The 45415-nt window shown below is 68.2% G+C and carries 50 protein-coding genes (1 of these 50 only partly in view); 24 read left to right on the forward strand and 26 right to left on the reverse strand.

All coding sequences use genetic code 11. From position 1 onward, the window contains the following. The 6 genes from ACZ54P_RS22930 to ACZ54P_RS22955 all read left to right on the forward strand — a co-directional run. Positions 1–476 carry the end of an acyl-CoA dehydrogenase family protein gene (locus ACZ54P_RS22930; RefSeq protein WP_465463591.1) on the forward strand. It extends 589 nt beyond the left edge of the window, so 476 of the gene's 1065 nt are visible here — the last part of the coding sequence; its start codon lies beyond the left edge, outside the window; its stop codon occupies positions 474–476. Between the two features lie 4 nt (positions 477–480). Continuing rightward, a complete protein-coding gene (locus tag ACZ54P_RS22935; RefSeq protein ID WP_465463592.1) occupies positions 481–1653 on the forward strand; it encodes an acyl-CoA dehydrogenase family protein in 1173 nt (390 codons plus the stop codon). Then, positions 1650–2564 carry a bifunctional MaoC family dehydratase N-terminal/OB-fold nucleic acid binding domain-containing protein gene (locus tag ACZ54P_RS22940; protein WP_465463593.1) on the forward strand — a complete coding sequence of 305 codons (915 nt, stop codon included), beginning with the start codon at positions 1650–1652 and terminating at the stop codon, positions 2562–2564. The genes ACZ54P_RS22935 and ACZ54P_RS22940 overlap by 4 nt, the downstream gene beginning before the upstream one ends. Next, positions 2561–2956, forward strand: a complete 396-nt coding sequence (locus tag ACZ54P_RS22945; RefSeq protein ID WP_465463594.1) for a MaoC family dehydratase — start codon at positions 2561–2563, stop codon at positions 2954–2956. Before ACZ54P_RS22940 ends, ACZ54P_RS22945 begins: the two co-directional genes overlap by 4 nt. Further along, complete coding sequence (locus tag ACZ54P_RS22950) at positions 2956–4125, forward strand: lipid-transfer protein (protein ID WP_465463595.1); 1170 nt, start codon at positions 2956–2958, stop codon at positions 4123–4125. Before ACZ54P_RS22945 ends, ACZ54P_RS22950 begins: the two co-directional genes overlap by 1 nt. A 73-nt stretch (positions 4126–4198) precedes the next feature. Then, the gene (locus ACZ54P_RS22955) at positions 4199–4762 is read left to right on the forward strand and encodes a DUF5134 domain-containing protein (RefSeq protein ID WP_465463596.1); all 564 of its coding nucleotides are present in this window, start codon (positions 4199–4201) and stop codon (positions 4760–4762) included. Between the two features lie 57 nt (positions 4763–4819). Here ACZ54P_RS22955 and ACZ54P_RS22960 read toward each other — a convergent pair whose 3' ends face one another. The 7 genes from ACZ54P_RS22960 to kstD form a co-directional block, all read right to left on the reverse strand. Further along, on the reverse strand, positions 4820–5275 hold the full coding sequence (locus ACZ54P_RS22960; RefSeq protein ID WP_465463597.1) for a riboflavin kinase: 456 nt from the start codon (positions 5273–5275) through the stop codon (positions 4820–4822). Positions 5276–5374: 99 nt separating this feature from the next. After that, positions 5375–6124, reverse strand: coding sequence for a class I SAM-dependent methyltransferase (locus ACZ54P_RS22965; protein WP_465463650.1), 750 nt, complete (start codon positions 6122–6124; stop codon positions 5375–5377). 52 nt (positions 6125–6176) lie between these two features. Beyond that, a complete protein-coding gene (locus ACZ54P_RS22970) occupies positions 6177–7040 on the reverse strand; it encodes a MaoC/PaaZ C-terminal domain-containing protein (RefSeq protein WP_465463598.1) in 864 nt (287 codons plus the stop codon). Between the two features lie 89 nt (positions 7041–7129). Continuing rightward, positions 7130–8155: a 2Fe-2S iron-sulfur cluster-binding protein gene (locus ACZ54P_RS22975; RefSeq protein WP_465463599.1), complete on the reverse strand. Its 1026-nt coding sequence runs from the start codon at positions 8153–8155 to the stop codon at positions 7130–7132. Further along, positions 8152–8412, reverse strand: coding sequence for a hypothetical protein (locus ACZ54P_RS22980; protein ID WP_465463600.1), 261 nt, complete (start codon positions 8410–8412; stop codon positions 8152–8154). The genes ACZ54P_RS22975 and ACZ54P_RS22980 overlap by 4 nt, the downstream gene beginning before the upstream one ends. Next, positions 8409–9548, reverse strand: a complete 1140-nt coding sequence (locus ACZ54P_RS22985) for a Rieske 2Fe-2S domain-containing protein (RefSeq protein ID WP_465463601.1) — start codon at positions 9546–9548, stop codon at positions 8409–8411. Before ACZ54P_RS22985 ends, ACZ54P_RS22980 begins: the two co-directional genes overlap by 4 nt. Next, complete coding sequence (gene kstD, locus ACZ54P_RS22990; protein WP_465463602.1) at positions 9545–11215, reverse strand: 3-oxosteroid 1-dehydrogenase; 1671 nt, start codon at positions 11213–11215, stop codon at positions 9545–9547. Before kstD ends, ACZ54P_RS22985 begins: the two co-directional genes overlap by 4 nt. Positions 11216–11314: 99 nt before the next feature. Between kstD and ACZ54P_RS22995 the strand changes: the two genes are divergently transcribed. The 5 genes from ACZ54P_RS22995 to hsaB are packed head-to-tail and all read left to right on the forward strand — an operon-like array spanning position 11315 to position 16445. Further along, entirely contained in the window at positions 11315–12913 is a 1599-nt protein-coding gene (locus tag ACZ54P_RS22995; RefSeq protein WP_465463603.1) for an FAD-binding protein, read from the forward strand. Positions 12914–12956: 43 nt separating this feature from the next. Further along, positions 12957–14132, forward strand: coding sequence for a 3-hydroxy-9,10-secoandrosta-1,3,5(10)-triene-9,17-dione monooxygenase oxygenase subunit (hsaA, locus tag ACZ54P_RS23000; protein ID WP_465463604.1), 1176 nt, complete (start codon positions 12957–12959; stop codon positions 14130–14132). Beyond that, positions 14132–14980 (forward strand): 4,5:9,10-diseco-3-hydroxy-5,9,17-trioxoandrosta-1(10),2-diene-4-oate hydrolase, encoded by an 849-nt coding sequence (gene hsaD, locus ACZ54P_RS23005; protein ID WP_465463605.1) that lies wholly within the window; start codon positions 14132–14134, stop codon positions 14978–14980. The genes hsaA and hsaD overlap by 1 nt, the downstream gene beginning before the upstream one ends. After that, on the forward strand, positions 14980–15894 hold the full coding sequence (gene hsaC / locus ACZ54P_RS23010) for an iron-dependent extradiol dioxygenase HsaC (RefSeq protein ID WP_465463606.1): 915 nt from the start codon (positions 14980–14982) through the stop codon (positions 15892–15894). The genes hsaD and hsaC overlap by 1 nt, the downstream gene beginning before the upstream one ends. Beyond that, positions 15891–16445 (forward strand): 3-hydroxy-9,10-secoandrosta-1,3,5(10)-triene-9,17-dione monooxygenase reductase subunit, encoded by a 555-nt coding sequence (gene hsaB / locus ACZ54P_RS23015; protein WP_465463607.1) that lies wholly within the window; start codon positions 15891–15893, stop codon positions 16443–16445. Before hsaC ends, hsaB begins: the two co-directional genes overlap by 4 nt. Here the strand turns inward: hsaB and ACZ54P_RS23020 are convergent. Both ACZ54P_RS23020 and ACZ54P_RS23025 read right to left on the reverse strand, forming a co-directional pair. Beyond that, the gene (locus tag ACZ54P_RS23020) at positions 16411–17442 is read right to left on the reverse strand and encodes a fatty acid desaturase family protein (RefSeq protein WP_465463608.1); all 1032 of its coding nucleotides are present in this window, start codon (positions 17440–17442) and stop codon (positions 16411–16413) included. The two genes, hsaB and ACZ54P_RS23020, sit on opposite strands and share 35 nt — an antisense overlap. Before the next feature lie 439 nt (positions 17443–17881). Beyond that, the gene (locus tag ACZ54P_RS23025; protein WP_465463609.1) at positions 17882–18250 is read right to left on the reverse strand and encodes a nuclear transport factor 2 family protein; all 369 of its coding nucleotides are present in this window, start codon (positions 18248–18250) and stop codon (positions 17882–17884) included. A gap of 94 nt (positions 18251–18344) precedes the next feature. On the opposite strand from ACZ54P_RS23025, the gene ACZ54P_RS23030 reads away from it, so the two are divergent. Next, on the forward strand, positions 18345–19277 hold the full coding sequence (locus tag ACZ54P_RS23030; RefSeq protein WP_465463610.1) for an RNA polymerase subunit sigma-70: 933 nt from the start codon (positions 18345–18347) through the stop codon (positions 19275–19277). A gap of 170 nt (positions 19278–19447) precedes the next feature. Here ACZ54P_RS23030 and ACZ54P_RS23035 read toward each other — a convergent pair whose 3' ends face one another. Genes ACZ54P_RS23035 through ACZ54P_RS23055 form a run of 5 tightly spaced genes read right to left on the reverse strand, consistent with a single transcriptional unit; the run spans position 19448 to position 24801 of the window. Then, positions 19448–20419: an acyl-CoA dehydrogenase family protein gene (locus ACZ54P_RS23035; protein WP_465463611.1), complete on the reverse strand. Its 972-nt coding sequence runs from the start codon at positions 20417–20419 to the stop codon at positions 19448–19450. Then, the gene (locus ACZ54P_RS23040; RefSeq protein WP_465463612.1) at positions 20416–21345 is read right to left on the reverse strand and encodes an acyl-CoA dehydrogenase family protein; all 930 of its coding nucleotides are present in this window, start codon (positions 21343–21345) and stop codon (positions 20416–20418) included. Before ACZ54P_RS23040 ends, ACZ54P_RS23035 begins: the two co-directional genes overlap by 4 nt. Further along, on the reverse strand, positions 21342–22475 hold the full coding sequence (locus tag ACZ54P_RS23045; protein ID WP_465463613.1) for an acyl-CoA dehydrogenase family protein: 1134 nt from the start codon (positions 22473–22475) through the stop codon (positions 21342–21344). The genes ACZ54P_RS23040 and ACZ54P_RS23045 overlap by 4 nt, the downstream gene beginning before the upstream one ends. Further along, positions 22475–23314, reverse strand: a complete 840-nt coding sequence (locus ACZ54P_RS23050; RefSeq protein WP_465463614.1) for an enoyl-CoA hydratase — start codon at positions 23312–23314, stop codon at positions 22475–22477. Before ACZ54P_RS23050 ends, ACZ54P_RS23045 begins: the two co-directional genes overlap by 1 nt. Continuing rightward, a complete protein-coding gene (locus ACZ54P_RS23055; RefSeq protein WP_465463615.1) occupies positions 23311–24801 on the reverse strand; it encodes a FadD3 family acyl-CoA ligase in 1491 nt (496 codons plus the stop codon). Before ACZ54P_RS23055 ends, ACZ54P_RS23050 begins: the two co-directional genes overlap by 4 nt. A gap of 236 nt (positions 24802–25037) precedes the next feature. Here ACZ54P_RS23055 and ACZ54P_RS23060 point away from each other — a divergent pair, with 236 nt between their 5' ends. From ACZ54P_RS23060 to ACZ54P_RS23075, 4 genes are all read left to right on the forward strand, one after another. Then, the gene (locus ACZ54P_RS23060; protein ID WP_465463616.1) at positions 25038–26156 is read left to right on the forward strand and encodes an acyl-CoA dehydrogenase family protein; all 1119 of its coding nucleotides are present in this window, start codon (positions 25038–25040) and stop codon (positions 26154–26156) included. After that, positions 26153–26920, forward strand: a complete 768-nt coding sequence (locus tag ACZ54P_RS23065; protein ID WP_465463617.1) for an SDR family oxidoreductase — start codon at positions 26153–26155, stop codon at positions 26918–26920. The genes ACZ54P_RS23060 and ACZ54P_RS23065 overlap by 4 nt, the downstream gene beginning before the upstream one ends. A 184-nt stretch (positions 26921–27104) precedes the next feature. After that, positions 27105–27707, forward strand: coding sequence for a TetR/AcrR family transcriptional regulator (locus ACZ54P_RS23070; RefSeq protein WP_465463618.1), 603 nt, complete (start codon positions 27105–27107; stop codon positions 27705–27707). Beyond that, complete coding sequence (locus tag ACZ54P_RS23075) at positions 27700–28851, forward strand: acetyl-CoA C-acetyltransferase (RefSeq protein ID WP_465463619.1); 1152 nt, start codon at positions 27700–27702, stop codon at positions 28849–28851. The genes ACZ54P_RS23070 and ACZ54P_RS23075 overlap by 8 nt, the downstream gene beginning before the upstream one ends. Here ACZ54P_RS23075 and ACZ54P_RS23080 read toward each other — a convergent pair. Then, on the reverse strand, positions 28835–29977 hold the full coding sequence (locus tag ACZ54P_RS23080; RefSeq protein WP_465463620.1) for an MFS transporter: 1143 nt from the start codon (positions 29975–29977) through the stop codon (positions 28835–28837). The genes ACZ54P_RS23075 and ACZ54P_RS23080 overlap by 17 nt on opposite strands. A gap of 70 nt (positions 29978–30047) precedes the next feature. On the opposite strand from ACZ54P_RS23080, the gene ACZ54P_RS23085 reads away from it, so the two are divergent. Further along, entirely contained in the window at positions 30048–30497 is a 450-nt protein-coding gene (locus ACZ54P_RS23085) for a winged helix-turn-helix transcriptional regulator (protein WP_465463621.1), read from the forward strand. Positions 30498–30753: 256 nt separating this feature from the next. Here the strand turns inward: ACZ54P_RS23085 and ACZ54P_RS23090 are convergent, their stop codons facing one another. The 5 genes from ACZ54P_RS23090 to ACZ54P_RS23110 are packed head-to-tail and all read right to left on the reverse strand — an operon-like array spanning position 30754 to position 34251. Beyond that, on the reverse strand, positions 30754–32085 hold the full coding sequence (locus tag ACZ54P_RS23090; protein ID WP_465463622.1) for an NAD(P)/FAD-dependent oxidoreductase: 1332 nt from the start codon (positions 32083–32085) through the stop codon (positions 30754–30756). After that, positions 32078–32314 (reverse strand): ferredoxin, encoded by a 237-nt coding sequence (locus ACZ54P_RS23095; RefSeq protein ID WP_181773350.1) that lies wholly within the window; start codon positions 32312–32314, stop codon positions 32078–32080. The genes ACZ54P_RS23090 and ACZ54P_RS23095 overlap by 8 nt, the downstream gene beginning before the upstream one ends. A 30-nt stretch (positions 32315–32344) precedes the next feature. Further along, on the reverse strand, positions 32345–32950 hold the full coding sequence (locus tag ACZ54P_RS23100; protein ID WP_465463623.1) for a ferric reductase-like transmembrane domain-containing protein: 606 nt from the start codon (positions 32948–32950) through the stop codon (positions 32345–32347). Further along, a complete protein-coding gene (locus tag ACZ54P_RS23105; RefSeq protein WP_465463624.1) occupies positions 32943–33737 on the reverse strand; it encodes a DUF4142 domain-containing protein in 795 nt (264 codons plus the stop codon). Before ACZ54P_RS23105 ends, ACZ54P_RS23100 begins: the two co-directional genes overlap by 8 nt. Further along, entirely contained in the window at positions 33721–34251 is a 531-nt protein-coding gene (locus ACZ54P_RS23110) for a hypothetical protein (protein ID WP_465463625.1), read from the reverse strand. The genes ACZ54P_RS23105 and ACZ54P_RS23110 overlap by 17 nt, the downstream gene beginning before the upstream one ends. Before the next feature lie 288 nt (positions 34252–34539). On the opposite strand from ACZ54P_RS23110, the gene ACZ54P_RS23115 reads away from it, so the two are divergent. The 4 genes from ACZ54P_RS23115 (at position 34540) to ACZ54P_RS23130 (ending at position 38196) form a co-directional block, all read left to right on the forward strand. After that, the gene (locus ACZ54P_RS23115; protein ID WP_465463626.1) at positions 34540–35091 is read left to right on the forward strand and encodes a sigma-70 family RNA polymerase sigma factor; all 552 of its coding nucleotides are present in this window, start codon (positions 34540–34542) and stop codon (positions 35089–35091) included. Continuing rightward, positions 35088–35834 carry an anti-sigma factor family protein gene (locus ACZ54P_RS23120; protein WP_465463627.1) on the forward strand — a complete coding sequence of 249 codons (747 nt, stop codon included), beginning with the start codon at positions 35088–35090 and terminating at the stop codon, positions 35832–35834. The genes ACZ54P_RS23115 and ACZ54P_RS23120 overlap by 4 nt, the downstream gene beginning before the upstream one ends. 206 nt (positions 35835–36040) lie before the next feature. After that, positions 36041–37186, forward strand: a complete 1146-nt coding sequence (locus ACZ54P_RS23125) for a DUF1996 domain-containing protein (RefSeq protein ID WP_465463628.1) — start codon at positions 36041–36043, stop codon at positions 37184–37186. A gap of 452 nt (positions 37187–37638) precedes the next feature. Next, positions 37639–38196, forward strand: a complete 558-nt coding sequence (locus ACZ54P_RS23130; protein ID WP_465463629.1) for a sugar O-acetyltransferase — start codon at positions 37639–37641, stop codon at positions 38194–38196. 3 nt (positions 38197–38199) lie between these two features. On the opposite strand, the gene ACZ54P_RS23135 is transcribed toward ACZ54P_RS23130, so the two are convergent. Continuing rightward, the gene (locus tag ACZ54P_RS23135; RefSeq protein ID WP_465463630.1) at positions 38200–38667 is read right to left on the reverse strand and encodes an Lrp/AsnC family transcriptional regulator; all 468 of its coding nucleotides are present in this window, start codon (positions 38665–38667) and stop codon (positions 38200–38202) included. Between the two features lie 103 nt (positions 38668–38770). Here ACZ54P_RS23135 and ACZ54P_RS23140 point away from each other — a divergent pair, with 103 nt between their 5' ends. Next, positions 38771–39247 (forward strand): DUF2000 domain-containing protein, encoded by a 477-nt coding sequence (locus ACZ54P_RS23140; RefSeq protein WP_465463631.1) that lies wholly within the window; start codon positions 38771–38773, stop codon positions 39245–39247. A 77-nt stretch (positions 39248–39324) separates the two neighbouring features. Here ACZ54P_RS23140 and ACZ54P_RS23145 read toward each other — a convergent pair whose 3' ends face one another. The 5 genes from ACZ54P_RS23145 to ACZ54P_RS23165 are packed head-to-tail and all read right to left on the reverse strand — an operon-like array spanning position 39325 to position 43522. After that, positions 39325–40116, reverse strand: coding sequence for an alpha/beta fold hydrolase (locus ACZ54P_RS23145; RefSeq protein ID WP_465463632.1), 792 nt, complete (start codon positions 40114–40116; stop codon positions 39325–39327). Positions 40117–40147: 31 nt separating this feature from the next. After that, complete coding sequence (locus ACZ54P_RS23150; RefSeq protein WP_465463633.1) at positions 40148–41194, reverse strand: NAD(P)H-dependent flavin oxidoreductase; 1047 nt, start codon at positions 41192–41194, stop codon at positions 40148–40150. After that, positions 41191–41916, reverse strand: a complete 726-nt coding sequence (locus tag ACZ54P_RS23155) for a CoA-transferase subunit beta (RefSeq protein ID WP_465463634.1) — start codon at positions 41914–41916, stop codon at positions 41191–41193. Before ACZ54P_RS23155 ends, ACZ54P_RS23150 begins: the two co-directional genes overlap by 4 nt. Further along, a complete protein-coding gene (locus ACZ54P_RS23160) occupies positions 41913–42773 on the reverse strand; it encodes a CoA transferase subunit A (protein WP_465463635.1) in 861 nt (286 codons plus the stop codon). Before ACZ54P_RS23160 ends, ACZ54P_RS23155 begins: the two co-directional genes overlap by 4 nt. Further along, positions 42773–43522: an enoyl-CoA hydratase family protein gene (locus ACZ54P_RS23165; RefSeq protein ID WP_465463636.1), complete on the reverse strand. Its 750-nt coding sequence runs from the start codon at positions 43520–43522 to the stop codon at positions 42773–42775. The genes ACZ54P_RS23160 and ACZ54P_RS23165 overlap by 1 nt, the downstream gene beginning before the upstream one ends. A 90-nt stretch (positions 43523–43612) precedes the next feature. Between ACZ54P_RS23165 and ACZ54P_RS23170 the strand changes: the two genes are divergently transcribed. Further along, positions 43613–44407 (forward strand): SDR family oxidoreductase, encoded by a 795-nt coding sequence (locus ACZ54P_RS23170; protein WP_465463637.1) that lies wholly within the window; start codon positions 43613–43615, stop codon positions 44405–44407. Beyond that, a complete protein-coding gene (locus ACZ54P_RS23175; protein ID WP_465463638.1) occupies positions 44404–45309 on the forward strand; it encodes an SDR family oxidoreductase in 906 nt (301 codons plus the stop codon). Before ACZ54P_RS23170 ends, ACZ54P_RS23175 begins: the two co-directional genes overlap by 4 nt. The last annotated feature ends 106 nt before the right edge of the window (positions 45310–45415 follow it).

Consider the following 45415-nt stretch of genomic DNA (forward strand, 5'->3'; position numbering starts at 1 on the left):
ACGCCGACCTCCTCAACGGGCACGGCCCCGGCGAATCGATCGCGACGCTGCACCGCTTCGCCCTGGCGGGCGCGGTGGCCTTCGGCGACGGGTTGCTCTCCGGCGCGCTCGCGCTGACCACCAAGCACGTCGGCGAACGTGAGCAGTTCGGCCGCCCGCTGGCGGCGTTCCAGGCGGTGGCGCAGCAGATCGCGGATGTCTACGTGGCTTCGAGAACCGTTCAGCTCGCCGCGCGATCGGCGGTCTGGCGGCTCGCGGCGGGCCTCGACGCCGAAGCGGAACTCGACATCGCCGCGTACTGGCTGGCGGAAGAGGCGCCCGAGGCGCTGGCCGTCTGCCACCACCTGCACGGCGGGATCGGCGTGGACGAAACCTATCCACTGCACCGGTTCTCGTCGGCGGTCAAGGATCTCGGACGAACACTCGGCGGTGCCTCGCATCGGCTGGCCGAGCTGGGCGAACTGGTGGCGGGGTGACACGATGCTGATCGAATTGACCGCGGCGCAACACCGGTTGCGCACCGAGCTGCGGAAGTACTTCGCCGGTTTGGTGAGTGCCGACGAACGGCGCGCGATGCTGCGCGAGCGGCACGGCCCGGTGTACCGCGAGATCGTGCGGCGGATGGGGCGCGACGGCTGGCTCGGCGTCGGCTGGCCGGAACAGTACGGCGGCCGGGGTTTCGGCGAGATCGAGCAGCACATCTTCGTCGACGAGGCCGCGCGCGCCGACGTCCAGCTGCCGTCGGTGACGTTGCAGACCGTCGGTCCCACGCTGCAGGCGTTCGGCACCGAGGAGCAGAAATCGTTGTTCCTGCCCAAGATCCTGGCCGGTGAGGTGCATTTCGCGATCGGGTACACCGAACCGGACGCGGGAACGGACCTCGCGTCACTGAGGACGACGGCCGTGCGCGAGGGCGACGAGTACGTCGTCAACGGCCAGAAGATCTTCACCACCGGCGGGCACGACGCCGACTACATCTGGCTCGCCGTAAGGACGGCGCCGGACGCGCCGAAGCACAAGGGGATCTCGATCCTCATCGCGAGCACTCGCGATCCCGGCTATTCGTGGACGCCGATCATCACCTGCGACGGCGCGCACCACGTGAACGCCACCTACTACTCCGACGTCCGGGTATCCGCGAACATGCTGGCGGGCAAGGAGAACGAAGGCTGGCGGCTGATCACCACCCAGCTGAACCACGAACGCGTCATGCTCGGCCCGGCCGGGCGCATCGGCGGCCTCCACGACCGCGTCCGTGACTGGGCGGCGGCCAGGAAGGCGCCGGACGGCACGCCATTGCTGCGATTGGCCGACGTCCGCCGCGTGCTCGCGGAAACCCTGGCGACCGCGCGCGTCAACGAACTGCTGAACTGGCAGGTCGCGGCGTCGTCGGCGAGCGGACCGGTGGCCGTCGCCGACGCCTCGGCCACCAAGATCGTCGGTTCCGAACGCATCCAGCGGCTGGCGAGGAGACTGGAGGAGATCGTGGCGCGACACGGCGATCAGGCCGACGCCGAAACCGCGGAACTGGCGCTGTGGCTGGACGTGGTGGCCAAACGCAATCTGGTGCTGACCTTCGGCGGCGGGGTCAACGAGATCCAGCGCGAGCTGATCGCCACCGCCGGGCTCGGGCTGCCGAGGGTGCCGCGATGAGCGTCCGGGAAGCGGCCGAACGGATCGCCGCGCAAGGGGAATCGGCGCCGAGTGCCGCCCGCGACGCGGTCAACCAGGCGATGGTGAACAACTGGGTCGAGGCCATCGGTGACCGCAATCCCGTCTACGCCGACGAGGAGTTCGCGGTCAGAAGTGTCCACAAGGGACTGGTCGCGCCGCCGGCGATGGCGCAGGTGTGGACGATGGGCGGGCTCCACGGCACGAGGGCGTCGGACGATCCGCTCGGCGCGATGATGGAGGTGCTCGACGAAGCCGGGTACACCTCGGTCGTCGCGACCAACTCCGAGCAGACCTACCACCGCTACCTGCGGCACGGCGAGCTCGTCTCGGCGACCTCGAAGCTGGAAAGCGTCGTCGGGCCCAAAAGCACCGCCCTGGGCGAAGGCTGGTTCGTGACGACGAAAACCACCTGGTACGTCGGCGACGAGGCCGTCGCCGACATGATGTTCCGGGTACTGAAGTTCCGCCCGCCGGGCGCCGGGCCCGCCAAGGCGGCCGCGCCGGTGCTGCGGCCGGTGATCAGCAAGGACACCGAGTTCTTCTGGGCCGGGCTGCGCAAGGGGGAGCTGCGGATCCAGCGGTGGGGCGAGACCTTGCGGCATCCGCCCGGCCCGATGCCGCCGGACGGCGACCTCGACGCCAAGCCGGACTACGTCGTCGCGTGCGGCCGGGGGACGGTCTACAGCTACGTCGTGCACCACCATCCGCCGGTGCCCGGCAAGGAGTTGCCGTTCGTGGTCGCGCTCGTCGCACTCGAGGAGGGGGTCCGGGTGATGGGCGAACTGCTCGACGTCGATCCCGAAACCGTCCACATCGGACTTCCGGTGGAATCCGCGTTCGTGAAGGTCGACGAGGAACTGACCTTGCCCGCTTGGAGGGTCACGCGATGAAGGACTGTTCGGTCGGCACCGAGTTGCCGCCGTTGACGATCGAGGCCACCCCGACCTTCGTGGTGAGCACCGCGCTGGCGACGCGGGACTTCCAGGACGTCCACCACGATCGGGACGCCGCCGTCCAGCGCGGATCGAAGGACATCTTCCTCAACATCCTCACCGACACCGGCCTGGTGCAGCGGTTCGTGACCGACTGGGCGGGGCCGGAGGCGGTCGTGCGGTCGATCAAGATCAGGCTCGGTGTTCCCTGCTACGCCTACGACACCTTGACCTTCACCGCCCGGGTCACGGACCGGGAAGGCGACGACGTGGTGATCGCCGTGTCCGGTGTGGACAGTCTCGGCGAGCACGTGGCGGGGACCGTGGAACTCACCCTGGGAGGCGAGTGATGACCCTGTCCGGACGGGCCGCGATCGCCGGCATCGGCGCGACGGAGTTCTCCAAGGATTCCGGTCGCAGCGAACTGCGCCTGGCGGCCGAAGCGGTTTCGGCCGCGCTTCAGGACGCGGGCCTCACATCGTCCGATGTGGACGGTCTGGTCTCGTTCACCATGGACGGCAACAGCGAGATCGCCGTGGCACGGGAACTCGGCATCCCCGAACTGAAGTTCTTCAGCCGGATCCACTACGGCGGCGGAGCGGCGGCCGCGACCGTGCAGCAGGCCGCGATGGCCGTGGCCACCGGAGTCGCGGACGTCGTCGTCGCGTACCGGGCCTTCAACGAACGGTCGGGGATGCGGTTCGGTCAGGTGTCCTCGGCCGCGGCGGGCCAGGTCAACTCCTCCGGCGTCGACAACGCGTTCCATTACCCGATGGGGATCGCGACGCCTGCCGCGACCGTCGCCATGCTCGCCCGCCGCTACCTGCACGAGTACGGGGCGACCAGCGAGGACTTCGGCCGGGTGGCCGTCGTCGACCGCGCCCGCGCGGCGACGAATCCGAAAGCCTGGTTCTACGGCAAGCCGATCACCCTCGAAGACCACCAGGCGTCCCGCTGGGTCGCGGAGCCGCTGCACCTGCTCGACTGCTGCCAGGAGAGCGACGGCGGCGTCGCCCTGGTGGTCACCAGCGCCGAGCGGGCGCGCGACCTGCCGCATCGGCCCGCCGTGATCGCCGCGGCCGCGCAAGGGAGTGGTCCGGACCAGTACGTGATGACCAGCTACTACCGCGACGACCTCCCCGCGCTGCCCGAGATGGGCGTCGTCGGGCGGCAACTGTGGGCACAGTCCGGGCTGGGGCCCGGCGACATGGATCTCGCCGTGCTGTACGACCACTTCACCCCTTACGTGCTGATGCAGCTGGAGGAACTCGGCTTCTGCGGCAAGGGGGAGGCCAAGGACTTCATCGGCGGCGGCACCTTGGAACTCGACGGGAAGCTGCCGCTCAACCCGCACGGCGGGCAACTCGGGGAGGCCTACATCCACGGGATGAACGGAATCGCCGAAGGGGTGCGGCAGCTGCGGGGCAGCGCCGTCAATCAGGTCGAGGGCGCCGAGCGCGTGCTCGTGACCGCCGGCACCGGCGTACCTACGAGCGGACTGGTCCTGACCGCGGGGTGAGATCACCTCAATGTCCGATGGTGTACTAGAGCGGTACCTGCGACGGTGAAGGGACCACCGGCCGGGAGGTGCCATGTCCGGAGTCGTCGCTTGGACCCTGACCGCGGTGTTCGCCGCGCTGGTGCTGCCGTGCGTGCTGAGACTCGTCCGCTTGGACTATCAGCGGCTGGGCGCGGCGGCCCGTAACGGGGATCTGGCCGAACTGCTGCTCGTCGTCGCCATGGTCGCGATGCTGTCCCCGGTGGGCGGCCCGATCCCGGCGGCGGGCTGGCAGGCGGTGCTGGCGCTGACCGCCGGCTGGTTCGCGGTCTCGTGGTGGAAGGGGCGGCGGTCCGGGCACGCCGCTTGCGGGCACCACGCCGTCTCCGCCGTGGCCATGCTGATCATGGTGACGTTCATGCCCCATAGCGAGGTCTCCCATGGGCCGTGGCTGGTGATGTCCGGTTCTGACGCCACTCCGGCGCTGTGGTTGTCCCTGGTTTTCGGGGGCGTGGCGGCGTATTTCGCGGTGGACGCGGTGCGGGCCGGGATACTGGCGGCGCGGGGTGCCGCGGGCTCCGGGCAGGTGTCGCGGCGGGTGTGCCGGGTGATCATGGGGCTGGGGATGGGCTACATGCTGATGGGAGCGGCCCTGTAATCCTCGTGAGTGGTAATGACGGTTAGAACCGTCATTACCACTCACGAGGCGGTTACGTCAGGTGCTGACGCGACGCACGACACCGTCCCCAGCGTCACCGGGATCCGGCAGCCCGTCGGCCGGGTTGGCCGCGGCCCACTTCGCGGCGTTGGCGATGTCCTTCTCGAGCGCGACGATCAGCGCCTCCGACGACGGGTACGCCTCCTGCTCCCGCAGATGGCTCCCCAGCCAGACGGTCAGCACCTCGCCGTAGAGATCCCCGGTGAAGTCCAGCAGGTGTGCCTCGACGAGCCGGTAGCCGTCGGCGCCGTAGTACGTCGGGCGCCTGCCGACCGAGACCGCGGCCGCGATCCGGGTGCCGTCGGCGCGTTCGGCCCAGCCCGCCCACACTCCGTCGCCGACCTGGCCGTCTTGGTCGCGCAGCGCGATGTTGGCGGTGGGGAAGCCCAGTTCGCGCCCCCGCTGGTCGCCCTTCTCCACCTGGCCACGGACCACGAAGTATTCCGCCGTCATGCCGCTCCCGTCCCCGCCGTCACGAAAGCCATGAATACCACGAGCCGAACGGGAGGTCGACCGCCGTCCACGCGGCGGAGATGTCCACTGTGTACTCGGTCACGCCGTGACGAGCCGGTACCCGAGGTCCAGCTCGGTCCGCCCCAGCAGGCCGACGTGATGCCGGTGCCAATGCCCGTCCGCGAGGTCGGCGCGCAACCGGCCGACCGCTTCGGCGACGACGTTCTGGTCCAGCAGCGCGACACCGGACATCCCCGCGCGCACGCGTTCCGACAGGTAGGCCTCCGGCCTGCGCCAATACGCCCCGAGGAAGCCGTCGACGCAGTTCGAGGGCACCGGCAGCGGGGTCACCGACGGCGTCCCGCCCGCCGCGGTCAGCTCCTCGACGATCCTGTCGAGGCAAGCCAGCCGGCTCTCGTGCTCGGCGATCTCCGGCAGATAGTCACGCACCAGCCAGAAGCGGGCGAACACCGCCTGGTCCCAGGTCAGGATCACCTGGCGACGGGACACCCGCCGCAACTCGGCGAGCCCGGCGGTCACGTCCGTCCAGTGGTGCACGGTGAGCACCGCGAGAGCGACGTCGAAGGCGCCGTCCGGGAAGGGAAGGTCCTCCGCGCACGCCTGGACGGCGGGCGCCGCGGTGGCCGGACGCTGCCCGATCATCCGCCAAGACGGCTCGACGGCCACCACGCGGCGGTCTTCCGGTTCGTAGGAACCGGCTCCGGCGCCGATGTTGACCACCGAGCGCGCGTCGCCGAGAGCGGCGGTCACGGCGGCCGCGATCCGGGGATCCGGACGTCTCGAGCGCGCGTAGTCCCGGCCGAGTGCGGCATACGGGTCCGAGATCAAGGGGCGCACCCGGCCGAGTTTAGCCAGGGTTACTACCAGCGGGGAGAAGGATTCAGTCTGTCGTGGTCAACAAAGTGTCCGAAAGAACGGGCGCGCCGCCCCGATCGGGGGCGGTGGTCGTGATCATCAGCCCGGCGGCCTCGCGCCAGACGCGGGTCCGCAGCGGTTCGCCGGGGAAGACGACGCCGGCGAACTTGGCCGAGAACGACGCGAGGCGGGAGGTGTCGCCGTCGAGGAATTCGTCGGTGACGGCCTTCGCGATGACGCCGTAGGTGCACAGGCCGTGCAGGATCGGCTTGTCGAATCCGGCCGCCGCGGCGAATCCGGGATCGGCGTGCAGGGGGTTGCGGTCCCCGCACAGCCGGTAGAGCAGTGCCTGCTGTGGCAACGTCGGGGTGTCGATCACCGCGTCCGGCTCCCGCGAGGGGCGTTCGACGCGGTCGGACGGTCCGCGTGCACCGCCGAAGCCCCCTTCACCACGGGCGAAGATGCTCGACCGCAGTGTCCAGAGTGGAGTACCGGCGGAATCGGTGGCGACCGTCTCGTTCACGATCACCGCGGCCTTGCCCTTGTCGAAGACGTCGACGATCCTGGTCCGGGCCACGGCCTTGCCCGAGGCGGGGATCGGCCGGTGCGCGATCACTTCCTGCTTGCCGTGCAGGACTTTCCCGAGGTCGACCTCGACACCGGGGAAGGAGACCGCGGGCGGCTCGAACACGCGCAGGTTCGCCGCCACGGTGGCGAACGTCGGCAGGACCTGGAGGCCGTCCTCGTAGGTGTAGCGCAGTTCCCGCGGGCTCAGCGGATCCGAGCCCGCGCCCAGTGCCAGGTGGTAGAGCTGCACGTCCGACGCGGTCCAGGCGAAACTCACCTCGCCGAGATCGGCGCCGATCGCGACTGTGGGGTCGATGGGCACGGAAACTCCTCGGATGCTGTGGGTGTTCGTGATCGAAGAGCGTCATCCGGCTGGAGGCACGTGAGATCCGGCTCCAGGCACGGAGACTCCTATTCGTAGGTGACGGTGACCTCGTCGGTCAGCGGCAGGGACTGGCAGGCCAGCACGATGCCTTCGGCGATGTCGTCGCCGTCGAGGACCTCGTTGTTCAGCATCTTCACCTCGCCGGAGGTGATCCGGCAGGCGCAGGCGCTGCACTGGCCTTCGCGGCAGGAATAGGGCGCGTCGAAACCCTTTTCCAGCAACAGGTCCAGCAGCTTCGTCCGGCGCGGCCACGCCAGCTTCCTGGTCTCACCGTCCAAGGAGACTTCGAGTCCCGCCGGGGTCTCGGCTTCTTCGACGGCGACGGGTTCGGTCACCTCGAACGGGTTCCCGCCGAGGGAAAGGAACCGTTCCAGGTGAACGCGTCCGCGCGGCAGGCCGAGCTCCTTGAGTACCGTGCGCGCGGCGTCCATGAACGGGGCCGGACCGCAGATGAACGCCTCGTACGCGGTGTACGGCCTCACCAAGGCGCGCAGGTGGGCCTCGGTCGGCAGGCCCTGCAGGCTTTCCAGCCAGTGCAGCACGATCAACCGGTCTTCGTGCCTCGCCGCGAGGTCGGCCAGTTCCCGTGCGAAGATCACCGATCGCTCGTCGCGGTTCGCGTAGAGCAGGACCACCTTGCCGGTCCCGTGCGCCAGCGCCGACTTCAGGATGGACATCACCGGTGTGATCCCGCTGCCGCCCGCGAGCAACAGGAAATCCTCGTCGAGTGACGCGGGACTGAACACCCCGGCGGGCGGCAGGACTCGGACCTCCTGCCCCGCGCGGAGGTTGTCGCAGAGCCAGTTCGACCCGTAGCCGTCGGCGGTGCGCTTCACGGTGACCTGGACGCGGTTCTCGTGCGGCGCGCTGGAGAGCGAATAGCAGCGGGCCACCGACCCGGTCCGTTCGCTCGGGACCCGGACGGTGAGGAACTGTCCTGGCGTGTAGGCGAAAGCCGGGGCGTGCTCGGCCGGGATGTCGAAGACGATCGAGCGCGCGTCGGCCGTCTCGGTGATCACTTCGGCCACGGTCACCGTCACGGGGCCGCTCATTCCGGCACCTCCAGTAAGCCGTCCTTCAACGCGGCGTCGATGCTGTCACTGAGGTTGGCACAGGTGTCGAGCAAGGCCGTCTGAGCCCCGGCGGCCGCCTGCTCGGCGAACACCGGACAGCTCTTCGCCGCGTCTGTCGTCCACTGGATGCTGGTGTGCTGCACGCTGTTCTTCTTGACCAGCACGGTGGTCCCGCACGTCCGGCAGGCCAGCGGCCGCAGTCCGGCGGTGAGGAACTCGACGGTCTCCGGCTTCACACCCCGGCCTCTTCCGCCTGCTGCCGCGCCAGGTTCTCGGCCACCTCCGCCGCCCAGACCTCGTTGGCGCGGCTGGTGTCCACTTCGAACTCGAACCGGCGCGTCATGTCCTCGGTGACGTCGGCGGCGTCCACATAGAACTGGTCGTACCAGCGGCGCAGCTGGTAGACCGGCCCGTCCTCCTCGCACAGCAACGGGTTGTCGATCCGGGTCTTGGTGCGCCAGATCTCCACGTCCTGCAGGAAACCGACGCCGATGCCCTTGGCGAACTTCCCGGCGATCTTGTCCGCGTGCTCGTCCGAGACGCCGGGCAGCTTCTTCACGATCACACCCCACTGCAGCACGAACGAGTTCTCCGTGACCGGATAGTGGCAGTTGATCAGCACGTTCTCGATCTCGAAACCCTGGTAGGTGTTGAGCAGCGTGTTGATCATGTAAGACGGCCCGAAGTACGACGCCTCCGACCGCAGCAGGTTCTCCTCCCCGCCGTAGTTCGACGCCATTCCCTTGTCCGGGCGGCCTTTCGTGTTCAGGTACTGCGTGGCGACATGACCCTCGAACACGTTCTTGAAGTAGGTCGGGAAGGCGTAGTGGATGTAGAAGAAATGCGCCATGTCGACCATGTTGTCGATGATCTCGCGACAGTTGGAGCCCTCGATCAGGACCGAGTCCCAGGTCCAGTTGCTCCACTCGCCGTTGAACACGCCTTCGATCCGCGGGATGACGACGTCCTCGGGCGGCGGGTTGCCCTCCGGGTCGTGCCACACGAAGAGCTGTTTGTTCTCCTCCAGCACCAGCCACGACTTCGTCCGTGCCCGCAGCGGAACCCTTTTGGCGTAAGGGATCGAGGCGCACTTTCCGTTGCCGTTCCAGCGCCAGTCGTGGAACGGGCAGGCGATCTCGTCCCCCTTGACCTCGCCCTGGGTGAGGTCGCCGCCCATGTGACGGCAGTACCCGTCGAGCACGTTCAGCTTGCCGGACGAATCGGCGAAGACCACCAGTTTCGTCCCGAAAGCCGTGATGGCGTGCGGTTTCCCGTCCCGGAACGGTTCGGCCAGCCCGAGACAGTGCCAGCCGCGCGCGAACCGCGAAGGGGGTGCGCCCGCGTCGATCTGCCGTACGGATTCCGTCGTCATCGGCTGCCTCCCACTTTGGTCTGATCTTGCTGCGCCAGGTGCTCGGCCGCAAGGTAGCCGAACACCATCGCCGGGCCGATCGTCGCGCCGGGGCCGGCGTAGGTGCGGCCCATCACCGCCGCGCTCGTGTTGCCCGCCGCGTAAAGTCCGTCGATCACCGAACCGTCTTCGCGCAGGACACGCGCGTGCCGGTCGATCCTCAAGCCGCCCTTGGTGCCCAAGTCGCCGGGGACGATCTTCACCGCGTAGTACGGCGCGACGTCCACCGGGCCGAGGCTCGGATTGGGCTTGTTCCGCGGGTCGCCGTAGTAGTGGTCGTACGCGCTCCGCCCGCGGTGGAAGTCCTCGTCCTCGCCTTTGCGGGCGAAACCGTTGAACCGCTGGACGGTGGCCTCCAGCGCGTCGGCCGGGACCGCCATCCGCTCGGCGAGTTTCGCGATCGTGCTCGCTTTGACCGCGATGCCCGCTTTGAACCAGCGGCCGGGCAGCGGCTGGCGCGGGCCGAGGCCGGTGAACATGTACCGGTTGCGGTTGCGCTGGTCGAACACCAGCCAGGTCGGGATGTTCTCGCCGGGTCCGTCGCCTTCGCCGTACATCGCGTGCACGGCTTCGACGTACGGCGCCGATTCGTTGACGAACCGCTTGCCGCGCGCGTTGACCATCAGACAGCCCGGTCGCGACCGCTCGGCGAGCGCGAACCACGGGCCGCCGGTCAGCGGGATGGAGGGTCCCCACCAGGCGTCGTCCATCAGATCGGTGGCCGCGCCGAGTTTGAGCCCGGCGCCGATGGCGTCGCCGGTGTTGGCTTCGGCGCCGACGGTCCACTCGGTGCCGATGGGCGCGCGCTGGTACTTGACCCGCATCTCCTCGTTGCGCTCGAATCCGCCTGCCCCGAGAACGACGCCGAGCCGGGAGCGGATGAAGGTCTCTTCACCCTGGTGGCGGATTACGACGCCGATCACACGATCGTCCTCGACCTGGAGATCCACCAGCGGCGTGTTCAGCCAGACGGGGACATCCGCCCGCCGCAGCCCCTCACGTAACCCGGCCGCAAGCGCTTGCCCCATGGAAAGCAGTCGCTGACGGCGGATCCGGCCGACCAGCCAGCGGCCGCCGAGACCGAGGACGCGGACGATCCCGCGCGGATGCCGGGCGAGCAGGCTCAGCCACCGGTAGTCCGCCTGGGTGATCGGGACGCCCAGCGGGGGAGCGCTGTACGGCGGCTCCAGATTCGCCAGCTCCGGCCCGAGCAGGGTGCCGTCGAGGGCGGCCGGTTCGACCGAGCGTCCACCGGCGCGCCCGCCGGGGGCCTCCGGGTGGTAGTCGGAGTAGCCGCGGACCCAGCGGAAGCGCAACGGCGTCTTGTCGCAGACGAACGAGAGGACTTCGGGGCCGCGGTCGAGGAACGCCGACCGGAGTTCGGCCGGGACGACGTCACCGACGATCGACTGGAGGTACTCGTGCGCCCGCTCCGGGGGTTCGTCGATCCCGGCCGCGCGCAGGGCGTGGTTGCCGGGGATCCAGACGCCGCCACCGGAGCGCGCCGTCGAGCCGCCGAAGTGAGCGGCCTTCTCCACGACCAGGACCTTGAGTCCCCGGTGGGCTGCGGACAGTGCGGCGGTCATCCCGGCGGCACCACTGCCCGCCACGATCACGTCGTAGTCCATACGCCCCTCACCTGAAACACGTTGTAGGAAGCATGTAGCAGCATCCGCGCTGCTCCAGCCACCATAGACGAGAACGTGTTCTAGTTCTAGGGTAGGGTCATGGACTCCCTCGTGGCGGACGTGGTGATCGTAGGCTTCGGTGCGGCGGGCGCCTGTGCGGCGATCGAAGCCGCCGACGCCGGGGCCAAGGTGCTCGTCTTGGACCGGTTTTCCGGCGGTGGCTCGAGTGCGGTGAGTGGCGGTGTCGTCTACGCCGGAGGCGGGACCGCGCAGCAGCGGGACGCGGGTGTCGACGACAGTGTCGACGCGATGTACGACTACCTGCGGCTCGAGGTCGGCGACGTCGTCTCCGAGGAGACCCTGCGGCGATTCTGCGCGGGCAGCACGGAGATGATCACCTGGCTGGAGGGCAACGGCGTCCCTTTCGAGGGCAGTCTGTGCCCGTATAAGACGTCGTATCCGAGCGACGCGCACTATCTCTACTACTCGGGCAGTGAGGCGGCGGGCGGCTTCCGCGACGCCGCCAAGCCGGCGCCGCGCGGACATCGCGTCAAAGGTCCCGGCACTTCCGGAAAACTGCTGATGAAACGACTCATGGAGGCCGTCCGGAGTCGCGGAATCGAGGTGCTGACGCAGACCGCCGCCCGGAACCTCGTCGTGGACGCCGATGGGACCGTCACGGGCGTCGTCGTGTCCACCTTGAGGGATGCTCCCGCCCGGGTGCGGGCCGCGCACCGGAGACTGGCCGCGTATGCGGCGAAACCCGGGATCTACGTGCCCTCGATGCGGAAGTCACTGCATCGGCGGGTGGAGCGGATCGAGCGCCGGTACGGCCGTGAGCTGCGGATCTCGGCCACGCGCGGGGTGGTGCTCGCGGCGGGCGGGTTCATCGCGAACCGCGAGATGGTGCGGGAGCACGCGCCCGCGTATCGCGGCGGGCTGGCGCTCGGGACGTCGGCGGACGACGGATCCGGCATCCGGCTCGGTGTCGAGGCGGGCGGGGCCACCGCGGAGCTCGGGCGGATCTCCGCCTGGCGGTTCATCACCCCGCCGTCGGCGTTCCTCGGCGGTTTGCTCGTCGACAAGACGGGCGGGCGGATCATCGACGAATCCCGGTACGGCGCGGCCGTCGGCGAACGCATGATCACCGAGCACGAGGGGCGCGGCTGGCTGCTGGTCGACGACGCCATCGTGCGCGAGGTCCGGCGCGACGCGCGCGGTCAAAGCCAGTGGTTCCAAGGACTCCAGGTGCGCTATCTGCTCCGGCAGCGGGTCGTCGCCGATGCGCTCGAAGGCGTCGCGCGTAAGGCCGGTATCGATCCGGGCGGGCTGGCCGCCAGTGTCGAGGCCGCCCGCTCCGGCGCTGATCCGACGGGCAAACCCGCGGAGTTCGCGCGGCCGCTGAACCGGCCGCCGTACTCGCTGATCGACGTCTCGATCCGGCCCAACATCGGTTATCCGTGTCCGATGCTGACGCTGGGCGGCCTGGTGGTCGACGAGGAGACCGGCGCCGTCCGGGCCGCCTCCGGCGTCCCCATTCGCGGGCTGTACGCGGCAGGGCGGACGGCGGTGGGAATCTGTTCTAGGTCCTACGTGAGTGGTCTGTCACTGGCGGATTGCGTGTTTTCCGGCCGCCGTGCCGGAGCACACAGTGCGCTCGACCGGGGATCGGTCGACAAAAACGAGAACGTGTTCTAGTCTTGGATCCGGTTCACGGTCCATGGCGAGAGAGGGAACGCATATGAGCGAGCACGCCGCGCAGGACGTGATCGCGGGGATCCGGGAGCTCCTGCCGGTCCTGCGGGAACGGGCGCAGGAGGCGGAGGACGCCCGGCGCGTTCCCGAGGAGTCCGTCAAATCCCTGCAGGAGACCGGGTTCTTCAAACTCTTGCAGCCGAAGACCTTCGGTGGCCTCGAAGCCGACCCGGTGAGCTTCTACACCGCGGTGAAACTCGTCGCGAGCGCGTGCGGATCCACCGGCTGGGTCGCCTCCATCCTCGGCGTCCACCCTTGGCACCTCGGCCTGTTCGAGGCGCAGGCGCAACAGGACGTCTGGGGTGACGACCCCGACGTGCGGATCTCCTCGTCGTACGCGCCGATGGGCAGGGCGGACGTCGTCGACGGCGGCTACCGGCTCAGCGGGCGCTGGAGCTTCTCCTCCGGTTGCGACCACGCGACCTGGGTACTGCTGGGCGGACCGGTCTTCTCCGGCGGCAAGCCGGTGGACTTCTGCACCTATCTGGTGCCGATCTCCGACTACACGATCGAAGACGTCTGGGACACCGTGGGCCTGCGCGGCACCGGGTCCAACGACATCATCGTGAACGACGTCTTCGTCCCGAAACACCGCGCGCTCAGCTTCATCGCGACGTCGAAGTGCAAGACGCCAGGGCAGGAGATCAACCCCGGTCCGCTGTACAAACTTCCTTACGGTTCGGTGCATCCGAGCACGATCACCGCGCCCATCATCGGGATGGCGCAAGGCGCCTACGACGCGCACGTCGAGTACCAGGGCAAGCGGGTCCGAGCGGCGTACGCGGGCGAACAGTCCAAAGAGGACCCGTTCGCGAAGGTGCGCATCGCCGAGGCGGCGAGTGAGATCGACGCGGCCTGGCTCCAGCTGACGCACAACATCGACGAGCTGTACCAGCTGGCGTGCAAGGGCGAGAAGCTCCCGTTCTCCACGCGGTTGCGGGTCCGTCGTGACCAGGTCCGCGGTACCGAACGCGCGATCTTCGCGATCGACCGGCTCTTCGAGAACTCCGGTGGCCGTGCCTTGCGGGTCGGAACCCCGATCCAGCGGTTCTGGCGCGACGCCCACGCCGGCCGCGTGCACGCGGCGAACGACGCCGAGCGCGCTTACGTCATGTTCGGAACCGGCGCCTTCGGGTTGCCCGTCGAGAATGCGATGGTCTGATGACCGAAGGAAAGTATGTCACTGTCCAAGGTGGATTGAAGCTGCACTATCACGAGGCGGGCGGGGAACATCCGGAGACGGTGATCCTCCTGCACGGTGGTGGCCCCGGCGCGTCGGCGTGGAGCAACTTCGGACGGAACCTGCCGGTGTTCGCCAAGAACTACCGCACCTTGGCCATCGACCAGCCGGGGTTCGGCCGGTCGGACAAGCCGACCGAACATCCGCAGTACTTCCGGCACAGCGCGGACGCCGTCGTCGGACTGATGGACGAACTCGGCATCGCGCGCGCGCATTTCGTCGGCAACTCGCTCGGTGGCGGCTCCGCTGTACGGCTGGCGTTGAATCATCCGAAGCGTGCCGGGCGTCTCGTGTTGATGGGCCCTGGCGGGCTGAGTGTGAACCTGTTCGCGCCCGATCCCACCGAGGGCATCATGAACCTGGGACGGTTCAGCGCCCCGCCGGGCCCGAGCCGCGAGAAGCTCGAAGCCTTCCTGCGGATCATGGTGCACGACCAGTCTCTGATCACCGACGAACTGATCGACGAGCGGTTCGCCGCCGCGAGTGTGCCCGAGTCGCTGTCCGCGATGAAGGCGATGGGGAAGTCGTTCGCCCAGCCCGACACCTATGAGGAGGGCATGCTGTGGCGTGAGGCGCATCGCCTCCGTCAGCGGGTGCTGCTCATCTGGGGCCGGGAGGACCGGGTCAACCCGCTCGACGGCGCCCTGCTCGCGCTGAAGACGATCCCGCGCGCCCAGCTGCACGTGTTCGGCGGCTGCGGGCACTGGGCGCAGCTGGAGAAGTTCGAAGAATTCAACCGGCTGGCACTCGACTTCCTGGGAGCCTCCTGATGGGTATCCGTTCGCTCGCCTACCTTCGCATCGAAGCCACCGACATGGCCGCGTGGCGCGAATACGGGCTCAAGGTCCTCGGCATGGTGGAGGGTTCCGGCACGAATCCGGACGCGCTCTACCTGCGCATGGACGACTTCCCGGCGAGGCTGGTGATCTTCCCCGGTGAACGCGACAGGCTCGCACAGGCGGGCTGGGAGGTCGCCAACGCCGGCGAACTCGACGAGATCCGGGCCTCGCTCGACGCGCACTCGGTGCCGTACAAGGAAGGCACGCCGGATCAGCTCGCCGATCGCCGGGTCGACGGCCTGGTGTCCTTTGCGGACCCGTCGGGCAACACGCTCGAAGTCTTCCACGGGGTCGCGCTGCAACACCGGCGCGTGGTGAGCCCGTATGGGCACAAGTTCGTCACCGGTGAGCAAGGGCTCGGGCACGTCGTCCTGTCCACGAACGACGATGAGGCGTCTTTGCGCTTCTATCGCGATGTTCTCGGTTTCCGCCTGCGGGACTCGATGAAGCTGCCGCCGCAGATGGTCGGCAGGCCCGCCGACGGCGCGCCGGCGTGGCTGCGGTTCTTCGGCTGCAACCCGCGTCACCACAGTCTCGCGTTCCTCCCGATGCCGACGCCGAGCGGCATCGTGCACCTGATGGTCGAAGTGGAGAACACCGACGACGTCGGGCTCTGCCTCGACCGGGCCATCCGCCGGAAGGTGCCGATGTCGGCCACCCTCGGACGGCACGTCAACGATCTGATGCTCTCGTTCTACATGAAGACCCCCGGCGGATTCGACGTCGAATACGGCTGCGAGGGAAGGCAAGTGGACGACGAGAGCTGGATCGCCCGAGAGAGTACGGCGGTTTCCCTGTGGGGACACGACTTTTCAGTCGGCGCCCGGCCACCGGGGCGGTCGTGACCCCGGTGACGGACGTCGAGGCGGAGATCGATGCCACCCGGTTCCGGATGGTGCTGGGGCATTTCTGCACCGGCGTCGCCGTGGTGACCGGACACGACGGCAAGGCGCCGGTGGGGTTCGCGTGCCAGTCGTTCGCGGCGTTGTCACTCGATCCGCCGCTGGTACTGTTCTGCCCCGCCAAGACTTCCCGGACCTGGGCGGTGCTCGCCGAGTCCGGCCGGTTCGCGGTCAACGTGCTTTCCGAAGATCAGCAGGACGTCAGCGCGGTGTTCGGCGCGCGGGGCGCGGACAAGTTCGCCTCGATCGACTGGACCCCCGCCCCGTCCGGATCCCCGCTGCTGACCGGGGCGCTGACCTGGATCGACTGCGCGCTCGAAGCCGTACACGAGGCGGGGGACCATTACGTCGCCGTCGGCCGGGTCACCGCGCTCGGGGAACCCTCCGATGCGCGACCGCTGCTGTTCCATCGCGGCCGGTACACGGTGACCGAGCCGGTGACCGACGACCTCGCGGCGCTCATGCCCTGGCCGCGTCCCGACGATTGGCTCTGATCGGCTCGCCCGCTTCGTGCAGGCTGCGCAACGCGAGCTTGTAGGACTCGGCGAGTCCCGTCTCGTGGTACGGAACCCCGATCTCCTCGCAGTAGCGCTGGACGATGGGCCGGGCGCGGCGCAGGGCCGGTGACGGCATACTCGGGAAAAGATGGTGCTCGATCTGGTAGTTGAGCCCGCCGAGGGCGACGTCGACGACCCGGCCGCCGCGGACGTTGCGTGACGTGAGGACCTGCTTGCGGAGGAAGTCGAGTTCGGTGTCACCGGACAGGATCGGCATCCCCTTGTGGTTCGGCGCGAAAATCGATCCCATGTAGACGCCCCACAGTGCCTTGTGGACGATGAAGAAGACCAACGCCTTGGCGGGGGAGAGTACGACGAGCAGTGCGCTGAAGTAGAGCGCGAAATGCGCCAGCAGCAACGCCGCTTCGAGCCAACGTGCCCGCAGGCCTGGCTTCGCGACCGCGCGCAGACCCGAGACGTGCAGGTTCAGGCCTTCGAGGGTGAGCAGCGGGAAGAACAGAAAAGCCTGATAGCGGCCGATGAACCGCGGGATGCCCTTGCTGGCCCTCGCCTGATCCTTCGACCACACGAGAACGTCCGGATCGACGTCGGGATCGAGATCCTCGTGGTTCGGATTGGCGTGGTGGCGGGTGTGCTTGTCCATCCACCAGCCGTAACTCATGCCGATCCCGAGATTGCCCGCGATCCGGCCGGCGATCTCACTCGGGCGGCGGGTCCGGAACACCTGGCGATGCGCGAGATCGTGCGACAGCAGCGCGATCTGGCCGAACATCACCGCCATGAACACCGCGATCGCCGGCTGCCACCAGGAGTCGCCGATCGCGAAGAACGCGACCCAGCCGGACACGAAGAGGGTGGCGACCAGACTCATGCGGAAGACATAGTAGCCGGGACGACGATCGAGAAGGCCCACTTCGCTGATGCGACGGGAGAGGCGGGCGAAGTCGCTGCCCGTGCGGAGGTTTGCGGTCACCCTGGTGAGTCTAATTCGGGTCGGGGGTGGGGTGCATGCGGTGAGCAGGTGGGTGGGCTCGGGGGTTGGCCCTACCTCCGGGTCGCCGGGGGTGTCCAGGCGTGCAGGCGTGCCGCAATCAGCCGGCTGATTGCGGTGAGTCTCGCCAAGCACTTTTCAGTGGGATTCGGGCCGCGCCAGCAGCCCGGCGAAGTCGCATCACTGCTGGTCGGCGTCACTGCCATAGCGTCAAGCGGCTCGGCCCTGGTCTGCGCGAGGGGTCGTGAGTGATTTGGGTCGTTCTAACCCTCATTATCACTCACGACCGCCCGCAGAACCGTACATAGCGACATCAACCGGGCACTCGATCGTCCGGAAACCGGCCACGTAGGCCGGTCCCTCGGCATGCCCACGAACCGCACCGGAGCGAGTGGCAGGAGAGATCCGAAGGAGCCGCGACTCAGGATCCGGCGGCGGCCGCCCGAGCCGCCTCGAACGGAGCCTGATCGAAAACAATCCGCATCTCCACGATCTTCCCCTCCCGCACGGTCAGCTTCTCGGCGCCGGGCGCGCTGGCCACCGGGAGGGTCGCCGTGTCGTACATCAGCAACGCGGTCGTCTCGTCCCCGAACGCCGCGAGCAGGCTCGACCCCGTCAGGATTTCGGTGAACGGCCCCATGAACCCGCGAAACGCCTCCGCGCCTTCGAGGCGTCCGGACGGCGCGTGGCAGACGATGTCGTCGGCGACGTAGGTCATCGCCTTCTCGAAGTCCTTACCGGTCCAGGCCTGGTGATAGGAGAGCGCGACGTCCAAAGCTGGGCTGGTCATGATGGTTCCTTTCGTCGACTTTCACCAGGTTGGACACCACCGCCGCCCGAAACGGAACGGTGCGCCGCGAAAAAGGTCGTGACAGGATCGGCCCGTGGGCACCACGGCAACGGACGAGCACGCGTTTCGCGAGCTCACCAGCACTTACCGTCACGAGCTGCACCTGCACTGTTACCGCATCCTCGGTTCGCTCACCGACGCGGAGGACGCCGTTCAGGAGACGCTGCTCGCCGCGTGGCGCGGCCTCGACGCCTTCGAAGGGCGCTCCTCGCTCCGTACCTGGCTGTACCGCATCGCCACCAACCGTTGCTTGAACGTCCTGCGCGACACGGGCCGCCGTCGTCCACCCGGGCCGGTGCCGCCGTTCGACCCGCCGGAGCCGAGCCGTCGCGGCGAGGTCACCTGGCTGGAGGCGTACCCGGACGAGCTCATCGAGGACAGCGAGCCCGGTCCCGAAGCGCGCTACAGCACCAGGGAGGCGGTCGAACTCGCCTTCATCACCGGTCTCCAGCTCCTCCCGCCGAGGCAGGCCGCCACGCTCGTGCTGCGGGACGTCCTCTGCTTCCCCGCCGACGAGGTCGCGAGCATGCTCGGCACCACCGAGACCGCGATCAAAGGCATGCTTCAGCGCGCCCGCGCCTCACTCGACAAGCACCGAGCCCGCGCGGCACATCGTCCGTCGGCGCAGGAGCGCGCCCTGACCAGGCGGTTCGCCGACGCCTTCACCGAGGGCGACCTCGACGGAGTCCTCCGTCTGCTGACCGACGACGCGTGGCTCGCGATGCCGCCCGCGCCGCATGAGTATCACGGCCGCGACGCGATCGCCGGTTTCCTGCGTGTGACCATGGCCGTGCCGGTCGCGGAGGACTTCACCATGACGCCGACGCGGGCGAACAACCAGCCCGCGTTCCAGTGCCGTCACGGCGGGGCCTCGGCGGGGCTGATGGTTCTTACGGTGGACGGGGAACGGATCCGGGCTATTACGCGGTTTCTCGAACAAGATGTCGTGAGTGATTTGGGTCGCTAGAGCCAAACGTGTTTTAGGTACCTACGGGGCCTTCACGCCCTCCCCAGTACATGATGGTCCCCTTCCTTGCGCCTGGCGCAAGGAAGGGGACCATCATGTACTTCGCTCGACAAGACCGCAGGCCACAAGTAGGTGCCTGAGAGCCGGTTCGCTAGAACGACCCAAATCACTCACGACATCTTTGGCCGTACCCGCCCGAGATGCCCACCAGGCGAGCCGAAAAGCCGCGCCGCCCCGTGCGCCCGCTTGAAATAGCGGTGCGCCGGATGCTCCCAGGTGATCGCGATCCCGCCGTGCAGCTGGATCATCTCGCCCGCCACCGTCGCGAGCGCCTCCGAGCAATGCACCTTCGCCACCGCGGCCAGCCTGCTCGACTCCGGAGCCGCGTAGGCCGCTGAACGCGCGGTCTCCACCAGAACGTGCAGGTCCGCCATCCGATGCTTCAGCGCCTGGAAGCCGCCGATCGGCCTGCCGAACTGGTGCCGCTGCTTGCTGTACTCCACCGTCAGCTCGAACGCCCGCCCCGCCGCCCCGGCCTGCTCGGCGGCGAGCACCGCGCACGCGACATCCCGCAGGGCGGTGAGATCGACCGGGCCGATCAGCCGGGCGGGGGACTGATCGAAGGTCACGCGAGCCAGCCGCCGGGTCTCGTCCATCGCCGGGGTCCGCACGGCACGAAAATCGGAGACCTCGTACAGCGAACCGCCGGCCACGACCAGCAGGATTCCGGCCTCGTCGCCGTTGAGAACGTAGTGCGCTTCACCATCCACAGTGGACTCCGTGACGCGGCAGGCCGGTACGGACCACCGGCCGTCGGCGTCGGTCCAGGCGACCGCGCCGACGACACCTTCGGCGAGGCGGGGGAGCAGCCGTTCGCAAGCCTCGGAGTTGCCGGTGGCCAAGACCGCGTGTACGGCGAGGACGGCCGAGCCGAGGAACGGGACGTCGGCGAGAACGCGGCCCAGTTCCTCGGCGACCACTTGCAGTTCCGTCGTCCCGGCGCCGAGGCCGCCGAACCGTTCGGGGACGGCCAGTGCCGCCACCCCGATCTGTTCGCACAGTTCCGGCCAGGGATCCGCTTCCCGGTCCAGCAGTTTCCGGACGCTGTCCCGCAGCGCGTCCTGCTCGGCGGTGAAGGTCATGACAGCACCCGCTCCCGATGGAATCGCGGCGTGCCCCAGGCGCCGACCAGCGCGCGGACCCGGGTCAGCCGCAGCCCGAGCGCGTGTTCGGCGGTGTAGCCGATCGCGCCGTGCACCTGCAGCCCGGTCCGGGCGGCGAGGTGCGCCGCGTCGCCGCAGGCCACCTTGGCCGCGGAGACGTCACGCCGGTCCAGGGTGACGGCGGCACCGAACAGCAGCGGTCCGGCCAGCGTGAGCGCGGTCGCGACGTCGGCGAGCAGATGTTTGACCGCCTGGTATCCGCCGATCTCCCGCCCGTACTGTCTGCGTTGCGCGGCATACGCCACGGACGTGTCGAGCAGCCACCGCCCCGCGCCGAGGAGGTGCGCGGCCGTGGCCAGGCAGCCCAGCGCGAAGGCGCGGTCCGTGTCGAGCGCCGTGCCGAGATCGTCACCGGCCTTCGGCGCGAACAACCGTCGCGAACCGTCTACAGAGGACAGAAGGTTGCCGGGGGTGAAGGCGCGCAGCCTGCCGTCCTCGACCGCGAGACGCGCGTCGGCGACGTCGGAATCCAAGGCGTACGGCACTTGTGGTGCGAACGCGACCGACGCCAGTGTCTCGCCGGACGCGACCGAAGTGAGCAGTTCGTCGTCCAGCAAGGACGGCAGCACGGCCACGGTGTCGGTCCACGGGCCGGGAACACAGTGGTATTCCAGTCGTTCGAAGGCGACGGCCAGATCGACCGGGGTGGCACCGAGCCCGTCGTATTTTTCGGGGACCGCCAGCGCGGTCACGCCGAGTTCCGCCAGCCGACGCCAAATCTTGAGGCCCGGCCCCGGATCGCCCTTCGCCCAGGAGCGGTTGGCCGTGTCGGTGTCCAAACCGGACAGGAGATCGTGCAGACTGTGGGAGAATTGCTCTTGCTCTCCGGAGAGCGCGAACCTCATCGAGCCCCCTTCGGCAGGCCGAGCAGCCGCTCGGCGACGATGGACCGCTGAATCTGGTCGGTCCCGCCGTAGATCGGCCCCGCCAGCGAGAACAGCCAGCCGTCGCTCCACTGGCCGCGGAGTTCGGCCTCCGGGCCCAGGATGTCGAGCGCGGTTTCGTGCAGGGCGACGTCGAGCTGCGACCAGAACAGCTTGTTGACACTCGATTCGGGGCCGAGTTCGGCGCCGTCCGAAAGCCGGGTGACCGTGCCGAGGGTGTACAGCTGGTAGGCCCGCGCGCCGATCCACGCGTCGGCGACCCGGTCGGCGGTGTGCGCCGGACGTCCGGCGCCGCGCCACAGCAAAACCAGGCGATCGGCCGCGGCGAGAAACCGGCCGGGACTGCGCAGGGACAGGCCGCGTTCGTTGTTCGCCGTCGTCATCGCGACCCGCCAGCCCTCGCCCGGCGTGCCGATCACGTCCTCGTCGGGGACGAAGACGTCGTCGAAGAAGATCTCCGCGAACCCCGGTTCGCCGTCCAGCTGGGGAATCGGCCGCACAGTGACCCCTTCGGACCGCAGATCCACCATCAGATAGGTGAGGCCCTTGTGCCGCACCGAATCCGGATCACTCCGGAAGAGACCGAAGGCCCGGTCGGCGAACGTCGCCCGGGAACTCCAGGTCTTCTGCCCGCTGACCCGCCAGCCGCCGTCGCGGCGGGTCGCGGTGCTCCGCAGCGCGGCGATGTCGCTGCCCGCCTCGGGCTCCGACCAGGCCTGCGCCCAGACCTGTTCCGAGCGGGCCATCTTCGGCAGGATGCGGCGCTGCTGTTCCTTCGTGCCATGGGAGAACAGTGTGGGCGCGAGCATGAAGATGCCGTTCTGATTGACCCGCAAGGGCGCGCCTGCCGCGTAGTACTCCTCCTCGAACAGCACCCACTCCAGGAGACTCGCGTCCCGCCCGCCGAACTCGCGCGGCCACGAGACCACCGACCACCGGGCGTCGGCCAGTTTCGCCTCCCACTCCCGGTGCTGCGCGAAACCTTCTGCGGTGTCGAACGACTTCAGTGGTTCGGCGGGAACGTTCGAGGCGAGCCAGGTGCGGGCTTCGTCCCGGAAGGCGAGTGTGCGTTCGTCGAGATCGAGGTCCATCACGAGGTCCTGTTCGCGTCCCGCATCGAGCGCGCGTCCTGCCCGCCCAAGGAGTCGCCGCCGGAGACTTCGGCGTTGTGCGCGTGCGCGAAGTGATGCAGCCCGAAAACGGAGTCCATTCCGGACCGCAGTCCCATCAGGTCTTCGGCCTGGTTGACGGCCTTCTTGGCGAGAGCGAGTCCCATCCGCGGCATCACGGCGATCTTCTCCGCGAGCGCCATCGTCTCGGTTTCGAGGTCGGCGCGCGGGACGACCCGGTTCAGCATGCCCCATTCCTTGGCCTGCTGTGCCGTGAAGCGTTCGCCGGTGAACAACACCTCCTTGGCCGCGCGTGGGCCGAGGACCCAAGGATGCGCGAAGTACTCCACTCCGGGAATCCCCATGCGCACCACGGGGTCGGCGAAGAACGCGTCGTCGGAGGCGACGATCATGTCGCACACCCACGCCAGCATGAGCGCGCCCGCGATGCACGCGCCCTGCACACTCGCGATGGTCGGTTTCGGGATCTCGCGCCACCGGCGGCACATGCCGAGGTAGACCTCGGACTCACGGGCGAACCGCTGGTCACCGCCCTCGGCGCCGACGTGGTCCCACCACAGGACCGCTTTGCGCTCGAAGGAGACGTCCACGTCGCGTTCCGGGGTCCCGATGTCGTGCCCGGCGGAGAAATGCTTACCCGCCCCGGCCAGCACGATCACCTTGACCTCGGGATCCTCCACGGCGCGGGTGAACGCCGCGTCGAGCGCGTAGGTCATCGCCGAGTTCTGCGCGTTCCGATACTCCGGCCGGTTCATCGTGACGACGGCCACCGGCCCACGCCGCTCGTACTCGACGGTCATCCGTTCTCCTCCCGCAACACGCGTTTCAGTACCTTCCCCGACAGAGTGCGCGGTAGCTCGGCCACGAAGTCGACAAAGCGAGGAAGCTTGTAGTTGGCGAGTTCGCGCTCGCAATGAGCCAAGATGTCCTCTGTGGACAGATCAGCGCCGGGCCGCGGCCGGACGAACGCCTTGCCGACCTCGCCGAGTCGCTCGTCGGGCACACCGACGACGGCCGCTTCCGCGACCCCGTCCAACCGGCTGAGCACCTGCTCGACCTCGGCCGGGTAGACGTTGAACCCGCCGCAGACGTACATGTCCTTGATCCGGTCGACGATCTTCAGGTAGCCGCGTTCGTTCAGCACCCCGACGTCACCGGTGTGCAACCACCCCTCGGCGTCGACGGCTTTCGCGGTGGCCTCGGGATCGTCGAGGTAGCCGAGCATCACGTTCGGCCCGCGCAGCAGGACTTCGTCGTTCTCGCCGAGTTCCACCTCGAATCCGGCCGTCGCCCGGCCGGAGAAGTTCGACACCAGTTCCGCGTCGTCCTCGGGGCGGGACATGGTCGCGACGACGGCTTCCGTCAGCCCGTAGGCGGTGAGCACGGCGTCGAAACCCAGTTCCGCCCGCATCCGCTCGACGAGCGGGACCGGCACCGGGGCGGCGCCGGTGACGGCGAGCCGCAGGCTGGACAGGTCGTGCTCCGCGCGTTCGGGCGCGTCCAGCAACACCTGGTAGATCGTCGGCGCGCCGGGGAGGACGCTGACGCGCTCGGTTTCAATGAGCCGCAGGGTTTCCCGGACGTCGAAGGTGCGCTGCGGCAGGATGGCCGCGCCGCGCAGTATCGCGGCCAGGATGCCCGCCTTGTAGCCGAAGCTGTGGAAGAACGGGTTGAGCACGAGGTAGCGGTCTTCCTCGGTCAGGCCACCGCAGTCGGCCCAGGCCTCGGCGACGCTCAGCGCCTGCCGGTGGCTGCTCATCGCGCCCTTGCTGCGGCCGGTGGTCCCCGAGGTGAACAGGATGTCGCTGACGTCGCCTGGTCGCGCCGGACTGACGAAATCGCTGTCGAGAGCGGCAAGCGCGTCCCATTCCGTGACGCCGTCGACCGGGTTCTCGGGGCCTTCGACAGGGAGGCGCAGAACGGTGCCGGGGCGGGCGGAGCCGAGGTCCGCCAGCCTGTCCGTGCCGAGGAAGGTGCCGGTGATCGCGAGCGCGGAAACCCGTGCGCGGTCGAGGATGTCGAGCGTCTCGCGCGCAGTGAAGCGGGTGTTGACCGGGACGAGCGTCGCGCCGGCGTACAGCGCGCCGAGCCCGGCGACGATCCAGTGCCAGGTGTTGGGGGAGCACAGCGCGACCCGTTCGTGGCCCTCGAAGAACCGGGCGGCCTGCCGCACCCGGCGCGCGAGTTCGGCATAGGTGAACCGGACTTCGCCGTCGACGAGGGCTTCCCGTCCGGAGAAGCGTTCCGCGGCCCTGTCGAGCGCCGCCGGGATGGTCCCTGGGGACATCGAGCCTCCCTGTTGTCCGCCAGCCTGCGCGCGACCGCCATCGTGTCGCCAGGGCGAGCCAAGCGGAAATCCCACCTTTTCGGTAAGGGCGCCCTGCCGCCCCGATAGCGGGGACTGACGGCCAGCGCTCGCTCTGCGGTCACCTGGGTGCCGCGGAGTCTGGATCGTACCTCCCTAGCAAGTGCTTGGTAGGGTAGCCTACGCAGCAGGCTCTGGTTTGGCTAGAGGAGGCGTGCGTGACCCAGGACGGCTTTCGCGACCGTGTGCGCACCTGGCTGGCGGACAATCTGCCGCCGGACTTGCGCGGCTTGGGCGGTCCGGGGCGCGAACACGAGGCCTTCGACGAACGTGTGGAGTGGGAACGTCGGCTCGCCGAGGCGGGCTGGACCTGCGTCGGCTGGCCGGTCGAGTACGGCGGGCAGAGCGCGACGCTCGAACAGCAGGTCGTCTTCCACGAGGAGTACGCGCGAGCGGGGGCGCCGGCGCGGGTGAGTCATCTGGCCCAGGAACTGCTGGGCCCCACCCTGATCGCGTTCGGCACGCCGGAGCAGCGAAGCCGTTTCTTACCACCGATCGTGGCCGTGGAGGAACTGTGGTGCCAGGGTTATTCCGAGCCCGGCGCCGGTTCCGACCTCGCCGCGGTGTCGACCACCGCGACCCTCGATGGCGACGAATGGGTGCTGCGCGGCCAAAAAGTATGGACGTCGCTCGCCCATGTGGCCGACTGGTGTTTCGTCCTCGCTCGCACCGAACCGGGCTCGGAACGCCACAAAGGACTGTCCTATTTGCTCGTTCCGATGCGGCAGCCCGGTGTCGAGGTACGCCCGATCAAGCAGCTCACCGGAACAGCGGAGTTCAACGAGGTCTTCTTCGACGGCGCCCGCACCACCAAGGATCTTGTCGTCGGGGAACCGGGCGACGGCTGGCGGGTGGCGATGGGCACGCTCGCCTTCGAACGCGGGGTCGCGACGCTCGGGCAGCAGGTCGGCTTCCGCCGGGAACTCGAAGAACTCACCAGGATCGCGCCGGACGACCCGGTCATCGCCGAACGGCTCGACCGCGCCTGGGTCGGCCTGGAGGTCATGCGGGCGCACGCGATCCGCACCCTGGGCGACTCGTCGCCGGGAGTGGCCGAAGTGTCCAAACTGGTCTGGGCGAACTGGCATCGGGACCTCGGTGAACTGGCGATGCTTGTCCGCGGCGCGCGGGGAATGCTCGCCGAAGACGGCCTTGACGCCTGGCAGCAGCTCTTCCTCTTCACCCGCGCCGACACCATCTATGGCGGCTCCAACGAAATCCAGCGCAACGTCATCGCCGAGCGCGTGCTCGGGCTTCCCCGGGAGGTACGACCTTGATTCCGCTGCCGAAGTACCCCGAAGGAGCGAACCTCCTACGCGACAAGGTGGTCGTGGTGACGGCGGCGGCCGGGACCGGGATCGGATCCGCCGTGGCGAAACGTGCACTGGAGGAAGGCGCCCGCGTCGTGCTCAGCGACTGGCACGAACGACGGCTCGCGGAAAAGGCGGCCGAACTCGGTGACGTCCACGCGATCGCTTGTGATGTGACACAGGAAGAGCAGATCCAGGCGCTCCTCGACGGCGCCGCCGAGCGTTACGGCCGGATCGACGTGCTGATCAACAACGCCGGTCTCGGCGGCGCCAAGTCCATAGTGGACATGGCCGACGACGAATGGGCCAGGGTCATCGACGTGACCCTCAACGGCACGTTCCGCGCGACGAGGGCCGCCGTGAACCGGTTCATCGCCCAAGGCGGCGGCGGGGTGATCGTCAACAACGCTTCGGTGATCGGCTGGCGCGCGCAGGCCGGGCAGGCGCATTACGCGGCGGCGAAGGCGGGCGTCATGGCGCTCACCCGATGCGCGGCCGTCGACGTCGCCGGACACGGCATCCGGGTCAACGCCGTCGCACCGAGCCTGGCGATGCATCCGTTCTTGGCCAAGGTGACCAGCGAGGAACTGCTCACCGAACTCACCGCGCGCGAGGTCTCGGGGAGGGCGGCGGAACCCTGGGAAGTGGCGAATGTGATGGTGTTCCTCGCCAGTGAGTACTCGTCGTACCTCACCGGCGAGGTCGTCTCTGTCAGCTCTCAGCATGCGTGAGACCTGTTGGTGGAGCAGAGGGTTAACCTGGTGAAAGCAACCATACGCGTGAACTCGCCCGGCCGAAGGTCCCGCGATCGCGGTGGCAGGGCGCCTTTCCCGCCGGACGTGACGTGACTTACCGGCCGGCGCCCTGCCGACGTCGATCGCGGCCGCGAGTTCACCACCAGACAATGAGGTTTCGATGAAGTCCAGTCCAGGGTCCCGCCGCGCCGAACTGCTCGCCCTCGCGGCGAAGCTGTTCGCGGAGCGCGGTTATGTCTCCACCACCGTGCGGGACATCGCGGACGCGGCCGGAATCCTTTCGGGCAGCCTTTACCACCATTTCGACTCGAAGGAGTCGATGGCCGACGAGATCCTCACCGGCTTCCTCGACGAACTCTTCGGCGCCTACGCCGAGATCGTCGCGGAAGGCAAAGGACCGAGGGAAACCCTCGAAGCCGTTGTCGTGGCGTCGTTCGACTCCATTCACCGGCGGCCCGCCGAGGTGGCGATCTACCAAGCCGAAGCGAAGCACCTGATGCAGCTTCCCCGCTTCGACTACCTCACCGACCGCAACACCGAATTCCGCAAGCTGTGGAACGGTATCCTCACCGACGGCATCGCGGCCGGCGTCTTCCGCGAGGACCTCGACGTCGAACTCACCTACCGGTTCATCCGCGACACCGTCTGGGTGGCGGTGCGCTGGTACAACCCCGGCGGCACGCTGAGCGCGGACGACGTCGCGCGGCAATACCTCGGAATTCTGCTGGACGGCATCGCAACCAAAAGGAGGCGCCGTGGGTGAGGCCTATGTACTCGACGCGGTCCGGACCCCGGTCGGCAAACGCGGGGGAGCGCTGAGCGGAGTCCATCCCGCCGACCTCGGCGCCCACGTCATCCAAGCCGTCGTCGAGCGAGCGGGGGTCGAGGCCGATCTGGTCGACGACGTCATCCTCGGCTGCTGTGACACGCTCGGGCCGCAGTCCGGGAACATCGCGCGGACGGCGTGGCTCGCGGCGGGCTTCGGCCATCACGTGCCGGGCGTGACGATCGACCGGCAATGCGGTTCGAGCCAGCAGGCCGTGCACTTCGCCGCGCAGGCGGTGCTGTCCGGCACGATGGACCTCGTCCTCGCGGGGGGTGTGCAGAACATGAGCGCGATCCCGATCAGCGCGGCGATGCTGGCCGGACGGGAGTACGGCTTCGACGATCCGTTCTCCGGTTCGAAGGGCTGGCAGGAGCGGTACGGCAGCGTCGAGGTCTCGCAGTTCCGCAGTGCCGACATGATCGCCGAGCACTGGGATCTGACCCGCGAGGCGATGGAGGAGTACGCCTTCCGCAGTCACCAACGGGCGATCTCGGCCATCGACGAAGGCCGGTTCGCCGCCGAGATCACGCCGTTCGCCGGTGCCGGCCTGGACGAGGGGCCCAGGCGCGACACCAGCCAGGAGCGGATGGCCGGGCTGAAACCGCTGAGCGAGGGTTCGCGCATCACGGCGGCCGTGGCCAGCCAGATCTCCGACGGAGCCAGCGCCACACTCATCGCGTCGGAGAAGTTCGTCGAGGAGCACGGTCTCACGCCCCGGGCGCGGATCCACCATCTTTCGGTGCGGGCGGCCGATCCGGTGTGGATGCTGACCGGGCCGATCCCGGCGACCGCGCACGCGCTGCGGAAGACCGGGCTGAGCATCGACGACATCGACCTGTTCGAGGTCAACGAGGCGTTCGCGAGCGTCGTACTGGCGTGGATCGAGGAGATGGGCGCCGATCCCGCACGCGTCAACGTCAACGGCGGTGGTATCGCGCTCGGCCATCCCATCGGGGCGACCGGGACGAAACTGTTCGCGACCCTGCTGCACGAACTCGAACGGCGGGGCGGGCGATACGGACTGCAGACGATGTGTGAAGGCGGCGGGACGGCGAACGTCACGATCATCGAGCGGCTTTGATGCTCCACACGCCGAGTGCCACTGCGCTGAAACCCGCGCCCAGCAGGCAAACGCCGGTCCAGCCCGCGAAGGCGTAGACGGTCGTGGAGGCGAGGGCGCCCAGGCCGCTGCCGACCGAGTAGAAGATCATGTAGCCGCCGATCAGCCTGCTGCCGGCGTCCGGCCGGAGCGGGTAGATCACCGTCTGGCTTGTGACGTGCACGGCTTGGACGGCGAAATCGAGCAGGATGGCGCCCGCCGCCAGTGCCCAGAGCGATCCGCGCGTGAAACCCAGCGGCACCCACGACACCAGGAGCAGGCCCAGCGCCATCCCGGTCGTCCACTGTGCCCGGCCGCGATCCGCGAGCCGTCCGGCCGGTGCCGCCGCCAGCGCGCCCGCCGCGCCTGCCAGCCCGAAAGCGCCGATGACGGTATGCGAGTGGCCGTCTTCGCTGAGCGGTAAGGCGACGGAACTCCACAGGGTGCCGAACGCGGCGAAGATCAGCAGCGCGAGCACCCCGCGCTGCCGGAAAACCGGTTCCCGGGCGAAGAGGGACACCGTGGAACGCAGCAGCCGCCCGTAATCCATGGTCTTTCCCGGAGCCGTGAAAGGAAGTACGCGGTACAACACGATCGCGATCAACACCGTCACACCGGCGGAGGAGAGGTACACCGAGCGCCACCCCGCGACGTCGGCCAGCGCACCCGCCACCGTGCGCGCGAGCAGGATCCCGAGGACGACACCGGTCGTCACGAGCCCGACCACGCGCCCGCGTTCGGCGTGAGCGGCCAGCGACGCGGCGAACGCGACAAGGATCTGCGTGACGACCGCGAGCACCCCGATCGCCGCCATCGCGGCGAGCAGGACCGTGCCGTTCGAGGCGGTCGCGGCGACCAGTTCGGCGACGGCCAGCAGCGTCAGCTGCCCGACGACGAGCCGGCGTCGGTCGAGCAGGTCCCCGAGCGGGACCAGGAGGAACAGGCCGAGGCCGTAGCCGAGCTGGGTGAGCGTGACGATGGCGCCCACCGTCGACGCGGCGATACCGAGCTCGGCGCCCATGGTGACCAGGAGTGGCTGGGCGAAGTAGACCGTGGCGACGGCCGTCCCGGCGGCCACGGCGAACAGCAGGACGACACCGCGGTGCACAGACCCTCCAATTGGTTTCAATTTGCTACCACTTGGCGACGGTAGAGCACTGTGGTTGTAAGATGCAACCATGGTGAAGAGGACGACGTTCGACGAAGCTTCGTGCCCGGTGGCGCGTTCGGTCGACACGATCGGCGACTGGTGGTCACTGCTGATCGTGCGCGACGCCTTCGACGGCGTCCGCCGCTTCGGCGAGTTCCAGCGCGGCTTGGGCGTCGCGAAGAACATCCTGTCCGCCAGGTTGCGCGCGCTCGTCGCGCACGGCGTGCTCGACGTGGTCCCGGCCTCGGACGGGAGTAGCTACAGCGAATACGTCCTGACGGCGAAGGGACGCGAGCTGTTTCCGGTGATCGTCGCGTTGCGACAGTGGGGCGAGGCGCATTTCTTCGCCCCGGACGAACCGCGGTCGGAGCTGGTGGACCGCGACGGCCGACGTCCACTGCGGGCACTCGAAGTGCACGCCTCGGACGGACGCGTCGTCGGTCCGGACGACACGGTGGTCTTGAAAGTGCCTTCGTGAGTGGTAATGACGGTTAGAACCGCCATCACCACTCACGAGAACAGAAGGGGCCCTCCCAGGTGAGTCAAGCCTGGAAGGGCCCCGCCTGCTGGCGGAGAGCCGGGAAAGCGAGGTCCGACGGTGCCCGAATCACCATCGGTCCCGGTTTCCCGGCGTCCCCAAGGGGTGGCGGTGGGCGCGGAGGCCCAGCGACCCACCGCCACCTGGTGGGACCGCGGCCGCCGCGCGCGGCCCCGGTCCTCCTCGCGTACCCGGGTCACCCGGCGGGAACGCGAGCCCAGGGCATCTCCTTCTGCGCGGGAACGGCCGCGGTCGGCGTCTCGGACAGGAAGTCCCGCTCGAACGGGGCCAAGATGTCCTCCCCGATCGGTGCGGACCCGGCGAACGACGGCTCCGCTGGAGCGGGCGTGGGGAACACCGGCTCGGGCACCGGCAGCCGCCGGTCGAGTTCCGCGGTCCAGTGGATCATCGCCTTCGGCCGGTCCCAGCCCGCCGCCCCGATGAGCCTGCCGTCGCGGACGAAACCGGTGACCCCGTCGGAAAGTTCGATGGTGTCCTTGCCGAGCGACGGCATCCCCACGGTCTGCAGCCGAGCGTCGTACAGCGACGACCAGGCGCGGGGGAGCGGGGTGTACGGCCGCGCGTTGCCCCGGCCCAGCATCAGGCTTTCCGCCGCCGCACGCCCGGATTCGACGCCGTTCATCCAGTGCTCGACCCGGCGCGGGGTCTCGTCGATCCGCAGGTTCGGCCACTTCGCGATGTCACCGGCGACCACGACGTCTTCCGCCCCGACGGCGAACAGGGTGGATTCGCACAGGACACCGTCGTCGATGGCCAGTCCCGAGCCGCGCATCCAATCGACGGCGGGCACGCTGCCGATCGACAGCACCACGCAACTGGCGACCAGGAACTGGTTGTTGGTCAGGTGCAGGCCGACCGTCTCCTTGGTACTGATCCAGTTCCGCACCTCGGTGTTCATCGCCAGCTTGGCGCGGTGATGCTGGTGCTCCTTCGTCAGCGCGTCCGCGATCCGCTCCCCGAAGCGGTGCAACGGCGCCTTCGCGTGGCCGATGAGGGTGACGTCGCGGCCCATGTACCGCATCGACGCGGCGAACTCGTTCCCGATGAGGCCGCTGCCGATCACCACGACGGATTTGTTGCTGTTCCCCAAAGCCCGCCGGACGGCGAGGGAGTCCTCCACGGTGCGCAGCACCCGGACCCGGGGGTCGTGGCGCGGTGAGCCGGGGAGATGCCGGGGATGGACCCCGGTCGCCAGGATCAGGCCGTCGTACCAAAGGGATTCCCCGCCAGGCAGGTGCACCGTGCGTTCCTTGGTGTCGAGCCAGGTCGCGCGCGTGCCGAGTCGCCAGTGGACGTCCAAGTCGAGGTAGGGCTCCAGACTTGCCGCCACCGGTTTCACCCCGCCGGTGATGAGTTCCTTCGACACCATCGGCCGGTGATACGGCTTTCGCGGTTCATCACCGACCAGCACGATCTCGCCGTCGAAACCGAGCTCCCGCAGACGTTCCGCGGAGCGGAAGCCGGCGACGCCCGCGCCGACGATGACGATCCGATCTCCGTCACTCATCGTCGTGCGCCCCTTCTCCCTTGACTCTGATGGCTTGTTTGGGGCAGAGCCGGGCAGCGGAGATGGCCTGATCCAGACCATCCCGGTCGACCATCCGGCGGATGCGGAGCTTGCCGTCCGGTCCGATCTTGAACGTGGCGGGCGCTTCCATCTCGCAGAAGCCGAAGATCTCGCACCGCTCGTTGTCGACGCTGACGCGGGTGCCGCGCCGTACGCTTCCGAAGATCATTTTTCGTTTCTCCAAGTCTTTTCGCGGCCGCTAGACCAGTTCCTCGACCAGACCCAGCCGTTCGAGATACCGGGTGGGCGTGAACCGCAGCGCGGTCAGCACTACCGCGGGGACCAGCAGCGTGATTCCGCCGAACCACAGCAGGCCGAGATGTCCGTTGGCCATGGCGCCGAAGAACGCGTGCAGAGCCGTGAGCGCGACCGCTGGGTAGGCGAGCCGGTGGATCCACAGAAAACGCCGGTAGGAACTGAAGCGGCTGATCCCGCCGGTCAGCGCGACGGCGATCATGACCTCGAGCCCGACGACGCCGAGCTCGTGCCGCGCCAGCGTGCCCGGCAGGAGCGGGATCGAGATCTGCGCCAAGGTGAAACCGTCGGGCAGGAACAGGAACGACATCGCGTGCACGACACCGAACGACAGCGTCAGGATGCCGAGCACCATATGCGAGTTGCGCAGCGCCTTCCGCCCGGTCAGCGACTTGATCCAGCCGGTCGCGGTGAACACGCCCCAGCACAGGGTGAGGCACATGAAGCCGTACGAGATCCGGGCGGAGGTCTGCGCCATGCCCTTGATGCCGGGGTCGGTGTCCGTTTTCTGGGTCAGGACGATCACCACCTCGGACCACTGGTCAACCATCGATTTCTCCTGGGGCACTGGGAACCAGTTCTGGTTCGGCTGCGGCCGCGCGTTTGCGGGTCCGGGTGTTCTTGGCGCGCAGGGTCCGGACGGCGAAGAAGAGCCCGCCGCCGAGCGCCACCGCGAGCACCAGGCCGAGGGCGAACTCGCCGAAACCGACGTCCATGGCGGCGTTGGCCGTGTTCGACTGCGGCACCGGCGCTTCCGGCATCAGCGACTGGTCGACCACGCCGGTGCTCTCCAGCAGGGTCATGTGACGCAGCACCGCCTGGTTGGCCGTGGTGGCGTAGTCGCGGACGACGTCGTTGCGGGTACCGGCCCTGATCTGCGCGATGATGGGGAAGAGCACACCGTGCGCGTAGCGGAGCCGGTTGGCGAAGATCCGGTCGAACTCGCTGTCGTCGCGGGCGGCCTTCATCTCGCCGAGCCACGCCGACTGCTGATCCGAAGGTTCGCGCGGCAGGGCGATGCCGAAGCGGTCGGCGATCGCGTGCGTCGCGGTGTCGAGCCTGCCGTGGTCGATCATCAGCGCCCGGCCGACTTCGCGGGTCCGCTGGCTCTTTCCGCGTTCCTGCGCCCACATCCCGGCAGGCATTTCCCACAGCCCGGCCAATTTGACGTTCACGATCAGGTTCTTGTCCGCGGCGGTGAGTTCCTGGGCGTGCGCGTCGTCGACGGGGCCGAGCAGTGTCACCGAGGTGATCGTCAGCAGGACCAGCAGCAGGCGGGAAAAACGAAAGACGACCGGGCCGGGGGTTTCCCCGGAGAGGTCAGATGCCGAGGTCATCGGCCTGCCAGGTGTCCGCGGTGAGCAGCACTTTCGTACCGTCGGGCTTGACCGGGAACCACGCGTCGTCAGCACCTTGCCCGCCGGTGTTGCCGGGCATCGCGTCCTCGGCGTAGCGATAGAGCGGCCATCCCGCGAGCGTGACCTGATCGGTGCCGTCGTCCCTGGTCACGGTGCCGACCAGGGCACGATCGATCCCGGTCACCACGAGATCGCCGCCCGCCTTGGCGGGAATCCAGGTCCGCGCGCAGGTGCCGGTGCAATTCGATCGGGGCGGGTTCACCGTGTCCTTGTCGTAGCGGTAAAGCGTGAAACCATTGGTGTCGGTGACCATCGGGCCGAGGTCGAACAGCTTCGCCGCCGTGAGACCGGGGGCCGGTTCGGCCGAGGGGTCGGGCATTCCCGGGATTTCCGCCGCGCCGGCGGCGGGGGCCGCGCCCGGAGAGCCGTTCGGTCCCGCGGTACCGGTGGTGCAGGCCGCGATCGACGCGATCACGGCCAACGTGAGGGTCAAAGGTATGACCGAGCGTGACACGGGGTTCACGGAAATCCTCCTGTCGGGGCCAGAGGAGAACGCCATCGCCGCGGGGCGATGGCGTGGAGGCGCGTTTAACTCCACTGTGGACAGTGGGGATCCACGGTGGATTCGGCGGTGCGGGGGACAGCGCCGGGTCGGGGGCCTTCGGTAGTGGATACGGTCACGAGTGGAGAACGGTTCAAAAAACTTTTTCCTGTGCCAGAACCGGGGAGGATCGATTTTGGTACTGGACTTATCGGCCTCGGGCACACAAAGATGTGCCGCGTGGGACGCCACTCTCGGATACTGCAGCCAATAGTCGATCATGAACCCGCTTCGAACGGGCATGACGACCTCATCCGGGCGTTGTACCAGGAGTTCGGATCGAGCCTGATGGCGTTCGTGCTGAAGCTGACCGGTCACGATCGCCAGTGGGCCGAGGACGTGGTCCAGGAGACGCTCATCAAGGCGTGGCGCAACGCCGGCAAACTCGACCGGCAGCCGGAAATGCTGCGTGCCTGGCTCTTCACCGTGGCCAGGCGCATCGTCATCGACGGCTGGCGGAGCCGGAGTGCCCGCCCTCAAGAGGTGGAGGAACTGGAGTCGGATTCGATCGGCGTACCGGACGACTCGGAGAAGACGCTCGCGGCCATGATCGTTTACGAGGCCCTGCGCAATCTTTCCCCGGAACAACGAGAAGCCGTCCAGCAGACCTACCTGCGTGACCGCACCGTGAACGAGGTCGCGGCAACGCTGGGGGTTCCGCCGGGTACGGTGAAATCGCGGATCCACCATGCCGTGCGCGCGTTGCGCAGGGCGCTGCAGGAGCGGGGGTGAGCGAGGTGTCCGGAGCGCCGCATACGGATATCGCCGCCTACGTGCTGGGCGTCCTCGGCGAAGAGGATCACGCCAGGTTCGAGGCGCATCTGCTGGAGTGCCCCGAGTGTCAGGTCGAGCTGGTGGAGATGTACCACCTGCCCGACATCCTGGACATGGTGAAGAAGAGCTGGCCGGACCCGCCCGTGAAGGGCCCGGGGCCGCGGGTGCTGCGGATGCTGCTCGCGGACGCCGCCAAGGCGGGCCGCCGTCGCAAGCTCATCCGGCTCGCCACGGCCGCCGCCGTTCTCGTGCTGATCGTCGGCGGACCGCTCACCGTCCTTTCGCTCACCGACCGTGAACCGGTCATCACGCAGGCCGCGCCCAGCGTCGTCACTTCGCTGCCGGCCTCGACGCCGTCGCGGGAGACCGGTCCGGATGGCGGCGCCGCTCCCTTCGGCTGGTCCGAGGCGGGCAACGCGGTCGCCGCCGAGGTCACGGTCCAGGAGAAGGAGTGGGGCAGCGCGGTCGAACTCGAACTGCGCGGCCTCACCGGGCCGATGACGTGCCAGCTTTTCGCCTACTCCCACGGCGGAGAGGCCTACGTCGTCAACAACTGGAGTGTGCCCTCCAAGGGATACGGCGTTCCCGGCTCCCCGAACCCACTCGTCGTCACCGGTTCGACGGCGTTGCAGAAGGCCGACATCGAGCGTTTCGAGGTCCACAAGCAGGACGGCACCGTCCTGGCCATCGTGCGCCGGTAGCTTTATAACGGAAAGATAACGGCGGGGTCGCGTTTTGAACCGGCCCCCTTCTGGAACCGTATCTCTCGGTAGCCGGATCTGGACCGGCGGGCGAACAGAAGGTCCGCCGCGAATTCGGTAATCGGCGTATTCGACAAATGCGTGGCTCATGACTGGGTACCAGTGGTTTTTCGGTGTGCCCGGAAACGAATGAGGTGAGCAAGTCAATGGCACGAAATCAAGGGCGCCATCGTATCGCCCGCAGGACCAAGATCGCGACCGCGTTGCTGGGCCTGTCGATCGCGGTCGGTGGACTGGTGGTGTCCACCACGACCGGCGACTCCGACAGCGCGTCCGCGGACGAGGTGGACAAGTCGCTCTTCGTGGACATCACCAAGGTGCGGCCGAACGTCGACAAACCGGAGCCGGGGCGGAACGCGTCCACGGGCTCGTTCACCGTCGACTGCGGCAAGAACGAGAATGGGCACTTCAATCCCGACAACTTCATCGCGCAGCCGGGTATCCGCAACGGTGCCCAGCATCTGCACGACTACGTCGGAAACCTTTCCACGAACGCGGATTCGAACAACGACAGCTTGCTGGGCGCCGGTACCACCTGTGAAAACGGTGACGAGTCGGCGTACTTCTGGCCGGTGGTGAGGATCGACACCGAAGAGGGGGGCGAAGAGCAGCAGGGCGAGCAGAACCAGGATCAGCGGCAGGGTGGTCGCGACCAGCAGCGGCAGGCTGACCGCGAGCAGGGCCGTGACGGTGACCGGAACCGGCAGCAGAACCAGGCCGAGCTGGAAGAGCCGAACGCGGACAACGAACTCGCCGGCAACGACGGTGAGATCCAGCGCCCCGCGATCGTCGACATCACCTTCAAGGGCAACGCCCAGGAGAAGGTGAAGGAGATGCCGAAGTTCCTTCGGATCCTCTACGGTGACGCGAAAGTCACCGCGAACGGCCCCGCGAACGCGCGGGAGAGCTGGACCTGCACCGGCTTCGAGGACAGGGTCATCAAGCAGTACCCGATCTGTCCCGAGGGCAGTGACGTGAAGCGGGTGCACACCTTCCCGAGTTGCCTCGACGGAAACAACATCGACAGCGAGAACCACCGGGATCACATCAAGTACCCGAACGAGAACGGCGAATGCGCGAACGGCCTGACCGCTGTTCCCGAGCTCACCATCTCGCTGACCTACAAGATCCCCCGGGCGATCCAGGTCGCCGGGCAGTACAAAGTGGACTCCTTCCCCGAGGAGGACCACAATCCCTTCTCCGATCACGACGATTTCGCGAACGTGATGTCGGATCAGATCATGGATCGCCTTGTCGACTGCGTCAACGAAGGCCGTAAGTGTCGCGAATGAATCGCTGACCGACTGTCCATAGTGTACCTATTGATGCGCGTATGTCCTTGCCTGTCAAGGTAAACAATCATGCCTACACTTCAACAGTGATCGGTGTCACGTTCTTTGTTTCGCTGAAACGGGTGACAATAGAAGCTGATCGGTTTATCGTAAATTCAGAACAACGCACGAAGTTCGCAACTTCAGCAGAGATTTCCCGAATTGATCGGGTCTCAGACGTCCTCGGCTCACTCCGACGGCCGGGGCGGTTCAACGGAAGCGAGAACCGGCGAACAGGAGGAAGATACTCCGGCCCGGCGGGTCCCCCCTTACACCTCACCCACCCGCCGGGCCGGCCCTACTCGGAAACCGATCGACACAACTGAAGAACGCTCCGCAAGCGTTTACCCGCCCTGGCGACGGGCTTCCCGAGGGAGGCTCGCCGTCAGGGCTTTTTCGATAGGTTGGCGACCATGGGTGAGCAGAAGGATCGCATGCTGCGCGGCGAGTTGTACCGGGACGACGACCCCGAACTGGTCGCGGACCGCAGGCGCGCGCAGGCGCTCGTCGACCGGTTCAACGGCACGGGTGCCGAAGAGACCGGTGAGCGGGAGACGATTTTGCGCGAGTTGCTGGGAAAACTCGGCGAGGGATCTTGGCTCATGCCGCGGTTCCAGTGCGACTACGGCTATCTGATCGAGATCGGCGCCAACAGTTTCCTCAACTACGACGCCATCCTGCTCGACTGCGCCCCGATCAAGATCGGCTCGGACTGTTCGATCGGCCCGCGTTGTCAGCTGCTGACCGCGCTGCATCCCATGGAAGACCACGAACTGCGACGGGCTCGCTGGGAGTCGGCCGCGCCGATCACCATCGGGAACAACGTCTGGTTCGGCGGTGGCGTCATCGTGTGCGCCGGGGTCACCATCGGGGACGACACCGTGGTGGGCGCGGGCAGTGTCGTCACGCGGGATCTGCCGTCGAAGGTGTTCGCCGCGGGCAACCCGGCGCGGGTCATCCGGGAGCTCTGAGGCTCACCTGTCCACCGGCGTGATCTTGGTGCGCCGGATGTGCTCGAAGACCATGGAGGTCCGCACATCGGCCACCTCTGGGCGTTCGGTCAGCTTGTCGATCACGAAGGCGTAGAGGCTCTCGTTGTCGGGGACGGCCACGTGCAGGATGAAATCCTCGGTGCCGGTGGTCACGTAGAGGCCGACGATGTCGGGCAGCGCGTTGACGAAGTTCCGGAAGTTTTCGATGTTCCTCCGCGAAGGTGGGCGGACCCGGATCGCGATGAGCGCCTGCACCCCGCGGCCGATCGACGGCAGGTCGACGTCCAGCAGCGCGCCGCGGATCACGCCGCGTTCCCGCAGGCCACGGGTCCGGTCCAGCGCGGTGGTCGGCGAGACCCCGACCGCCGCGGCCACTTCGCGGTTGGTCTTCCGTGCGTCCGACTGCAATTCCCCCAGGATCGCCTGATCAAGTTCGTCCAACCGTGCCATATCGAGTCTCCTGCCGTATTAAGTACGAACTCGATGGAGTCTAGTCGTATACCCACTTAGCTTTGCGCTGTTCATCCGTTGATGTGAACAGGAGATCAGCTGAATGTCCGAGTACGATACGGCCGTCGGGTTCGCTCCCGAGGAGATCGACCCCACCGCGTCCACCCGGTCGGCCCGGTTGAAGTGGGTCGTCGTGGTCAACAGTGAACTTCCGCCAGGACGCGCGGTGAACGCGGCCGTCTGCACGGCCGTCGCCACCGCGACGACCGTGACGGGACTCCTCGGCGAGGACGCGTTCGACGCGGACGGAACGCGTTATTCGGGGCTGCCGTGGACCGGCTGCTCGGTCCTGGTGGCCGACGCCGCGCACCTGCGGGCCATCCAGGCGAAGGCCGCGGCCTCACCGGGGTGCCACGTCTCCGACATGCCGGGGATCGCGCAGCAGATCCGCGTCTACGCCGATTTCCTCGCGACGATGAAGGAGATCCCGACCGAGGAGATGGATTTCTGCGCGATCGGGATCGTCGGCCCGCGGAACCGGATCGACAAACTGGTCGGGAAGCTGCCGCTGATGCCGTGACCGAGCCCAGTGCCGCCTCACCTCACCTCGTGAGTGGTAATGACGGTTCTAGCCGTCATTACCACTCACGAGGCTGTTCAGCCTTCGAGGAGGTCGCGCAACGCTTCGGTGAACTGGGCTGGGTTCCGTTGCGGCGCGAGATGGGCCCCGGGCATCTCGGTGAACGGCAGCCCCAGTTCCAGCGCGAGGATCTTCGCGGGCTGGTAGTGGTAGTGCCCTCGGCTGCCGACGCCCGCGACCGGGAAGATCTCGGTATCGACCTTGCGCAGTGCCCGCAGATCCGGGAGGTAGTCGAGGATCTCGGACAGCTCGCGGCCGAACAGCCGCTTCCAGTCCTCCTCGTTCGGCAGCCGGATCGCCCGCAGTTCGGGCAGCGCGGCGCCGGCGATACCGTCGGTGAACCGTTTGAACGCGCCCATCAGGTCGCCCGCCTGCGCGAGCCGGACCTGCGCGTTGGCCTCGTCGAGCCAGCCGAGCGCGTCCGGCAGCAGCTGGACGGCGGGGGGCTCGTGGGCGACCAGAACGCTCACCGCCTCCGGGTGGCGGGCGACGAGGTCGAGGCCGATGAGCGCGCCCGCGCTGGTCCCGAACACCAGCGCGGGCCCGCCGCCGACATGTTGGAGGACGGCGTACGCGTCATCGGCCTGCTTCGGGACGCTGACCGGGCCGATGCTGGTGTCGGAGCTGCGGAAGTGACCGCGCCGGTCGTAGGTGACGACCGTGTAGTCCTCGGCGAGCAGCTTCGTCATCGCCCGGAACGTGTCCGCCGAACCCAGCCCGCCGGCGATCAGGAGCAGAAGCGGCCCTTCGCCGGTGCTGCGGACGTACAGCTCACCGTCCTCGACCGGACAACGACTCTCCGAGATCATGGCCGAAGTCAAGCACAGCGCGCTCGACCCGCTATCCGGAGGCCAGCCGGCGCAGGATGCCCGTCGCGTCGGCCACGATCGTCTCGATCAGCTCGCCGACGGCGGGCAGGTCGTCGAGCAGGCCGACGACCTGCCCGGACGCCAGCACCCCGGCGCTCCGGTCGCCCTCGACCAGTCCGGCGCGCAGCAGCATCGGCGTGTTGGCGGCCATCAGCACCTGCGACCAGGTCCGGTCGCCGCCGCGTTTCATCCGCAGCCCTTCGGTGGCCAGCGAGCGCCACGACAGCCCGCTCAGCTTCCGGAACTTCGCGGCGTTGCGGACGGCCCTGGCCAGCCCGCTCACCGGACCGGCGGACTCGAGCGCGTCGACCAGCTCCGTCCGGAGGACGCGATGCGGCATCCCGTCCACCTTGCGGGTGACGACGGTGCCGTTGAGATCGCGCGCGAGATAGGCCTGTTTGATCTCCTCGGGGACGGTGCTTTCCTTCGTGAGGAGGAACCGGGTGCCCATGGCGACCCCGGCCGCCCCGTAAGCGAGCGCGGCGGCCAGCCCGCGGCCGTCGAAGAATCCGCCCGCCGCGACCACGGGGATGTCGACGGCGTCCAGTACGGACGGCAGCAGCAGGGTCGTCGCCACGCCGCCGGTGTGCCCGCCGCCTTCGCCGCCCTGCACGATGACGGCGTCCGCGCCCCAGCCCGCGACCTTCTCCGCGTGCCGCGCCGCGCCGACCGACGGGACGACGAGCAGGCCGTTGCCCTTCAGCCGCGCGATCATGTCCTTTTTCGGTGCCAGCGCGAAGGAGGCGACACGGACTTCCTCGGTGATGAGCAGCTCGACCCGGCGTGCGGCGTCTTCGGCGTCCGCGCGGAGATTGACGCCGAACGGCCGCGACGTGCGGCTCTTGACCTCCTTGATCGCCGCCGCCAGTTCGTCGTAAGTCATCGTCGCGGACGCGAGGATGCCCAGGCCGCCCGCTTCCGCCGTCGCGGAGACGAGCCGTGGCCCGGCGACCCAGCCCATGCCGGTCTGCACGATCGGATGCCGGATTCCGGCCAGCTCGGTCAGCGCGGTCTTCACGACGGCACTTCCTTGTCCCGCACCGACTTCGGATCCAGACTGTGCCGGATCAGCAGCAGCTCGGACTCGGTCGGGAGCCGGGATTCCGTGACGCCGTCAGTGATCAGTGGGAACGACGTCGCTTCGACAACCTCGTCCACGGAGACCCCCGGATGCACCGAGAGCAGCCGCGGGGCGTGGTCTTCACCGCCGAAGTCCAGGACTCCGAGGTTGGTGACGACACGGTGGACGTCGTGATGCAGCAGCCCGGCCGCGCGCGCTCTGGCGTACCCGACGCCGGACACGACGTCGACCTGGCCGACGAAGACGCGCTTGCTGTGGCGTGGAACCCAGTAGCTCGTGCGGTGATTGGCGGTGTTGCCCGGTCCACCGCGTACACCGAGGAGTTGCTTCTTCGGCTGGGAATGGTCGCCGATCGCCGAGATGTTCTGGTTGCCCTCGCGATCGATCTGGTTGGCGCCCATCACCACATGGCGCTTTCCGCGCGGTACCACGGTGTCGAGGACCTTGCGGAACGGTTGCCAGCCTTCGACGACGGCATCGGAGGTCATCAGGTACGCCTCGCCGTCGGACAGCAGGATGTCCGGTTCGAAGGTCAGCCTGGCGAGCCGGGCGCCCAGCGACGGGATGAAACCCATGGGGCTCACCACGATCTCACCGTCACCGCGGAACAATTCGGCGCAGGCCACGACGGCGACCTCGGCGCGGGTGATGTCACTCATGCGGACTCCCCGAACTCGGTGACGGCCTTTTGGTACTGCGCTTCGTCGCCGGACAAGAACCTGTCGACGAATTTCGGCCAGGCGCCGGGATCCTTGGCCGCCTCGGCGTAGTGGCGCTGGAAACGTTCGTCCCGTCCGTAGTCCGGGACGGCGGTGGTGAAGTGTGCGCCGTTCGGCGTCTCGGCGACCCCGGTGACGAGCATCCGGCTCAGCAACAGGCTCTGCACGGGCCCACCTGCCGACAGCTCGTCGGTGTCGACGATCTTTTCCGTTGACACGTAACACTTGTCGGCGGCGAGGGCGAACAGTTCGTCGAAGTAGGGATCCGGTCCGAGGTACTGCGCGTTGCCGCGGGCGTCTGCGCGGTTGAGATGGACGAAGGCCGCGTCGAGCTTGAGCGCGGGCACCGCCAGCAACTCTTCGGCGTCGTCGTAAGGGGATCGGACGGTACGCAAGGACGAGTTCAGATCCATGACGCCGGAGCCGAGACCGGCACGCGTCGGCAGGAACGGAAGTCTTTGTGCGGCAGCGGAAAGGCCGGTGCAGAAGACGCCTTCGTCGTATTCGGTGACGGTGATCGTCCCGGCTTCCCGTACCCGGGAGAACCAGGGGTCGTAGGGAATCGAGTCCAGGGTGACGAACCCGAAGACCAGATGCTTGATCTTGCCCGCCGAGGCCAGCAACCCGACGTCCGGACCGCCGTAGGAGACCACGGTGAGATCCTTGACCGGCGAACGCAGGATCGCGCGCACCAACGCCATGGGCTTGCGCCGGGAACCCCAGCCGCCGATGCCGATCGTCATCCCGTCGGTGAGCCCGGCGACCATCTCGTCCGGCGTCATCCGCTTGTCGGCCATCACTTCCCCCTGCCGTCCAAGAACTCCTGGCGTGCGCCGTCGGAGACGCCCGCCAGGTTCAGTTCGAAGGTGAATCCCTGTTCGAACCGATAACTGCGGTGGACGGGCTGGACGTCGATGCCGTTGATGGCCTGTTTCGCCGCGCGGATCACGCGGGTGTCCTTCGCCGCGATCTGCCGCGCGACACCGAGCGCGGTCTCGTCGAGTTCCTCCCGTGGCACCACCGCGTAGACCGAACCGTGGTGGTGCAACTGGTTGGCGGTGATCGTCGACGCCGTGTAGTACAAGGCCCGCATCAGGTGCTGGGGGACCAGTCGCGCGAGATGGGTCGCCGCGCCCAGCGCGCCGCGATCGACCTCGGGGAGCCCGAAGGTCGCGTCTTCGCCGGCGACCACGATGTCCGCGTTGCCGACCAGGCCGACCCCTCCGCCGAGACAGAAGCCTTGTACGGCGGCGATCACGGGGACCGCGCAGTCGTAGACGGCCGAGAACGCCGCCGCGCAGCCCTCGTTCGCGCCGATCAGCGCGCCGTACCCCGGATCGCGCTGGATCTCCTTGATGTCAACGCCGGCGTTGAATCCGCGGCCTTCCGCGCGCAGCACCACGACATGCGTCGCGGGATCGCGCCCGGCGTCGGTGAGGGCGGAAGCGAGGGCGAACCACCCCTTCACGCTCAGCGCGTTCACCGGGGGCGCGTCGACCGTGACCACGGCGATGCCGGGCTCCGGTGAGTGGGTGGAAACGCTCATCGTGCACCCTTTCCGCTACCAAACCTAGCACTTGCTTGGTACGTTAGCAGGACGTCAGGCCCGGGTACAGCGACGTGAAGGAGGCCCGGCATGGCACTCGAGATCCGGCTCGACGGCGCCGTGGTGCTGGTGACCGGTGGGGTACGCGGCGTCGGCGCCGGGGTCACCAGGACATTTCTGCGGGCGGGCGCCGAAGTCGTCACCTGTGCCCGCACCGAACCCGAGCGACCGGTCCGTGCCGAGGACAAGGCGTCGTCGTTCATTTCCTGTGACGTCCGCGATCCCAAGGAGGTCGACGCGCTCTTCGAGGAGATCCTCCGGCGTCACGGCAGGCTCGACGTCGTGGTCAACAACGCGGGTGGCGCGCCGTACGCCGAGGTGGCGGACGCGTCGCCGCGGTTCCACGAGAAGGTGATCGGGTTGAACCTGCTGGCACCGCTGACCGTCGCCCGCGCGGCGAACGTGATCATGCAGGGGCAGGAACGCGGCGGCGTCATCGTGAACATCAGCAGTGTCAGCGGGACGAGACCGTCGCCGGGGACGGCTTCCTATGGTGCGGCGAAAGCGGGTCTGGACAATCTGACCGCGACGCTGGCCGTGGAGTGGGCGCCGAAGGTGCGGGTCAACGCGCTCGACGTCGGCATGGTCCGCACCGAGCACACGCATCTGCACTACGGCGACGAGGCCGGGATCGCCGCGGTGGGCCGGACCGTCCCGTTAGGACGGTTAGCCGAACCGGACGAAATCGGTGCCTGCGCGGTGTTCTTGGCTTCCCCGCTGGCCTCTTATGTCAGCGGCGCCTGTCTGGCCGTGCACGGCGGAGGAGAGGTGCCTGCCTTCTTGGCCGCTTCCAATTCTCGAACCGCACGAAAGGAGCCGGTGTGAGCGGGATCGCCGACGGCCGGATCGTGGTGGTGACCGGGGCCGGTCGTGGCATCGGCCGGGCGCACGCGCTCGCGTTCGCCGCCGAGGGCGCTCGGGTGGTGGTGAACGACCTCGGTGCCGGGATCGACGGCAGCGGCGGCTCGGCAGGGCCCGCTCAGGACGTCGTCGACGAGATCGAGGCGCTCGGCGGCAAGGCGGTCGCGAACACCGACGACGTCGCGTCCTGGGACGGGGCCGCCGCCCTGGTGCGGACCGCCGTCGAGACCTTCGGCGGGTTGGACGTCTTGGTCAACAACGCGGGCTTCCTGCGTGACCGGATGCTGGTGAACCTGGGCGAGGACGAATGGGACGCGGTCATCCGCGTCCATCTGAAGGGCCATTTCGCGCCGACGCGGCACGCCGCCGAGTACTGGCGCGCGGAGGCGAAAGCGGGGCGCACACGGGTGGCACGGGTGATCAACACCAGTTCCGGCGCGGGATTGCTCGGCAGTGTCGGGCAGGGCAACTACTCGGCCGCGAAGTCCGGGATCCTGGGCCTCACGCTGGTCTCGGCCACGGAATTCGCGCGCTACGGCGTCACCGTGAACGCGATCGCCCCGGCCGCCCGGACCAGGATGACCGAAGAGGCGTTCGCCGAGGACATGGCGGCGCCGGAGGACGGATTCGACGCCATGGCACCGGAAAACGTGGCACCGCTGGTGGTGTGGCTCGGCAGTGAGGAGTCGTCCGGGGTGACCGGACGAGTGTTCGAGGTCGACGGCGGACGCGTCTCGATCGCGCAGGGATGGCGGCACGGCGCGGTGCGGGACAAGGGATCCCGGTGGTCACCGGCCGAACTCGGGCCCGTCGTGGCGGAGCTGCTGGCGGAGGCTCCGGTCCCTGAACCCGTTTACGGTGCTTAAGGCTTCGGTACAGGTGGTCGTGAGTGGCGATTCGGGTTAGAACCCGACTCCCCACTCACGACCAACGCAACCCACCCACGTTTGGCTTACCGCGTTTAGTCCTCTA

This window comes from Amycolatopsis sp. NPDC034160 (genome assembly GCF_055575355.1).

Excerpts from the sequence above, each read along its gene's own strand:
- ACZ54P_RS22935 (WP_465463592.1), top strand. The coding sequence starts at position 481 with ATGCTGATCGAATTGACCGCGGCGCAACACCGGTTGCGCACCGAGCTG.
- ACZ54P_RS22940 (WP_465463593.1), top strand. The coding sequence starts at position 1,650 with ATGAGCGTCCGGGAAGCGGCCGAACGGATCGCCGCGCAAGGGGAATCG.
- ACZ54P_RS22945 (WP_465463594.1), top strand. The coding sequence starts at position 2,561 with ATGAAGGACTGTTCGGTCGGCACCGAGTTGCCGCCGTTGACGATCGAG.
- ACZ54P_RS22950 (WP_465463595.1), top strand. The coding sequence starts at position 2,956 with ATGACCCTGTCCGGACGGGCCGCGATCGCCGGCATCGGCGCGACGGAG.
- ACZ54P_RS22955 (WP_465463596.1), top strand. The coding sequence starts at position 4,199 with ATGTCCGGAGTCGTCGCTTGGACCCTGACCGCGGTGTTCGCCGCGCTG.
- ACZ54P_RS22960 (WP_465463597.1), bottom strand. The coding sequence starts at position 5,275 with ATGACGGCGGAATACTTCGTGGTCCGTGGCCAGGTGGAGAAGGGCGAC.
- ACZ54P_RS22975 (WP_465463599.1), bottom strand. The coding sequence starts at position 8,155 with ATGAGCGGCCCCGTGACGGTGACCGTGGCCGAAGTGATCACCGAGACG.
- ACZ54P_RS22985 (WP_465463601.1), bottom strand. The coding sequence starts at position 9,548 with ATGACGACGGAATCCGTACGGCAGATCGACGCGGGCGCACCCCCTTCG.
- kstD (WP_465463602.1), bottom strand. The coding sequence starts at position 11,215 with ATGGACTACGACGTGATCGTGGCGGGCAGTGGTGCCGCCGGGATGACC.
- ACZ54P_RS22995 (WP_465463603.1), top strand. The coding sequence starts at position 11,315 with ATGGACTCCCTCGTGGCGGACGTGGTGATCGTAGGCTTCGGTGCGGCG.
- hsaA (WP_465463604.1), top strand. The coding sequence starts at position 12,957 with ATGAGCGAGCACGCCGCGCAGGACGTGATCGCGGGGATCCGGGAGCTC.
- hsaD (WP_465463605.1), top strand. The coding sequence starts at position 14,132 with ATGACCGAAGGAAAGTATGTCACTGTCCAAGGTGGATTGAAGCTGCAC.
- hsaC (WP_465463606.1), top strand. The coding sequence starts at position 14,980 with ATGGGTATCCGTTCGCTCGCCTACCTTCGCATCGAAGCCACCGACATG.
- ACZ54P_RS23025 (WP_465463609.1), bottom strand. The coding sequence starts at position 18,250 with ATGACCAGCCCAGCTTTGGACGTCGCGCTCTCCTATCACCAGGCCTGG.
- ACZ54P_RS23035 (WP_465463611.1), bottom strand. The coding sequence starts at position 20,419 with ATGACCTTCACCGCCGAGCAGGACGCGCTGCGGGACAGCGTCCGGAAA.
- ACZ54P_RS23040 (WP_465463612.1), bottom strand. The coding sequence starts at position 21,345 with ATGAGGTTCGCGCTCTCCGGAGAGCAAGAGCAATTCTCCCACAGTCTG.
- ACZ54P_RS23045 (WP_465463613.1), bottom strand. The coding sequence starts at position 22,475 with ATGGACCTCGATCTCGACGAACGCACACTCGCCTTCCGGGACGAAGCC.
- ACZ54P_RS23050 (WP_465463614.1), bottom strand. The coding sequence starts at position 23,314 with ATGACCGTCGAGTACGAGCGGCGTGGGCCGGTGGCCGTCGTCACGATG.
- ACZ54P_RS23055 (WP_465463615.1), bottom strand. The coding sequence starts at position 24,801 with ATGTCCCCAGGGACCATCCCGGCGGCGCTCGACAGGGCCGCGGAACGC.
- ACZ54P_RS23070 (WP_465463618.1), top strand. The coding sequence starts at position 27,105 with ATGAAGTCCAGTCCAGGGTCCCGCCGCGCCGAACTGCTCGCCCTCGCG.
- ACZ54P_RS23085 (WP_465463621.1), top strand. The coding sequence starts at position 30,048 with ATGGTGAAGAGGACGACGTTCGACGAAGCTTCGTGCCCGGTGGCGCGT.
- ACZ54P_RS23090 (WP_465463622.1), bottom strand. The coding sequence starts at position 32,085 with ATGAGTGACGGAGATCGGATCGTCATCGTCGGCGCGGGCGTCGCCGGC.
- ACZ54P_RS23095 (WP_181773350.1), bottom strand. The coding sequence starts at position 32,314 with ATGATCTTCGGAAGCGTACGGCGCGGCACCCGCGTCAGCGTCGACAAC.
- ACZ54P_RS23100 (WP_465463623.1), bottom strand. The coding sequence starts at position 32,950 with ATGGTTGACCAGTGGTCCGAGGTGGTGATCGTCCTGACCCAGAAAACG.
- ACZ54P_RS23105 (WP_465463624.1), bottom strand. The coding sequence starts at position 33,737 with ATGACCTCGGCATCTGACCTCTCCGGGGAAACCCCCGGCCCGGTCGTC.
- ACZ54P_RS23125 (WP_465463628.1), top strand. The coding sequence starts at position 36,041 with ATGGCACGAAATCAAGGGCGCCATCGTATCGCCCGCAGGACCAAGATC.
- ACZ54P_RS23130 (WP_465463629.1), top strand. The coding sequence starts at position 37,639 with ATGGGTGAGCAGAAGGATCGCATGCTGCGCGGCGAGTTGTACCGGGAC.
- ACZ54P_RS23135 (WP_465463630.1), bottom strand. The coding sequence starts at position 38,667 with ATGGCACGGTTGGACGAACTTGATCAGGCGATCCTGGGGGAATTGCAG.
- ACZ54P_RS23140 (WP_465463631.1), top strand. The coding sequence starts at position 38,771 with ATGTCCGAGTACGATACGGCCGTCGGGTTCGCTCCCGAGGAGATCGAC.
- ACZ54P_RS23145 (WP_465463632.1), bottom strand. The coding sequence starts at position 40,116 with ATGATCTCGGAGAGTCGTTGTCCGGTCGAGGACGGTGAGCTGTACGTC.
- ACZ54P_RS23155 (WP_465463634.1), bottom strand. The coding sequence starts at position 41,916 with ATGAGTGACATCACCCGCGCCGAGGTCGCCGTCGTGGCCTGCGCCGAA.
- ACZ54P_RS23160 (WP_465463635.1), bottom strand. The coding sequence starts at position 42,773 with ATGGCCGACAAGCGGATGACGCCGGACGAGATGGTCGCCGGGCTCACC.
- ACZ54P_RS23165 (WP_465463636.1), bottom strand. The coding sequence starts at position 43,522 with ATGAGCGTTTCCACCCACTCACCGGAGCCCGGCATCGCCGTGGTCACG.
- ACZ54P_RS23170 (WP_465463637.1), top strand. The coding sequence starts at position 43,613 with ATGGCACTCGAGATCCGGCTCGACGGCGCCGTGGTGCTGGTGACCGGT.